This window comes from Siphonobacter sp. BAB-5385 (assembly GCF_002261125.1).
Taxonomy (GTDB): Bacteria; Bacteroidota; Bacteroidia; order Cytophagales; family Spirosomataceae; genus Siphonobacter.
In genome coordinates, this window is sequence record NZ_NMPS01000083.1 from 1 (window position 1) to 43011 (window position 43011).

The following is a 43011-nucleotide window of genomic DNA, read 5'->3' on the forward strand; positions in this document are numbered from 1 at the left end:
GAAAAATGGCGGCATTGAAAAAGGGCTGAAAGCAGTACTGGACGAAAACGCCCGCGTGGCCAAGTTTGGTTTTACGGCTACGGAGCTGGAACGGGCCAAGCAAAATTTCGGATCAGACGTGGAGAGACGATTGAAGGAAAAAGACAAGACCTCCTCCCAAACGCTGGCCATGGAGTATATGTACGATTTCGTAGGCGATGAAACTTCGATGGGTATTGACTCGTACGCCAGATTTGTTAAAGCCGAATTGCCCGGCATTACGCTTGAAGAAGTCAATGCTTTACCCAAAACGCTGCTGACGAAAGAAAACCGGGCCGTTATCGTGATGGCTCCCGAAAAAGAAAAAGCTACGTTACCTACGCAAGCCCAGTTATTAGCCTGGATTGATTATACTCCCGAAAATCTTACGGCCTACGTGGATGAAGTGGTTTCTAAGTCCCTGCTAACCAGTCTACCTAAGTCGGGTAAAATTACTGCTGAGAAACCCCTCCCTGAAATTAATGCAACGGAGCTGACGCTATCGAATGGCGTAAAAGTGGTGCTCAAGCCTACGGATTTCAAAAACGATGAGATTTTGTTCACGGGCTATAGCTTTGGCGGTACTGCTCTTTACGACGATTTCAATACGGCCCGGTTTACCAATAACCTGGTTAGTCAGGGAGGCGTGGCCGATTTTTCTTCCACGCAGCTACGTAAATACCTGACGGGAAAAGTAGTGAACGTTTCTACCTTCATCAACGAAACCGCGGAAGGGCTATCGGGTTCGTTTGCACCCAAAGATGCGGAAACGGCCTTTCAGCTCATGCACGCCAGGTTAACGTTACCCCGTAAGGACGAAGCCGTTATCCAGGGTTTTCTGACGAATCTGAAAGATGAATTTGAGCAAAATCAGGCGACTCCCAATCCACAGAATGTATTTCGGGATACGTTAACGGCAGTCATGGGCGGGTATCATCCGCGTCGAATGCCCGTAAAGCCTTCGGATGTAGACAAAATTAATGTTCAAAAAGCGTATCAGATCTACCGGGAGCGTTTTGCCAACGCGTCGGACTTTACCTACTTCTTCGTGGGTAATTTTAAAGTAGAAGAACTGAAGCCCCTGCTTGAAAAATACCTGGGCAGCCTACCTTCTCAGAAGAAAAAAGAAGCGTATACCGATCTTCACATTCGGCCCCTGGAGGGACAAGTATCTAAAAGCGTTTTTCGGGGAATTGAACAAAAAGCATCGGCTCAATTCATCTATTCCGGAGCGTTACCTTACACGCCCGAAAACGCCATCAATTTGACGGCTATCAAGGAAATCCTCAATATTAAACTGGTCGAAGAGATTCGTGAAAAAGAAAGCGGGGTCTATTTTATTGGAGCCTCCGCCAGTGCTTTTAAACTACCCGAGCCCCGCTATACACTAGCCATTAGCTATGGTACTAGTCCCGGACGCGTGGAAGAACTGGCCACGAAAACGCTGGACTTATTAGAGCATCTGAAGATTACCGGCCCCTCGCAAACGGACGTAGACAAGTTTAAGATGGAAAGTAAACGTCAGCTGGAATTACAACTCAAGGATAATCAGTATTGGATGAATCACCTGGTTACCAGTCATCAATACGGTCAGTCGCCTCAGGAAATTCTCCAGCAGATGAAGCGAATTGACCAGGTCAGCAAAGAGTCCGTACAAAGTCTGGCGAAAAAGGTACTAGGATCGAATTGCGTGAAGGCTTTCCTATTACCCGAATCTAAACAATAGCTTGAAATCGGGGCAGATACTATCATCCTGCCCCGATTCCAGCGACTTCCTTACTTCATCAACAATCCGATTAGGTAGTCATAGCCTAGTCATGAATCTATGAAATCCATTCCTGTACCCGCTCCGCATTCGGTAGCCTTTCAAGGGCCATCCACTTCCAGGGAAGGGCCCGCCCAAACATTGCTTCGGCTGGATTCGAATGAAAATCCTTACGGCATTTCTCCCGCCGTACAACAGGCCATCCTGGCCGCACTCCCTTTAGCGAATCGTTACGTCTTTAGCGATTTGCCCGTACTCACGGCTAAAATTGCGGCTAGGGAACGGGTGGCCGTTTCGCAAGTACTTGTGGGAGCAGGGCTTTCGGATTTACTGGAAAAGACGGCTCTGCTTTATTTCAAGCCCGGAGATAACCTGGTTTGCCCTTCGCCTACGTTCCCCCTCTTTCTGGACGCGGTAGTAGCCACTGGTGCCCAGTGCAAAAGCATTGCCTGTCGAAGCGATGGCTCCCACGATTTAGAGCAGATGGAAGCGGCCATCGATGACCGTACTCGCATGGTTTATATCTGTAATCCCAACAACCCGACGGGCAGTATTACCGAGGGGCAATCGTTACTGCGGTTTTGCGAGAGCGTTTCCCCACGCGTACCCATTTTTATCGACGAAGCTTACCTGGATTTAGCCGTAGGAGCGAATACGCAGAGTATGGTGAGTGTACTGCTTCAGAAGAAAAATGTCATTATTGGACGGACGTTCTCGAAAGGCTTTGGTTTAGCCGGTTTACGCGTGGGTTATCTCCTGGCCCAACCTGACTTTTTGGCTCCGTTCCATCAGGTGAATGCCATGACGGGCCTCAATATCAGTTCGCTGGCCTTGTATGCGGCCTCGGCAGCACTCGACGACATCGCCTTTCATTTACACTACGTACAGCAGAATGAACGGGTTAAATCCTACGTGTATAGCCAGCTCAACCGACTGGGCTACGCGTTCATTCCCTCGTATGCAAACTTTATCCTGATGGCTCTACCCCTACCGGGGGACTCCTTTCGGAAGCAAATGCTTGCCAAAGGCATTCGGGTAAAAACGATGGAAATGCACCGCACGTTCTGGTGCCGCCTGAGTTTGGGTACGCTCGAGGAGATGCAGCTATTCGTTAAAGCCCTGGGCGAACTTCAGAGCCGATGAAACCAACCGTGCTTTCGCTCCTCACGCTGGGTCTTCTGATGGCCCTGGCCCCCTTTTCCATTGATACGTATTTACCGGCATTCCCCGTAATGGCTCAGCAATTGCATACGACCGTCTCGGCAGTAGCCTATTCGCTGACGAGTTTCTTTTTGGGTTTAGCGGTGGGCCAGCTGCTTTGCGGGCCGCTGCTGGACCGATTTGGCCGAAAAAAGCCCTTGCTGGCGGGTCTGTTTCTGTATTCGCTCGCTGCCGTTGCGTGTGCGTATGTTACGGAGGTTCACTGGCTGATTGGCCTGCGTTTTGTATTGGCGGTCGGTGGTTGTGTGGGCATGGTAGCAAGCCGGGCGATGGTGCGGGACTTGTACCAACCGCAGGAAATCGCCGGAATTCTCTCGACGCTGTTGCTGATTTTAGGCATCTCCCCCATCCTGGCTCCAACGGTTGGACGCCTGATTCTGGAACTGGCGGGCTGGCGGGCTATTTTTCTCAGTATGGCTCTTTTGTCCCTGAGTTTAATGGTCCTGGTGATTCGCACCTTACCGGAAAGTAAACCAGCCGACGCGTCGATTTCCTTACGGCCAAGGCAGATTCTGAATGAATACATTCAGGTACTTTCCTCGTCGGTTTTTAGCGTTCATGCCCTGGTGGCGGGTCTGGCCTCCGCCGGTCTCTTTTCCTTCATTGCGGGTTCGCCTCAACTTCTGATGGATACCTATCATTTTTCGCAGGCGGATTTTAGCTACGCGTTCGGATTCTGTGCGGGTGGCTTGGTACTCGGAAGCCAGATTAACCGCTTTGCTCACCAATGGAAAACGACCCCGGAACTATTACGAATAGCAGGCCGCCTGCAGGCAGGGTTTGCTCTGCTTTTAGGCCTGCTCGGAATCCTGGACCTTTTAACGGCTCCGCTCCTGCTTTTGCTGGTTTTCAGTTACCTCGTATTTCATGGCTTTATTAACCCGAATGCCACTACGTTAGCCTTACTGCCGTTCCGGCAAAATGCGGGCAGTGCCTCTGCGTTAGCCGGTTGCCTGCAAATGATCCTGGGTGCCAGCTTCTCGGCCCTGGTCAGTTATTTCAGCGACGGCTCACTCCTGCCGATGATCATCCCGATGGTGTTGGCGAGCTGGTCCGGATTGGGTTTACAGCAACTAGTTGTTCACCACCACGCCAGCAAAGCCCTGGAGGGTTTGCCGACCTAAGTCTATTCTAATTTTTCGTCTTTTAACTACTGCTATCATGAACAAGCAAATCATTTTTAGCCCCAATGTTCCAGCCCCCATCGGTCCGTATTCGCAGGCCGTTCAGGTAGGGCCTGTGCTGTACGTATCCGGCCAGATAGCGGCCAATGTGGCAGCGAATCAGGAAGGCGTTCAGGCTGAAACCCGGCAAGTCATGTTAAGTCTGGGTGAATTACTGGCAGCCGCGGGTATGCACTACCGTAACATTGTTAAAACGTCCATTTTTCTGAAAGACATGAACGACTTTGCCGTCGTCAATGCGGTGTATGGCGAATTTTTTACGAGCGATTTTCCCGCCCGCGAAACGGTTCAGGTAGCCCGTTTGCCTAAGGACGTCTCCGTGGAAATATCCGTTATTGCTTACCAGGCGTAACGTAGCGTATACAGCTAACGGGTAGATAGTTGGGTAAACTACCCGTTACTTCAAATGCTCTGTATACCTCTGCTTTCGTAATCATACTTTTCAGTAGGGCTTAACTCACAAGCGAAACGTTAACTACATTCCTATAAAAGTCCTATAATGAATCGGTGCTTACACCGTCCTTCGCTGTTCAGTAACCTTAGGCAAACCTCCGAGGAGAGGCCATTTCTATTTTTTACGCTATCCTTTTCATCCAAAAAAATTCACTATGAAACTAGTCTTGATCGTTCTGGGCATTTTCTCTGGTACGCTGGCGTTTGCTCAGCAGCCTACCAATGCCACCCTGGATTCACTCAAAAGTGAAAAAGATCCGGTTCAACTTCAGTCAAAGTTAAAAAAGCTTGAAAGCGGTTCGGAAGCGGATATTTTCACGCTTTTGAATTTTTACCAAAGTAATCCAGCCAAATCAGATTCACTCGTCGAACTGGCCGTTAAGAGATTTCCGAAAGGCACCATTGCCAGTAATAGGGCAGCTAACCGACTGTACGCGGAAAAGGATGGCCCCACCCAGGAACGCATGCTGGCTCAAATGGAAAAAGATTTTCCGGGGGCTGATTTGGATATGGCCAATTATGCCGTAGCCTATACGTATACCCAGGCCAGGAACAAGCCTAAAGTACTGGCTTACCTGAATAAAGTGAAGTCGCCTTTGTTTAAGCCTACCGCGGTTCATAGCGTTGCCAGTACCATGGCTACTTATGATAGTAAAGAAGCCGAACAATTAATCACCCAGGAGTTAGCGTCCCTTCGGGAGGTGAAAACTCTTACCGATACGTCGGCTCGGGCAGTAAATCATCGGAAAAACACCCTTAATGGCCTGTTGAGTTTGTACAGCGAAATTTTAGCTAAGAATGGAGACTATGAAAAAGCGTATACGTACTTGCACGAAGTATACACCTCTTCAGAGCGAAAAAGTCCCGCTTTAATCAAAAACTACGGTCTTCTGTTAAGTAAGCGTGGTCACTATCAGCAAGCCTTTCCATTACTGGAAAAGACGGTAACCAGTGGTTTAGCCGACTCAACCGTACGAGCGGAACTGGCGTCCATCTACAAAAAGCTTTATCCAGGAAAAAACGAGAAGGAATACCTGGCTTCCCTCGACCAGAAATTAACGAGTAAATACGAAGCGGAGGCCGCCAAATTAATGATTAATGAGCCCGCTCCCTCATTCATCGTTACGGACGCTTCGGGCAAACAGGTATCGCTGGCCGATTTTAAAGGAAAGACGATTGTGCTTGATTTCTGGGCGACATGGTGCGGTCCATGTAAAGCTTCTTTCCCCGCCATGCAAATGGTAGTGAATAAATACAGGCAGGATCCACAGGTGAAATTCCTGTTTATCCATACCTGGGAACGGCAAGGCAATCCAACCGCCGAAGCTCAGGAATACCTGAAGGCTAATCACTACGATTTAGATCTGTACATGGACATCAAAAATGCAAAGACGAAGCGGAATGAAGCGGTATCCGCCTTTAACGTAAATGGCATTCCTGCGAAGTTTGTGATTGATGGAAAGGGCCGCATTCGCTATAAATTAACGGGATTCTCGGGAGGCAACGAAGCTGCTGTTTCGGAGTTATCAGCGATGATCAACTCGGCCAAGGCCAATCAGTAAGCCATCTCTTCTGCATAAACGTTCGAAGGGCTTTCTCGTGAAGAAAGCCCTTTTTTATTCGTACCCTGTTTCCGTCTTACGATCTGTGAAAACCGTTTCGGCGATTGACCCGCCAACCTTTGTTACCGGGAGGCCAGAGCAATGGCCGTCCAGTCGTGTTCGCCCAGTCCCTGCTTTACGCACTGATTCATTAATTCCTGTACTTTCTTACCGAAGGGCAGTTGAACCCCTACCGTTGAGGCTTGTTCGTTGATAAGATTTACGTCTTTCAGGCCGAGCTTTAAGGTGAAACCGGCGGGTAAGAAAGCTTCTTTCAATAAGCTATTACCATACGTCGAATATACCGGTGAAGCAAAAAGCGTTTGGGTCAACATGTGCATCAATTGTTCGGCATCGATGCCGCTTTGCCGGGCCAGATGAATGCTTTCAGCCATGGATTCCATTGCGGAGACGATCAGGAAATTTGAGCATAGTTTGGCGACATTCGCCGCTCCTACTTCGGGTCCAAACGCCCAGATATTAGCGGCTCCGCATTGTTCAAGGACGGGTTTGATGGTTTCAAGGACGTCCGTATTACCCGATACCAGCAGGTTCAGTTTTTTCGCCCGGGCCGCTTCCGGCCGGCCCAGAATGGCACAGGCGATGTAGTGAGAACCGTGTTCGTCGTGTAACTGAGCTAACGAGGTGGCTGTGGCGGGCAGGATTGTACTTAAGGATACATGAACACCGCCCTTTTTCAGATTTGCGGCAATGCCTGCTTCGCCCGCGGTAACGGCCTGAAGGGCAGCATCGTCTGAAACCAGGGTAAAAATTACATCACACCGCGTAGCCAGTTCTTTTACCGAAGTACAAATGACGGCACCCTGAGCCGCCAGCGGTTGTGCTTTAGCGGCCGTGCGATTGTACACATACAGTTGCTGCGTGTTCTGCAAGAGGTTCTCCGCAATGGGGGTACCAAGGTTTCCTAAACCGAGAAAGCCAATGTTCATAGGATTGGTTGTTGAAGAACGAATGAACTCATCAAGCATTCATTCGCTGAAAGGTGCTGGATGAACTAATCAGTAAATGGTCCAGAACCCGTACGTTAGCAGATACTTCCCTACCCGCGGCAGTCAAGAGCTGATTCCTGTATTGAGTATCACGACGCAGGAATCTTCCTTAAAATGGACGGCGACTTTAGGTTTTGAATCCCATTGCGAGCCGATTGAACGGATGCTAAAAGTTAAAGAAGAAAAGGAATAGCGACGATCAGAATCAGGAGAAAGACCAACAGAAGTTTTGCTTTGAGCGAGAATTCCACGTAGTGTTCCTGCTCAACCAGCAGAACATTTAAAGCGTCATTGATCCACTGCATACAGTGCGATGATTTAAACTGAGTTTTAGCCCTAACCCCGTAGGAGGAAGATAGTTCCCATCCTGTAAAGATTTAAGCATGCGTGCCCTGGATAGCCATCCCGAGAAATACACACATGCCAGCCTCTTTATCAGGTTAAAACCCTGTACCACAAAACCCTACCCACGACCTTTAAAACAGTATAGACGGATCAAAATTTATCAGTACCTCCAGAGCATCCGCCCGTCCCGGACCAATCAATTTAGAACTCTCTGGTTCCGTACGAAAGGAGATCTTACCTCTTCTTGGCACGCCCCAGGTCAGCCGCGTTCTTCCCCTTTAAACCTCAAACCCATTACCCGACAAACCTACGGTACACTGACAATCTTTTTCCGATGCTCCGTCCCCCACTCGGCCAGATTGTAGATCACGGGTAACAGGTTTTCGCAGTACTCGGAAAGTTCGTATTCCACAGCTATGGGCTGGGTATCCAGCACGGTCCGTTTGATCAGCAGGTTGGTTTCCATTTCTTTCAGTTCCCGGCTTAAGACTTTGCCGGAAATGCCTTTCACTTCCCGGAGTAATTCCGAGTACCGTTTCTTGCCAAAACCCAGACTGGTAATAATCGAAATCTTCCATTTACCGCCTAGTACGTACAGGGTATCGTGGATGGCCATGATTCGTTTGTTACAGGCCTGAGCATCATGGGGTGTAGTAAAACAGGCCTTGCTATCTATGATGGAGTGGTCCATGAATGTTGGAGCTGGTTACCTAAATGTCACCATTACTTTTAGTTAGTTGATGACAAAAGTAAACCAAGTGTCCCAGAAATTTGCCTCGAAACAAAAAGGATTTAAATCATGTCTCTCAAAGAAAATCTTACCTGGCGATACGCAGTCAAAAAGTACAATAACCAAAAAGTGTCTGACGAAGCCATTCAGACCATTCTGGATGCTATCAACCTTAGTGCCTCGTCCACCGGCATGCAACCGTACCGCGTAATTGTAGTGAAAGATGCGGCCATTCGGGAAGAGCTGGCCAAAGATTCCTTCAACGCCCAGATTCTGGAAGCCTCTGATTTACTCGTCTTTGCTGCTTTCGAAACTATAACTCAGGCCAACATTGATGACTACATGGCCCACGTGGCAGCCGTTCGTGAAATGCCCCTTGAACAACTATCGGGTTTTAAACAAGCCCTGGAAACGCACATGCTGACTCAAACACCCGAAGCCAACTTTAGCTGGGCGGCCCGGCAGGCGTATATTGGACTGGGAACCGGCCTCATCGCCGCGGCTGAGTTGAAAATAGATACGACTCCTATGGAAGGATTCAATCATGAAAAACTGGACCAATTGCTGGGTTTACCAGCGAAGGGGTTGAAAAGTGTAGTCCTGTTATCGCTAGGTTACCGCGATGCCGAACAGGATCCCTACGCGAACCTGAAGAAGGTGCGACTGCCCCTGGAGGAATTTGCCTTTGTGCAATAGTTCGTTCAGGACTGGATAGTCCCGAATCAATTTCCTTTAACAACGTATACAAACCCGGTAATCCGCACCGAAAAACGTTTCGTTTTCGAGCTGGCTACCGGGTTTGAAGCGTTTACACTTCGGATGATCCGACAGGACTCCCGTACAAAGCAGACCATCCAGGAAAGAATCGCGAAAAGCACATCCATACAGGATACGATACAACAAGGCGTTCGATTGGATAGGCTTATCAGGCAATCTAACCGAAATCATTAAGTTTACTTAATCAGTATCATAGGTATTATTAGTATTAATACTACATGATTTCATAAATAAATACTACATTATTTCTTCAAGTACTACTATATGATATAATTATCAAATGGTAGTGATTTGTAAAACAAAACTGAGTAAAGCAATTCTATGCATTATCCCCTTTCTAGTTAGTAAACATCACTTCTGTTAGTGAATATTACTTTGTACTGAATTAACCCATTGAATCATTATTCGTGCCAGCCTATTCTGGTTCGATCACTAAAATTCCACCTTGACACTACTTCTACGAGTTTACATGAGTAAGCTTGGGGGACTTGTAAACCCTATTCAAAAATCTCTTTCTAATTTATTACAAAAGGTATTACTCCGCACTTTTAATTATTTCCGTCAACCTAATTCTCTTACTGAATGATTCAATAACTACTTCTGATTTTCTCCCCTATTGCCTTGTTTAAGGCACTGCTTTATCATTCGGATAGAAAGAAAAGGAACATCGCATTTTTCCTTTTCTGCATCTCCGATAGAAAATGCCTTGTTCGCACGCAATGAAGCACATCTGTTTGCCAAAGTAACGTTCAGACACGGGCTTACTCGCTTGGCAGTAGGCGTCTTGTGTCTGTTGTACCTGCTCTTGATTCTACTTCTGAATACATCCATACCCGAATTCCAGCTATTCGACTGGCTTTCGCAGGGTTTAGTTAACGCTTTTAGTTCCGAAAAGCATCCATTTTCAGGAGCTGTATGGTGTTTTGTTTCGAAGTGAAATCAAAAATTCTTCTGTAGTCTCCACAAGCTCATTACTAGCCTGTGTAGGATAACTATGGCCAGATCTCCGTACACAAATGCATGATTTACTGGCGTGTTCAACGATGAGTTTCAACGGTCATATAGAGGACTCCGTTAGTTTAAAACTTATCTAGAAATCCCCTATTCTAGGCGATTTGATCAACGGATCAGCATCAGGTTTTTCATTCATTAAACCATTGATTATTTGACAGTTACAGCTGCATAACTCCCATTACACTATGCGAAAAATAGTTGCATTATTACTAGTCGGTCAATTCATTGCTCGACAGGGGCATGCTCAACAGATTATTGTGCAGGCCAAAGCCCAGAGTGAATCGGTTGCTCAAAACTTTAATTTTACCGGTTCACTAGGTGCGTTTACCCTACGGGACGCCCCGGATTATACCCCTATTCAGGATATTGGGGTAAACGGCAATAACCGCATTGCCGTTATTGATTTCAAAGCAGGTTATACCAACGAAGGGGGCATTTATTACCTGGATTCGGGCAGTACAACCTGGGTCCAGATACCAGGAGCAGCGGAACGGGTTGACGTAGATTTGAGCAACCGGATCTGGGTGGTTAATAAGCCCGGAGGCCTTTTCAACAGTACCGGAGGTAACTTTGTTGAAATCCCTGGCATTAACGAGGTAAAGGACGTTGGAGCGAATGCCAATGGTACAGAGGTCTACGTAATGGCAGGAGCCGGAGCTCAAGGGGATTTATACCGCTACGACGGAGGATCGACCTGGACAAAAATAAACAATGTGTTGGGCGTTCGTCTGGACGTTGCCCCGAATGGTCATGTGTGGTACATTACCAATGGGGGGGATCTTTACGAATACAATCCTACCACCGGAACGACGGCCGGGCCATTCCGAAACACGGCCGACCAACTGTTCAGTGATGTAACTGTTGCCGCCGATGGATCACTCTGGGTGACGGGTAGCGGCAACTATGGTACGTATCGATTCGATCCAACTACGAGCACTTTCGTTGGTGATGCCAATGCGGCCAATAGTAGCGTGCTGTCACCCGAAAACATGGGCAACAACCGGTATTTCACCGGAGGTATTTCTGCGGGTAGTGATGGCGATTTACCTTTTACTACACCCCAGATTCGGTCGTATGGACAAACGAATGAACTGGCCCGTTTGGCCCAGCGTACGGAAGATGGCACCTGGATTGATGATCTGACAATCCGTACGGATAACTTCACGAATACCGCTCATTTTAATGTAGCAGCGGGTACGTATACGGTTTCACTTCCAGCCCTACCAGCTAATTACGTCATTACCAGCATTCGCACTTCGGGTGGTACCGTCGCAGTTGATCTGGCTACGCGTACGGCTACGGTTACGGTGGCCGCTAATCAGACGGTTTATCTAGAGTATAACATCGCCAATACGCAGTCAACGGTGCTTACGGTTTCCCCTTCCACTCCGTACATTGAAACGTTTGGCTCTTCTGGTGTGCAATCGCCCTCCATAGGACCCGTACTCCCTAACGGCTACACCAACTATCATTATGCTAACCAGGGCAGTAATGCCATCGTTATGGCGGGTACGTACACCTTAGGAAACGCTTTTATTTTACATTGGCAAGGCATGGCTGATCCGGGTAACGTAACCAGTCCTACGGCCAGTTCTGACCACACGCCGGGTGATCAAGGGGGCTATTATGTAGCCTATAACGGAGGGTTTATCAAAGATGAAGTATTCCGCCGACAGTTTACGGGTCTTACGTTAGGAACTTCCTATACCGTTTCCTTCTGGGCTACCGAGTTGACTAACGTAAGCGGCCCCTTTGCCGTAAAGCCGAACCTTATCGTGAATGCTACTGACCCCACCACCGGCACGCTTTTAGCTACCACCACCACGGGTGACATTGCGTGGAGCAACGGGGCCTGGAACCAGTACACCATGTCTTTCACGGCAACGAGTCCGAATGTTACCATTGCTCTTGTCAACAATCAGCAGTTACCGGGTACGTACGGAAATGACTTTGCACTGGATGATATTTCTATTGGTGTCAGTGCCGATCATGGCGATGCTCCGGCTTCCTATGGTACCCTGAATGCCAACACGGGTCCAGCCCATATTCTTTCATCCGGCCTTACGCTGGGTGCAGTAGTTGACGCCGAAAGCGATGGTTACGATAGTCAGGCTACAGGCGATAATACGAATGGTATTAATGACGAAGATGCCATCAGTGGAACGTTGCCCAGCCTGACCAACCTGGCCACAACCTACACGCTGAATGGAATCAGTGTTCGGAATTCGAATACCTCTGTTAACACCGCCGCCACGCTTTACGGCTGGATTGATTTCAACCGGAATGGTGTTTTTGACGCCAATGAACGCTCTGCTCCTGTTACCGTAGCTCCGAATGCTACTTCCGTAAACCTTAGCTGGACTGGACTAACGGGCGGCGTTGCCGGCACCAGTTATGTTCGGTTACGCCTGGCCTACAATGCTTCCGAAATCCTCACTCCCACGGGCGATGCCAATACGGGTGAAGTAGAAGATTATTCCGTAGTGATTGAACAGGTAACCGTTGCCTTGAGCGGTAGCGTACTGAATGATGCGAATGGACTGAAAGACAATACGGTCAACGGAACGCCTACGAATACCCTTGGCTCGAATACCTTGTATGCCAATCTGGTCAACAATGGGGTAGTCGTTGCCAGCATACCTGTAGCTTCTGACGGTACCTATCTGTTCCCCGCCGTCAATGTGAACACTACGTATTCGGTAGTATTAACCAATGCACCGACGACGGTTGGCTCTCCTACCCCTACGGCTTCGCTTACGAATGCGGTGTATACCGGAGAATACCTGGGAACGGGTGCGGGTAGTGATGGCACTCCCGATGGTGTACTGGCAATCAATGTTGGAACGACACCGGTAAGCAATGCAAACTTTGGGGTGAATCAGTTACCCGAAACCAATGCGGTTACGGCCTCAACCCAGACCGATCCAGGCGGTAGCAGCCGTATCGTTGTGCCGACATTGAGTGGCTCCGACCCTGAAGATGGTGCACTAGGTAGTGGAAAAACGTTTATTATTAGCACGCTGCCTACCAATGCCACGTTGTATTACAATGGACAGCCCGTTACGGCCAACCAGACTATTCCCAACTACAACCCGGCCTTACTCCAGATCGACCCGAATGACGGCGTCACTAGTGTCAGCTTTACGTATGCGTCCGTAGATGCCGCCGGACAGCCCGATCCCACGCCCGCCACGGTTACGATTCCCTTTGGACCCTCACCCGTACCCACCAATTGCCCGGAAACGCAGGTGCCCGTATCTGCATTCCTGGGTGGTGCCATGCAAAATGTGGGATCAGGCGGTTTTCTTCAGCCCGCAGTTATGCGTGATGATCTCCGTAGCAAGTCTTATTTCCCAACCTCGGAGCCCTATTCTGGCCTAGGTTACACGGTTACTTTGACGAATAATACCACCACCAACGCTGGTGTATTAGCCCGTAGTGGTAGTACGGCGGTTATTGACTGGGTCCTTATCGAGCTTCGCAATCCCCAGGATAACACACAGCTCATTGCTTCGCGTCCGGGATTATTGCTTCAGAATGGCCAGGTAACGGAAGCAGCGGATGGTACAACACCGTTGCGTTTTACGGTACCTCCCGGAAATTATTACGTCAGCATTCGTCACCGAAATCACCTGGGTGTTATGACGGCTACGCCCGTAGCTCTGGGTTCGGCGGTAGACTTTACCAATGCCAACCTTGACGTTTACAATCTGACTACGCCTTTGAATTATGACGGTGCTGAACGAGCTAATCTGGGTACTCTGGCCAATACCCCAGGCAAAGCGGCCCTTTGGTGGGGAAATGCGAAAAATACGTCCCCCAGTAAAGTGAAGTACGAGGGTGCTGACAATGACGGAGCGGGTGTTGAGTCGGCGGTACTGACTGCTCCGGGTAACGTTTTCAGTAGTCCTAGCTACGTTTACGATGCCTATAATGCAGGAGATGTCAATCTGGACGGTTCGGTCATTTACCAGGGTCAAAGCAATGATATAATGGCCCTATTTAACGCTGTAGCTCAATTCCCGCTTAACTCTTCAAATCAGTCGAACTATGATTTGATGTACGAACAGCTACCCGCTACCGTTGTTTATAATGGACCAGCTCTTTCCTGCGAAAGCCCAACGCCCGTGAGTCTGGTTAGCTTTACGGCAAAAGCTCTGGAAAATAAAACGGTAGAATTAAACTGGAAAACTGCTGGCGAGCTGAACAACAAAGGCTTCACGGTAGAACGGAGTCTTGACCTGGTTACGTTTGAAAAAGTAGGTGAAATCCACGAGGTAGCGGGCACCAGCACGCAGGTACACACCTACCGTCTGGTTGACCAGAATCCTTATCGGGGCACGAGCTATTACCGGTTAGTCCAACTGGATCTGGATGGTACTCCGCACCCGTACCGCCCACAATCCGTGAACATCGACGGAGAGTATATGGCTTATCCTAATCCGGTACAGGGTTCCGCATTCCGCGTACGCCTGGATGAGCCCGTCAAAGCGAAGGTAAGTCTTTCCACGGTAGATGGTCGGTCCTTACCGATTTTGCGTAAAGCTGAATCGAATAATACGGTACTGATTCAGGTGGAAGGTACTGCTGGTGCTGGCGTGTATATGCTACGGGTAGAGGAACGGAGTCAGGTCAGAATTCACAAGATCATACTCAATCCATAACTCGGTTTGTAAGGGGTAGACTCGTTCTACCCCTTTTTTTTGTACCTGATGAAAATAGAAGGGCCATCTACGCTTCCCGTTCGAAACAACCGCTTTGCTTTTCCAGTAAATAAACCTCTGTTGGTCCAGTCGGCGGCCCCTACTACGTCCAGCCATTAACCCGGGTGCCACTGCTGGTCAAGGCTTTCGTACGTAAGATCATTTAAAGCGAACCGCTTTCAGTTCATGCGTGGCCGATAGCCGATTTAACCAGTTTTTTCGGGCCTCCTGAGCTTGCTCCAAGGTTTCGTAGGTGTTAAAGTCACTAAAGCATTCATCGGGACCGGAGCACTGACCTCTGGCAAAGTCAAAATACTGCTGACTTACTTTTTTCAGGTCTTCACCCGCGTTGATCCGCTTGATGTCGGTATAGAAAGCCTGGGGTTTCGTTTCTGCATGGGGGGTGTGCTGTTGCCGGGTTACTGCCCAATAATAGGCATGGTTACTAGCAGAATTCGGCTGCATAGAACTCTCATAAGACAGGAATGCAGCCAGCAGATTGGGTAAGCCCGCCGACGAACGCAGGTATTCACGCTCGAAATCCGCGAATGTTCGTTCATCTACTCCGCTTTGCAACAGGCTTTCTTTGAAGAAGGCATAGTTGGTAAGCGGTTTTTCCGTTTGCAGGACACTTCGAAGCCATTTCCACACCTGAGGCCGTCCAATTTTGGTTTCCAGTTCCGTGAGTAACAGCGGAATATACTGGTAGCGATACGTTTCATTGATTTCGCCCGGACTGGTAATTTCCGATAAACCTTTGAAATTTTGCAATTTCCGGCTGGCAGCCATGTATTGTTTGATTTTTCGATCGTAGTAATTTTTTCCTACCAGATCACGGACGGCTTGCAAGGAAATGTATTCCGTTACGCCCTCCAGAAAAGCCCAGTACAACGTCAATTGGGTTGAAAAACAGTGCCAACGTAGTAATGCCCCAATTCGTGAGCAATGAAAGAAATAGAACTGGAATCCGAGAGGGTTTGTGTATTCGGATTGACCAGCGTATTTAACCAATCCCTTGGGCTAACGGAAGCAATGGTGGGATACGTAACAAACATCCAGTCATTCCGCTGGGAAACGGGCGTACTGGCCAGCAAAGTTACATCGACTCCGTAAGGAATATCCAGATGATTCTGATAGTAGTCTTTAATGCGGGTAAACCAGCCATCCAGTACCTGAGCCTGCATCTGACTCAGGGTCGTGTTGACGAGGTACGTATTTTGCTCTTTTTTAAAGTCAAAATCGCCGGCAAACAGCAACAGCGGAAAAGGGCGATCCGATGTAAAATGGGCCACCGAACCCTGCCGGGGTGGCTGGCCGTTGAGGTAAATCGCCCTGGCTCCCGGTACGTGAATGGTCAGATCGTAGGTTACGCTGGTGTAGGTTTTATCTTCTGCGATGTTATACAGGATGGGGTACCAGGCCGATTGTTCGGTAGCCCGAATTGTTTTTCCGTTCAGGGCGATATTTCCCTTCCAGTCGCCCCATTCGCTTCGCTTTTTTGAATCCGCGTACACGGGAAAGGCTCCTACGTAACTGACTTTGAACTGATCAGGTAAATAGCGGCTTTTACGATCAGTGCCGGGAAACCAGTATTGAAAACTTTCGTACGATTTCTCTGGTTTGTATTCGCGTTCAGTGGCATACGAAAACCGGTCCCTGCTATCCCGAAAGAACTGTACATTCAATCCGCTGTTCAGTTGAAGGGAATAATTGCTGGTTTCAGGAAGATTGGAGACGGTCAAGTCGGCCTTTATCGTCCCCTGCTCCAGCGACACATAAACATCGCCCGCCAGATGAGGAACCTGACTGTACACATGTCGGCTAAGCAGAGCTAATCCCGTTATGAAGAAGATGAATAGAGCTTTGGACATTGTTTGGATGAGGGGAAGGATAGTTTAATGTATGATGTTTAAAGTCTTAAGTTAAAGAACTGTGTTTTTTTAATCTCTATATTTTTTGTCAATTTTCTCTTAATCTTTCTGCAATCAAGAAGCTACAATTTATCCAAACGTTGTTCTATGAATAAGGTTGATCTGATCAATAGTATTTTACAAACGACCACCTTTTATAGTTTCCGCATCATTTTAATCTCAACGATTACAGCCTCGCTACTGACCTGTGTTCAACAATTTAAATGCAGAAAACACGCAACGATGGTGCTAAAAGGCATAGGGTTCGACGGGCTGAATGAAGCGGCGGGCTGACCGGAAACCTTGCCGTAACCGACGGGCAATCCGCTTCGTTTTCCAGCTCATTTCGCAATTAAAAGTATAATAATAGTAGCATCTCAACAGAATTACGTACTCTATCATGGTTCAATAAAAACTTCATCTTTTCCACTCAATCATTCAGGACTTCAACGAGTGCCCCGTCTGCGTTTACCGGGAGGCAATTTTTCGGGCATTGAACAGGTAATAGTCTTCGTCGGTGATGGAGCCGTCGAATTTTTTCAGACAAGTGAATACGTAGGTACCTTCCGTTGAGCGAAGGGTATCCTGCTGCCCTTCCTGGGGATGGTTCGGGCGATGGTAGGCCATGACCAGAACCGATGCCGGATGACTTCGCTGATAGCTAACAAAGCGTAGGTAGGTTAGGAAATCGGGCTGGTTATTCAGGGTGTCATTCCAGTGACTCTTGCTCCACAGCACGTAAGGACGCTCCTGCTGTACATCCAGACAATAAACGGGTCTGCCCAAAAACCACTGCAAAGGAGTCATATATTCCTGAAAAGCCCCCGCTACCGACGTATGAGCGGGGTAGTGTTTCTGAAGGTACGAGGCCATATCCTCGGCTCTGGAAAAGGGGTACCGCAGATCACGGTACCAGGCATTCATTCCCGCCAATACCTGAAGCAACAGAATAGCAACGCCAAAGTAGCCCAACGTAAGAACGGGCCGGGACGATCGCTTATTTCCGTCAATCCAGTACGCGGCAATTAGAGCCAGCGTATAATGACCAAAGTGGCGGAAAAGTCCCCGGGGCTTTTCGTAGGTGAACACGAAAATGAAGAAAACACTGGCCACGAGTATAAGCAGAGCCACGGAAGTTTTAGGTTTCGAAAATACCGCAAGTACGGCCAGAGCCAAACCCAGGGCTAGTTTCACACCCAATCCAAACGGAAACAGCGAAAAATTCCAGAAATGATATTCGGAGAAACTGCTGATGGGGAGAAAACCATGAGCCATCCCCGCGGCCGCGAAGAAAAAGATGCCGGGGTTAAACCCACGCGTCCACTGATTTAAAAAACCGGAGTCTGCGGGTGGCAGCGACTGAGCCGTCCCCACAATACCCGCCAGAATCAGACCAGCTGCCACCAGGGATGTAGTCCGCAACGGCCAGATTCGACGGGCATTGACTTCCTCGGCCAGTAAGCCCACGGCTAGTCCCAAACCTACCAGAAATGCGAAAACATTGGTTTGAAATAAAAGAAACAATAAACCACTGATTGCCAGCAGGTTTTTTTGGGGATTCCGCCAAAGTACACAGATCCCACAAATAATGAGTACACCAATCTGGTAGTTTCGGCTGATGGTTACGTATTCGTAAATGAAGTAGTAACTGAACAGAATAAGGGCTTTTTCAAAAAACCGGAACGGACTTTTGAAGATAATCAGGTAAGCACTGCCCAGGGCCAGGGCCCCATGAAGCACCTGCATCACACCGGGGTGATCGAAGAGTTGGGCAAAGGGCCATAGGAGGATAAACCAGAGTAAGGGATGGCCTTCGTAGCGGGCATTAAAGGCCAAATCGAGTAGGTTGTCCGTACTGGCTACAATGCCCCAGGCCTGTAATTCATCCCGCCACATTTCGTGCTGCCATAAGCTGCAACTCATGAAAAAGGCATAGGTAACGAATAGGGCATAGTTTGCTCTTGGCGTGGACATAACGGGGTTAGAATTCGCGGTGAGGATTCAAGGGAAAAGATAGAAATACGTCTGTAAACCATTAGCGGGAGGTTTTACAGGGAATAGCGACAGTGCAAGTATACACTTATTACGGGAATTACAGACGCTAAACGGGCTGGGTATTCCCCTTTTTATTTGTACATCTATCCGACCTGATAAAGTTGGTCCTATACGTCGTTACGAACGGCTTGTCCGTACTGAAGCACACAGGCTTCTCATGGGTTCGAATCAAACGGGCCTACACGCTGAAATTTTCGTGTACATTTGATGATGGTAATCAGGTCATTTATGAAAACGCGTACCCTCGACGAATTCTATCAGGCCGTAGCTACTTCGGGCCAACGTAACGCAGAAGCCTTTTTACCCCCGGGTATTTCAAAAGAAATCGGACATTTCAATGTCTTCAGTATACACGAAGTATTTCAAACGTTTCGGGAGACGGGGCAAGTGGCGATGCCTTACAATCGCCGGTCGTATTACAAAATAAGCTTCATCCAGGGACGCAATCAGGCCGAGTACGCGGATAAAACCATTGAAATTGAAAGCAGTGCTTTGTTGTTCGCCACGCCCAAAATACCCTATCACTGGTTGCCACAGGATTTGGAACAAGCCGGGTACTTCTGCGTCTTTACCGAAGAATTTTTGTTAGCGACCCAAGGCGGCGTAGTGCTCGACGAGTTACCCATTTTTCAAGCCGGTGCGTACCCCGTTTTTCAGCTTTCCAAAGAAGAATCCATGCAGATAGAGCTGATTTTCAGAAAGATGCATCAGGAGCTTGCTTCGGATTATCGCTATAAGTACGATCTGATCCGGGCGTATTTACTGGAACTTATCCATCGGGGGCAAAAGCTTCAACCCCTTACGGCGGCCCGTCATACGAGTACCGCTCGGACCTCTTCGCTGTTTGTGGAATTACTCGAACGGCAGTTCCCCATTGAATCCCCCCACCAGCCCCTCACCCTACGAACGGCCAAGGACTTTGCCGATCGTCTATCCATCCACGTTAATTCACTTAACCGGGCGTTGAAAACCACGACGGGCAAAACAACTACGGATCTGATTAGCCAGCGACTTATCCAGGAAGCTAAACGCTTGTTGAAACACACGGATTGGAATATCTCAGAGATTGCCTATGGTCTGGGATTTGAAGAAGTGGCCCATTTTTCCAATTTCTTTCGAAAGCAAACATCTTGGTCTCCGGTAAGTTTTCGAAAATGAGTAGCGTTTGAATTTCGCAAACATCGGTTTGATGTTTACAAAGGCGTCATAGGTCAACCTATCACCTTTGTAGTCTAACTTTTCATACGCTATGACACGCAAAATTGCACTCGTTACGGGCGGAAGTCGCGGACTCGGTCGGGATATGGCTCTTCGCATGGCCCAAAAAGGAATAGATGTTATCCTTACCTACCATACCCAGCCGGAAAAAGCAGTATCCGTAGCCGCTGAGATCGAGACATTGGGGCAAAAAGCCGCTGTCTTACCTTTTAATGTCGGAGCGATTAGCGAATTGGGTACGTTTGTCTCGGCCCTACAAACAACTCTGCAAGAAACTTTCGCTACAGACAAATTTGATTTTCTGGTCAACAACGCCGGTATGAATCTGGTCATTCCCAGCTTCGCCGAAACTACAGAAGATCAATTCGATACCCTTCTCAATATCCACTTTAAGGGCGTATTTTTCTTAACGCAAAAACTCCTGCCCTTCCTCAATGATAACGGCGGTATTGTCAATATTTCGACGGGTTTAACCCGCCTGACCTTTCCGGGCTCTGCCACGTATGCCAGTATGAAAGCAGGGATTGAAGTACTGACTCGGTATCTCGCGAAAGAGCTGGGTCCCAGAGGAATCAATGTCAATGTGGTGGCTCCGGGAGCCATTGCGACGGACTTCAGCGGCGGGCGACTTAAAAATACCCCGCAACTACAAGAGCACCTGAAAAGTGTTACTGCGATTCCCCGGATCGGTCAGCCCGAAGACATTGGCGGTGTCGTTGCTTTTCTGTGTACACCCGAAGCCAAGTGGGTCAATGCTCAACGGATTGAGGTGTCGGGAGGTCTGCAACTGTAAATTCTCCGCCGTAATTAAAGCCAAGCCGCGGCAAACTCCATTGGGCTGCCGCGGCTTCGTTATGAAGCTTATTCTTTCAGTGAAACCGGTACTTCCAGCGTGGCCCATTTCAAGGTAAATCCTTGGGGTGTCACTTCATACATCAGACGTTCACTGGCAGAGGCCATTGCTTTGGGTTTCGCCGTCACGGTCAGTACGTCATTTGCCCGGTCCAGGTTCGCTTCCCCCGTCCGTTTCACTCCCCACTGGCCCGTTTGTGAATTAAAGATAAACGTCCACTGTTTTTCTTCGGGAATGGCAAACAGGGTGTACTTACCCGCGGGCAAGCTTTTTCCTCCGACCTGAATCGCTTGGTCCGTTTCAAAGGTGGTGGCCTCATTGGCTCCCGCCCGCCATACTTTACCGTAGGGGACTAGTTCGCCCCAAACAGTACGTCCTTTCACCGAAGGACTATTGTATTGAATGGTTACGGTTGCCGTACCAATTTTTCCCGTAGCCGTGGCCGGTGGGCTGGGTCGCTGACTTTTGTCTGCCTGAGCCATAGTCAATGATGAAATACTGAAAACGAAAAGTAGTGTTAATGCAAAGCGGAAGCTCGATTTCATAAGGTTCAATATTAGAGGATGAAAAAGGTACGGGTAAGACTCCCCGCTTCTGCCAAGTTACCAGTTTTACAGTAACCTTTTCAATTTCAGTCTTTTAATTATTACGCATACAACACCTGCTATTGACTGCTTTTTTTAAAGCGATAGAGATACGGTGCCGTATTGGCCGCACCAGTGTATTTTTTGTGAAGGCGTTCCAGAACCCCCAGATCCAGGATTTTTTTCTGGAAGTTATTGATGGGAAACGAGCGATGGTAAACGGCTTCGTAAAGCTCCTGTACTTCCCGCATCGTAAAGGTTTCCGGCAGAAGATTAAAGGCAATCAGCTTTTGATCCAGGTTCTGGCGAAGTGCCTGCCATCCGTATTCCAGAATTTCTCCATGATCGTGAATCATTTCAGGAATGTCCTCAATGTTTCGCCATTCGAGGTATTCATCAAACTCGCCACATTGCGGATTTACTTTCGTAAGATCTACCAAGGCATAGTAGCCAATACTGATAAAGCGGCTGGTCAACCATTCCACTACTCCAGTATCGAATCGCTGGTGATCAAATCGTTGCAACTGAGACTGGATGGTTTCCCGGTACTTACTTTTGATAATACGGTTTTCATCCCCAAACACGCGGTACTGTTCCAGGTATATATCCGTGAGTCCCGTTCTTTCCCGAAGAATCCGGCTGGCTGCCTGATCGATTCCTTCCGTCTTCCGGATATAACCGCCGGGTAATGCAAAAACGCCTTCCCCAAACTTGAATTTGGCAATCAGTACTTTCAATGCCTTCGCTTCGTAACCGAAAATCACACAGTCGATGGACAAATGTGAGATATACTTTTCATCACCCAATTCTTGCATCGTTCTTCAAATCTGCTCATCAATAGACCTGCAAAAGTATTATTATTTCCATTTTAATTACCATTTTTGATCTTTATCTCCTCTTTGATCGATGATGATTCCATTGCTTACTTTTGATAGAAACCTCTTATCTCATCCGCTCTATTTTTATGGAAACGCAAAACACAGCTTCTAAGTGGACACTTGTTACGTCCCTTCTATGTCTTTCGTTGATGGCTTTATCGGTAAAGAGTATCGCCCAGAAAGACACGACGAGTTTCGTTCATACCGTTGCTATTGGTACGGGGAAAATCGATACCATCTTCCGGATTCAAAAACACCTCGAAGCTCCCAACTGGCACCCGGATCAGTATCTGATCGTCAATAGCAAAGGGAAACTCTTTACGCTTCCCCTGAAGTCCCCAACCCTTCAGGAACTGAATACCGGATTTGCCAACCAGTGTAATAACGATCACGGCATTTCGCCGGATCGAAAATGGCTGGCGATCAGTCACAATGATAAACAGGACCCCTCGCCTAAATCGTACAAATCGGCCCTTTATATTCTCCCCATTCAGGGCGGGGAACCTCGAAAAATCACTCGGGAAGTTCCTTCTTTTTGGCACGGCTGGAGTCCGGACGGAAAAACCCTGGTTTACTGCGGCGAACGAAACGGCAATTTTGATATTTACGCAATAAGTACGGAGGGAGGTTTGGAAAAGCGACTCACTCATACGGAGGGACTCGACGACGGTCCGGAATACTCCAGCGATGGCAAATACATTTATTTTAATTCCTACCGCACGGGTCACATGCAGATTTGGCGGATGCGGCCCGACGGGTCCAATCCCGAGCAGTTAACCTCTGACCAGTATTCCAACTGGTTTCCTCATCCCTCGCCCGATAATCAGTGGCTCGTTTACATCGCGTATACTTCCGATGAAAAACAGAATCATTTATTCGGCAAAAACGTAAAACTTCGCCTGATGAATCTGAAAACCAAAACTATTCAGGATATTACACCCGTTTTTTACGGTGGGCAGGGTACCATCAATGTACCTTCGTGGAGTCCCGACAGTCGGAAGATTGCCTTTGTCAGCTACGCCGTCAAGTAATTTAACGTCATCACCTCATGGATCAACATTCCTCTAAATCAAGAAGACAATTTCTGCAAAAAATCGCGGCTACCAGTCTGGCAGCGGCCTCTTCGCCCCTTTCTTCCCTAGCTGCACAAGCCAAGGCGGAAGAACGCATGCTTCAGTTTGAAAAGAGAATTTCTGCCAATGACACCATTCGCCTGGGAGTGATTGGGTACGGAGTGCAGGGCCACTTTGACTTAAATACGGCCCTTAAAGTACCGGGTGTCGAACTGGCCGGTATCTGCGACCTGTACACCGGAAGAATTGAAAACGCGAAGGAAAAGTACGGCAAAGAACTCTTCACGACCCGTAACTACCATGAGCTGTTGGACCGGAAAGACATCGACGCCGTTATCATTGCTACGCACGACGTCTGGCACGCCCGTATGACCCTGGACGCACTGGCCAAGGGCAAACATGTGTACTGCGAAAAACCGATGATTTATAAAATCAGCGAAGGCCCTTCGGTAATTGCGGCGGCTAAAAAATCGGGCAAGGTGTTGCAGGTAGGCAGTCAGCGAGTCAGTAGTATCGGCTATGCCAAAGCCAAGGAATTACTGGCCGCCGGAGAGATTGGCAAGCTCAACATGGTAAACGCCGTATATGATCGCCAAAGCTCCATTGGTGCCTGGGAATACACCATTCCGAAAGATGCCAGTGCCAGTACTACCGACTGGGAACGCTTCATTGCCGTAACGGATAAAATGCCCTTTGATGCCAAGAAGTTTTTCTGGTGGCGGGCGTTTAAAGAAGTAGGTACGGGCGTGGCTGGTGATTTGTTCATTCACCTGCTGAGCGGTACGCACCTGATTACCAATTCCAAAGGTCCGGAAAGCATTTACAGTACCGGACAATTCAGCTACTGGAAAGACGGCCGGAATATGCCCGATGTGATGTCGGGCGTCATGCAGTATCCCGAAACCAAAGAGCACGCCGCCTTCCAGCTGACTTTACAGGTGAATTTCATCAGCGGCACGGGTGGTCAGGAAGTGATCCGGCTGGTAGGATCCGAAGGTGTGATTGATGTGGTGGGCAACAGCATTACCGTCAAGCACAGTCTCTTGCCCGAAGCTCCCGGTTTTGGTGGCTATGATTCCGTCTTTACCTTCTCCAAACAAATGCAGGAGGAAATGCAGAAAGAGTACGACGCCAAATGGACGCCCCAGCAACGCAAGCGAAAAGTAAAGGAAGATATCGTTTTCAAAGCACCGCAGGGCTACGACGATCATTTAGACCATTTTACGAATTTCTTCGAAGCCATCCGCTCTAATAAACCCGTAGTGGAAGACGCCGAATTCGGTTTCCGTGCCGCGGCTCCCGCCCTGGCCTGTAACGAAAGTTATTTCAGTAAGAAAATCATCCACTGGGATCCCGTTAAAATGAAACTGGTGTAGTAGGTGATTTCTTTTATACCAATAAAAAGGAAGCGATCCATGCGATCGCTTCCTTTTTATTGGTATAAATACCCGAAAGTTTGTCTAGACCATCTATTCGTGTTCAATACCCATGGTTCGGATTTTACCCGATTCAAAACGGTATACGTGATACAGTTTCGTATCGTTTACGACCTGACCGTTTAAATCCCTGATCACCTGATGTACGTGAACGGCGAGTTGACCGTCGGGTCGGGTTTCTACCGCAAGCGGTTCCACATGGGGGTCGATTTCTTGCCATTGTCGAAGCCAGTACGCTCGTACTTCGTCGTGACCAGACACGTAGCCGCCTTGCCAGCCATTGGGCCAGGCCACATCGCGGTGCATATGAGCTAGTACGCGGTCAATCTGACGGGCGTTGAAATCCTGATACAACTGACGGAGTAGGGATGAATAATTCATAATGGAGAAAGGGTTTTGACCAACTGTTTCGTAAGTCAAAACTAGACTCGGCACCTCGATTCTGAGCGTCGGTATTGATTGAGATTGTAGCGGATTTTCTTGAGGAAGGCGGGTCTTATGTACTGTTCCTCCTAGCTCATCAGTACCGTTTAGAAGCATACGTTAGGAAAACAAAATTTCCCTGAACGATCCTTCAAGAAGCATATATTTCTTATTTTGTATCTTTCATCAGTGTAATCAACTGAAAATGATCGCTAAATACCCATTTTTCTATCTGATTTTTCTGCTTGGTAGTTTAGTGTCCGACCCAACGGTTTTCGCCCAAACGACCCCAAAGGCAGATTGCGATTGTCTGGAAGCGTTTACTTTCATTTCAAATTACGTGGAGAAAAATCAGGCTTCTTTCCGGCATGTCGTAACCGCTGATCAACGACCCACGTATGAAACGTTCAAACGGGGCATTCGCCGGCAAATACAGAAAGAGGGGAAACGCCGTTGTAGTTTGTTTTTACATCAGTACATGGCTTATTTCAAGGATCATCACTCGCAGGTGCACGCGGCGAGTACCCTCGATGTCAGTGATCCCGATCAACTCAAAGCATTCCTGGCCTCAGCCGCCTTTCGCAACACCGAAACCGTAGCTGTGGATTCGGCAAAGGCTTACGACTATGTCAAACATTCAAACGATCCGGTGGAAGGTATTTATGACCTGTATGGCTCTTATCAGGTGCTAATTCAGAAAAACAAGAACCCCTATCGGGATTATTATGGCGTCTTGTTGCAAACCAAAAGTCCGACCTGGAGGCCCGGCCAGGTAAAGCTTGAACTCAAAAAAATGGCCGCAGACACCTACCAGTATCAGGGGTATCTGCAGGACCATTCTTTATCCCTGGAATTGTTAACCATCGATCAGCCCGTCACCCGGATTGGCGAGTGGACGAAACGCTATCCCGTCGCTACAACTGCTTCCAAACATGCCCAGGATTCCATTCCTACGGTCCTCACTACGTTTAAGCTACTGGATGACAGTACCGCTTACCTAAGCATCCGCACCTTCAGTCGGGAATACCTTTCCGCTCTGGATTCTACCTTTCAGGCCTTAACGCCCGTTCTGCAACGAACGCCGTATCTGCTCATCGACGTCCGCGACAATGGCGGGGGTAGTTCGCTGGCTTATCAACGTTTGCTTCGCTTGCTGTATACCCACCCATCCACCGATGATTCGTTTACGGAATATTTGGCTACATCGGACATCATCGAACGGTACGAAAACTTGCTAAAAAACAGTCCCAATCCAGCCCTGACCAGCTACCGAAAGGATCTGATTCAGCAAATGAAACAAGTGCCGGAAGGAACGTTTATACGTCTGCGTCAGGATCAGCCAAAAGCGGATACCCCCTCTAAAATCCGCCTGGAAAAGCCCAGAAAAGTGGTGATTCTATATAACCGTAACTGCGGCAGCTCTTGCGAAACGTTCGTGTTAGCGGGTATGCGGAGTAAAAAAGTAGTTACCGTCGGAGAAAACTCCGGGGGATACATTGGCTACGGCAACATCATGACGATACCGGTTCCGAATTCAGCCTACGTACTGGAAAGCTCCACGACCCGAAATCCGGCTCTGGTTCAGTACGAGTATACGGGCATCCCTCCCATGCGTAAGGTCCCTGCCCAAACGAGCTGGATTGATTTTGCCCGGAAAGAATTGGGTACGCCCTGATCACTTTTAACGCTTTAGACCTGCCTTACAGTAACTTTTCCTGCACGGCCTGATAGACCGTTCTGACGACGGGATGAAAACCCAGACTACGGGCCAGTGAAGCATCCGCATGCAGGTACCAGGGATTGGGAAGCGGCTCCGCGGAGTCCTCCAGTGTCTCCCCTACCAACTTGACCAGTTCGTAAATGGAAACGGGACCCTCATCGGCAATATTGACTATGCGGCCATCGAAAGCCCCGGCCAGTCCCAGGTGCATAGCCGTAGCGATGTCGCGGTGGTGAACGGTACTCATTCGCATGGCGGAATGCCATTTTCTAGCCCGCAAAAGCTGGGGCAGCGTTTCCAGATGACCATCGCCATCGCCATACACGAACGGAAATCGCAGAATCAACCAGTTCAGACCGCTTTCCTGTACTTCCTTTTCGGCGGCAACTTTGCTCGCGGGGTACGGATGCTCCGGATGAACAGGATCGTCCTCGCGACCGGGATGCGAATTGTCGGCATCGTAGACGTGCGTGGTACTGGCAAAAATAAATCGGGCGTTGGGAGCGTGGATTTTAGCGGCAGCGATCACGTTTCGCGTACCTTCGAGGTTACTTTTCCAGATCAAATCCAGGTCTGGTGTACGGAAGACGGCGGCTAGGTGGATGATGGCCTCCACCCCCTGTACGGCCTGAGCAAGCGAGGCCTCGTCAAACAAATCGCCCTCCATAATCGACACGCCGGTCGGTACGTCTTTGCCCGCACGTACCAGTGCCCGACAATCCCAACCCGCTTCCATGAGACGGGGGAGCAGACGTGCTCCCACCAGACCGGTTACACCCGTTAACAGTATTTTTCCGAATGGCTTGTTCATTTACGTATGAGTTAAATACGGAACAAAATTCAGGTGTGTACGCTTAGCGGAGCCGGACGAAAACCGACAGGTTCAGGACAAATCCTGAAAAAACGCGGCAACCGTTTTCCCGGTTTCCTTTTTGAATACGCGGGAAAAGTAATCCGGGTCGTTGAAGCCCAGTTCAAAGGCCAGTTCTTTCACGGACGAGCGTTCCCCGTAGTACAGCCGACGTCTGGCTTCCAGAATAAGACGGTTGGTAATGAATTCCTTGGGCGATCGACCGGAATAGTGTTTGACAATCTGGCACAGGCTGTCGGTACTCACGGCCAGTTCCTCGGCAATCGCTTTGATACTCGGATGATCGATCAGGTTGTTTTCAACAAATACTTTAAAGCCAATGAATTTTGCGAGTCGGTCATCCGTCGGTTTCTTGTCCGCTGCAAAATAGGCTGTATTCAACTCCGTAAGCAGGCTATTTAGATGAGCCAGAATCAATTCAGGTTCCGTGTCCGGGCTGCGTAATAGCGTCTGGAGCATTTCGAAAATGGACTGTACCCGACCAGCAGCAGCGGGTGAAAATCGGATTTTCTGCTGGTTCAGTGGATTCAGTAAGAACGGATAAGGCTTCGGTAGTTGGGCCAGGCAGGCTTCATCAAAGCCCAGTTTATAATAATCCTTCGCGTGAATATGAATGGGAAGCTGCTGAATCTGGTGGGGTAAGCAGAACAGCATCTCGTGTTTTCCAACGTCGATCGTATCCAGATCCACGCCGTACCGGCTTGACCCCTCTAGTACAAAAATAAAAAAGTAGTAGGGTAAGCGATGTGTAAGACCGTATTGATCCGCGACCTCCGGCGATAGATGACCAAAATCCGGCGAAACGATTCGGATCGGTAGCTGATCGTTTTGGCTGAAGCCTCCGGTAATGAATGGATCGTAGGCATACCTGCTGTTTATAAAAGTGATACGGTTAAACATACACGCTTCCCTGCGAAAAGACAAACCTGGAACAGAAGTACTATTAGTCTGTCCAACCAGGAACGACGGTAGACTACTCCAAAGTTCAACTGCTACAGAAACGTTCTTCAGGAAGAAAAAATGCGTCTGGTTAAGACACCGCTAAACTCCGGCGATAGTCCGTGGGGGTGTACTGGTAATGTCGTTTGAAAAGTTTATTTAAATGGCAAACATCGGAGAAACCGAATTCATCCGCGATTTGAGAAATGGTCAGGGTACTCAGACTTAACCGAGTGGCTACCCGATTGAGCTTATATTGAATGATGTATTGCTGAATGGACTCGCCCACCTGTTGCTTAAATAGGGCCGCCAGGTGACTGGCAGAATAGTTGAATACTTCCGCCATGTTTTCCATTCGCAACAACTGAGGTTCTGTAATGTGCTGACCGATGTACGTCAATACGCGTTGGATAAACGCCGAAGGGCTTACCAACCGGGCAGATTCGCTAACCGAATGTTGAGCAAGATACCGATCTAATAAACTCAAAATGGTTTTCATCAGCGATTCAACGACCGAATTAGCCGGTACGCCGTGCAGTCGTTGTTCCGCCAGAATAATTTCTACTAAGGCCCGCAGACTTCGTTGTTCACTGGAATTACTGATGAGCGTACCCGATAACGGTACGCTATACTCGACGACGTGTGGCCATCCCTGACCCGCTGTCGGCATCAGACTGGCTACGTAAGGTATGGAGAACAACAGACTATAAAAGCAGGTCTTTTGAGAAATTTTGAAACTGTATCTATCCGAGGGTCCCAGAAAAAATACATCCCCAGCCTGGTACCTAGACTGATTTCCATTCACCTGATAGGAGCCACTACCGGCCTGAATCAGCACAATTTCGTATGAGGGATCTCTATTACCTGACATAGGCCAATGGTTGGCTTCAAATTGCTGGGCAAGAAGAGACTCGTTAGAAAGGAAGCGTTTCATAGTCCTGGATTTTAAAGGTAGAGCATCAGCTAGTGATACGCTTACCAACACAATGCCAAGGGTCATGAATAGGGCCTTGCAAAACACTATTCTCTGATAATCATCAATTTAACATTCACACACTGCTAAGACTCACCTCCAACAGAATAGAGCCTCCAATATATTGGAGCTTCGTTTGTGCGTAAATCGCCTCTTGTATCTTTACTCCGTATTAAATTGACGAAACGGCTATGGCTTACTACGGTGAACTGAACCGACTCCCTTCCCTACTGGTGGTGGAGGACGAGTTTCTGATTGCCCACGATCTTCGACGGATACTAACTAACGCGGGGTATGATGTATTAGGTTTGGTGGCATCGGTACAGGAAGCCAAGGAACGCATGGCCCAGCGAATACCGGATATTGTCTTACTGGACATTTTACTCATTGGGCCAGAAACGGGTATTGATCTGGCCGAATGGCTGAAAGAACAGGCCATACCCTTCGTTTTCCTATCAGCTAATCTTAGCAACGAGCTGCTCGAAGCGGCCAAACGCACGCAGCCCTTCGGCTTTCTGACCAAGCCGTTTCGCGAAAAAGACGTACTGACCACGCTGGAACTAGCCCGCTATCGTCACGCTCACAGCGAAGAAGCCAAGCTCCGGCAACAACAGGCCATTCAGATTGCCGTCAACAATGCTATTGTTACCATTCAGGATCGGGATCAGCTGTGTCTGGCCATTGCCCAGCAGATTAATCAGCTCGTCCCCTTTTCCTTTCTTAACCTGCGGATTGGCTTACCGGATGAGTCCTCTTTTTACTGGCTGATGCTGGAAAAAACGTCAGAAAATACGTTTGTACGGATCAATCCAACCGCTCTGTTGCCCAGCCAAACGGATGGACAAATGCTGGACAAACTGGATCGGGAAGCTCCGGATCGACTGGGTGAACAAAGCGGAATCTTTGTCGGTGAAGACTTTCAGCAACTCTGTGAGCATTACATCACCGCCCGCTCCTGCCGGGATCATTTTCAGGTACAATCGCTGATGCTCTTTCCCATTGAGCTCAAGCGTAATTCCAGAACTACGATCATAGTATCCAGTACCTCCCTGGAGGGATTCACGCCGAAAGAGTACCAGGCCGTTAGTCTGATTACGCCCCAGATTGCCCTGGCTCTGGATAATTTACTGGCTTACGAAGAATTAGAAGCTCGCCGCCAACTGAAAGCCATCGAACTAACGATTGTCAATGCCTTTCGAAATGGTAGTGATGTACGATCGGTTTTGGCCCAGGTGGCGGGTAGTATCAATGAACGAATGCCCGTGGATCTGGTCGCTCTGTACCGGGTTGGTCCAGCTCCGGAAACGGTTTCCGTGACGAGTATGGCTCAGAAAGAAGCCGGCGTTTTTGTGACTGTAACCGAGCAGGAACTCGGACAACGGCACGGCCTGCAGCCCGCCGACTGGCAACAGTCTTTGTCCGATATGCCCTACTGGCTTATGAAACCCACCCTTTGCGTCGGCAGCCAGTTTACGGATGGCCCATCCGGTAATGCCGTGAGTGATCTCTACCAGAAACTGGGTTTGCCTTCGGTCATGTACGTGCCCATTTTTATCAAAGATCAGGCCATGGCCTCGCTGGTACTGGCCAGTCGGGCCCCCTATGCCTTCACCTACAAAGACCTCAGCACCTTACAGGATATTAGCGTTCAGATGGGAATGGCCCTGGAAAACCTGCTGGCTTTTGAACGCATCAAAACCCTGAGTGAGCAGCTCGAACTCGAAAAAACCTACCTCACCGAAGAGATCAAGACCAGCCATAATTTCGAGGAGATTATTGGTTCCAGCTCTGCCTTACAAGCCGTATTCACCAATATCAGCCAGGTAGCCCGAACCGACGCAACGGTACTGATTCTAGGTGAAACCGGAACGGGTAAAGAACTGGTAGCCCGAGCCATCCACAACCGATCTACGCGGCAAGGCCGAACGGTTGTTAAAGTCAATTGTGCCGCCTTACCGGCCCAACTCATCGAATCGGAGTTGTTCGGGCACGAGCGGGGAAGCTTTACCGGGGCCACTGAAAAACGGATTGGTAAGTTTGAATTAGCCAATGGCGGTACCCTATTTCTCGATGAAATTGGGGAGCTTCCGCTCGAATTGCAGGCGAAACTACTACGGGCCATTCAGGAACGAGAAATTGAGCGGCTGGGGGGTAAAGGTCCGATCAAGATCGACACCCGAATCATTGCCGCCACCAATCGAAACTTACAGCAGGAAGTAGCCCAGGGACGATTTCGCTCCGATTTATACTATCGTCTGGCTGTATTCCCCATTGTCGTCCCCCCGCTCCGTGAGCGACCTGAGGATATTCGCCCCTTATCCATGCATTTTCTCCGGCGTCTCAGTAAGAAATTAGGCAAACCGCTGACGAGCATCGCCAATACTTCCCTGCAACAACTGCTTACCTACGACTGGCCGGGGAATATCCGTGAACTGGAACACGTCCTGGAACGAGCCGCCATCTTATCTCCTACCGCTACGCTGGAGCTGGCGGAACCTTTACGAACGAGTCCGTTATCGGGCGTACCGGTTTTTTCCAGCCCTTCGGCAGAGCAGGTACAGCCCATTGAAAAAACCATGCGGACGGCTATTCTGGCGGCTTTGGCTAAATCAGGCAATCGCATTCGGGGGAACGGTGGTGCGGCAGAACTACTGAATTTGAAACCTACCACGCTCGAAGCCCGGATGAAGAAATTAAACATCAGCGGGTATACTAAACCGACCAACAGCTAAAGCGGCCTATCCAGTACAACCTGCCTTTCTTTGGCTCGGTCCGCTTTGGGTGTACCGCCAAATTCTAAACAAATCTCCACCCCACTCGCTTGATTAATCACCAGATCGGCTCCAATTTGTCGACTCAGGCCCCGAATCATGGTGAGTCCCAGCGTGGAAACATCTTCAAGATTTAGCTCCTGGGGAAAGCCTACCCCATCATCGCAAATCCTCAGGCGGTACTGATGTGGTTGTACCAGCTGTAGTTGTATTCCAATTAATCCCGGACGATTGTGGGGAAAAGCGTATTTAAGTGAGTTGGTCACGCCTTCGTTAATGATCAGCCCAATGGGAATGGCCTGGGCAACATCCATTTGGATTCCCGACACATCCAGTTTGGTTCGGATGCTTTCCGTTTGCGGGAAGGATTCCATCAGGTAATCAACGATTTCATGGATAAACTCGGCCATGTTTACCAAAGCCAGATGTTCTGACTGATATAGTTTCTGGTGCATCAAAGCCATGGCATGTACCCGGTTCTGGCTATCCTTGATGGCCGTGCGGGCGTTAGAATCCTGTAGAAAATTCAACTGAGTATTGAGCATACTGGAAATAATCTGCAGGTTGTTTTTTACCCGGTGATGGATTTCTTTGAGCATCCATTCCTTTTCTTCCAGCAGATTTTCCTTCTCCAGTAGAATTTGCTCGAGCGAATCATTTTTACGATTGATTTCGAGCTGCTTCGTTTGTAAAAGCTGATTACTCCGCTGCTTAAGCCGGTACTGCTGGTAACTAACGCCTAATAATCCAGCCAGGAGAACGGCCCCAACGATAATGCCGTTGCGGGTTGTTCGTTCGTGGCTAAGCTCAATTTGCTGGAGTCGGCTTTGCTCGCGAAGCAAGGCGATGTCCTGCTCTTGCTTTCGGGTATCGTATTTGATTTGCAAACTGGCGATCTGCTTACTTTTCTTTTCATTAAACAGCGAATCACTTAACGCTTTGTGCAGCCGGAAATGTTGAATGGCCGACACGTAATTCCCCCGGGCCGAATCCACTTTGAATAACAGCAGGTGAATATCTTTGATGGTGGAACGGGCGTTTTTCTGCGGAGAAAAACTCAGGGCTTTACGAAGATGAAATTCGGCTTTTGCGAAGTCTTTTTGCTTCAAATAAAAAGTCCCAATGTCCTGCTCGGCCTTTTGAGAAGCCTCAAAATCCAGCTTATTCTTTTCGTACCAAGCGAGGGCTTCTTTGTAGTAGTGTTCGGCTATGGGATACTGATGCAAGGCATCGTAACAATAGGCTAAATTTTGAGCCACGCAGGCTTTTTGGATATAGGTATTGGTGGGAATTTCCTGAATCAGTTTATTCAGTAACTGAAGAGCTTCCTTCGGTTTATGTTGGGCAATCAGGTCTTTGGTAATAAAACCGGCGGTGTTAAACATGGCAAAGTTGGCTAACTTTTCCTGTCGCCACTTCGCCAGTGATTTTTTGTACCATTCCAAGGCTTTCGGATGGTTGCCCGTCTCCTCATAAATACGCCCCAAGTCACTGTAATAGGCGGCGGCAGAAGCCGTATCGCCCGTTTGGTGCATATTTTCAATGCCAAGAAGAGCATAGCGTAAGCCCTTTTCATAATCGCCCTTCAGGATACCTACACTGGATAAGGAATTATAGGTGTAATGGAGCTTTGGGTATTTAATGGCTTTGTAGCGATGTAATGCCTGGTTCAAACCCGCCTCCGCACTGTCCAGATCCCCCTGGTACAAATAGGTATCAGCAATTTCTTTCAGGGCACTGATTTCCTTTTCAGGACTAGGTAAAGACCGATACATGGCGGCCGCCTGACGAAAATTAGCAAAAACCGGTTGATAATCCTCACTGCTATTCCGCAACCAAACGGCCCACCTGAAGCGGGTATTGGCCTCCCCCAGCCGATCGCCGGTTCGCTGACAATCACGGATCAACCGCATCAATCGAGCTTGTCCATTTTGGGTATTTCTTTCTTCCAGATCTGCTACTACCAGCATACTTTCTGCATCATGGTACCAGCTTAACAAGTGCAGGGAGTCACTTAATTTTTTAGCCCGATTCAGATACGTTCGTCCACTATCTAAATCAATTTTAGCCTCCCCCGGCTTATAGATATGAAACTTGCCCAGTTCCATCAACACATGCACCCGGTTTTCGTCCGCTTTACTGTGGCGTAACTGAAGCAACAACTGATTGACCATGGGTCGGTTGATGTTCTGCCCAATCGCCGATAGGCTGAACAAAATCAGACCCAAGACAAGAACTGAACGCGTAGGTTTTCCCGTACTGATTCGCTGAATGGTTTGCCAATGGTTATGCATTCGATGAAGCGGCAGTAGCACTGCTCGTTAGAAGTGGCCACAAACAAAAATAGCTCACAATAAAGATACGAGCTTCCACGCCAATTAGGTTAGGGATTAGCCAGGGCTTATGGTTCTTGATCTAAAAGCTTAGGGGTTCCTTCCGGGTCTCTTATACGTGATTTGGAAAGAGAACGAACCACACCTAGCGACAAGCCTTGACCTTACCATAGTAGACACCTACTTACTAACTGAACCGCTTGATGTACAACCTTAATATTCGCACCTATAATCCGACGCATCGCGAGTCTGGGAAGGCCCTGCAAAGAAGTATTAACCGCTTTTTTGCAGGGCCTTCCCAGCTACTAATGATCAAGCCCTTTCAAGGATCTTTTTTAAATTCGTTCCCGTAGAAAAGCCGCGACCTCGGCTAAACGATTGGAAAAGCCCCACTCGTTATCGTACCAGGCGGCTACGGACAATAATTTGCCTTCTTTGGCCGTCAGGGGTAAATCGACGATGGACGAATGCGGGTCGGCGACGATACGGGAAGACGCCCACTGATCTTCCAGGACGTCCATTACGCCTTGCAAGGGCCCATCAGTGGCCGCTTTACGAAACGCATCATTGACTTCCGCTACTGTACAATCCTTTTCAGTAATGAGATTCAGTTCGGCAATACTCCCCGTGCGGGTAGGAACGCGGTACGCCTTACCCGTGATCTGAAGGTCTTTCCAGATAAACTGAAGAGCCCGGGCGGCCCCGGACGACGAGGGTATAATATTCTCCGCTGCCGCCCAGGAATCCCGGCGATCTTTCATGGGCTGGTCGGTCAGTGATTGGGAGTTGGTATACGAGTGAACCGTTGAGAAGAGTCCGTATTGGATGCCAAAGTTTTCCAGGATCACTTTGACCACGGCGGCCAGAGCATTGGTTGTACAGCTCCCCATGCTAATGATCCGGTGATTTGCCGCATCGAACGTATCCAGATTGATCCCTTTTAGCAGTACTGCATCACAATCGGCCAGCGTTTTACTGGGAGCACTCACCAGTACATACTTCGCTCCCCGCTCCAGATGAACCTGGGCTCCGGCCCGCGTTGTAGCCCGGCCCGTACAGTCTACCACCAGATCCACGCCCAGGGCGGACCAGTCCGGTACTTCCTTCGCGGAATTGTAGTAGGGAATGTTCCGGTCGCCGATGGTAAGTAGACCTTCACTGCCCGAAACGGGTTCCGGCCACCGCCCGTAATTGGTATCAACGGCAAACAAAGCGGCCAGGGTTGATTCATCGCGAATGTCCGCAATAGCGGTGGGCACAAACCACTGGTGCTGTAGAGCGATTCGTAGGAATTGCCGGCCAATTCGGCCAAATCCATAAAGTCCAATCGTTTTCATAAGAAGGTAAGAATACGGTTGATTGACAAACTATTTACCAAATCCGGAGCGGTAGGTGGAACATCTAAACTCGTTTAGTTTGTATCCAGCGGCGGTAGCCCTTTTTCTATTTTTGCCCGTGAGCCTTCGTATGGTTGGGGCAGTTTCAGCTGGCTTCCTAATTCCGTCAATGGCTCGTCAACGGTGAAACCGGGATTATCCGTTGCAATTTCAAACAGGACGCCTCCGGGTTCGCGGAAGTACAGGGAGAAGAAATAATCCCGGTTGATTTTGGAGGTGATTTGTAAGCCACTCTCCAGGATTTTCTCCCTGAATTCCATTTGAATCGCTTCATTAGCGACCCGGAAGGCTACGTGATGATTGGTTCCGGCGGCGTTGCGTCCGAGTATACCTTCCGGTTCTTCCAGCAAATCCACAATCGACGCAGTGGATACGGCATCGGTCTGAAATCGGTATCGATTCCCTTCCTGGGCAACCTGACGATACCCCAATACGTCGGTCAGGATTTTGGCCGTAGCCGCTATGTTTTGCAGGGTGAGCGTTACACTATGGAAACCTTGCGTTGCCATATTCCGCTTTACCTCTGCCGTTTCCCAGACTGCCGGATTCTCCGCTTGATTCGTAGCTAACAGGGTAAGGGCTAGACCATCAGGATCTGAAAATGGCAATATGGTTTCGTTAAAACGTTCGGTCCGTTCCCCCATGGATACATCCAGCTTCCGAAAACGCTCGGCCCATTGATCCAGACTACCTTTTGGAACGGAATATCCGATTTCCGTAGCCATCCCAATGCCGTTTCGACCCGGTCCGATTCCTTCCCAGGGAAAAAAAGTCAGAAGGGTACCGGGCGTACCCTTTTCATCGCCGTAATAAAAATGATAGGTCGTCGGGTCATCAAAATTGACCGTTTTTTTGACCATGCGTAAGCCCAAAACCTGGGTATAGAAATCATAGTTGCGTTTTGCACTATTGGCAATGGCCGTAATGTGATGCAGACCTAAAATGGAGCTATTCATAAGGTAAGAGGTAAACAGAGAAGTCGGCAAGGCTTCTCTGGCATAAAAAAATAAATAAAACGCAGCGGGTGTAGCCATCGACCCCCGCTGCGTTCTAGTCCTTATTTGTTTTTGACTTTGCTGGCCGCTTCAATAATAACCGACGCAATTTTTTCCGGTTGAGCCAGCATCGCGACGTGACTCGTAGACACTTCCACCGTAGTAGCCTTGAGCTTCTTCGCCAGCGTCCGTTCGAGATCAGGGTTGATCATCCGGTCGTTAGCCGCCACCACGTACCAGGAGGGCTTCGTTTTCCAGGCCGCTTTCGAAATTTTCTCCTTCAGGGCGGCAAACGCCTGCGGTCCCTGCGTGGCCAGAATCAGTTTTCGCTCGGATTCGGGTAGATCCTGGGCAAAATCTTCGAAAATACCCTTCGGTGACATGCTGACAAAGCCGTATTTATCAGGGCGAATTTCATCATTGCCAGGAGTGGCCGGAGCCGTTTGAACCAGCTCCAGAAAGGATTGCCCTTCATCGGGAGCGGCCGCGGCTACGTAGACGAGTCCGGCCACCTGCTCGTGGTTACCCGCCTCGGTAATGACAACGCCGCCCCAGGAATGACCCACCAGCAGTACCGGACCATCCTGAAGCTCAATAGCCCGTTTGGTCGCGGCTACGTCTTCGCTCAGGGAGGTCAGTGGATTTTGTACCGCCCGAACGTGTAAACCCCTGGCTTCCAGAAGCGGAATCACTTTTGACCAGCTGGAGCCATCCGCCCAGGTACCGTGCACCAGTACGACATTTTTAACGCCAGTGGCCCCTGATTGAGCCATTGATTCTTCCGTTGCGGTCATGAGTAGAGTGGTTAGTACGCCGAATACGACGCGTTTGAGAGTTCCCATGCGTAGAAGAGGAATGGGTTGGATTAACGCAGGTATTTTTTGAGTTCAGCCGCCGCGTGCAAAAAGAGCGAGCGTACCGGAGGGAGATCGGCTAAGCCGTTGAGCAAGCCGAAATCGTGAATCATTCCGTTGTACCGGATGGTCGTGACGCTGACGCCCGCTTCGTCCAGTTTTCGTCCGTAGGCTTCTCCTTCATCGCGTAGAATATCGTTTTCGGCGATTTGAATCAGGGCCGGTGGCAATCCCTGGAGTTGTTCGACGGTAGCCTGTAAGGGAGAAGCGTACATCTGTTTGCGTTCCGCCGGATCGGTGGTGTACTGATCGTACAGCCACTTCATCAGCGGGGTAGTCAGGAAACGGTCCTCTCCAAAGAGTTTATACGAATCGGTTTCAAAATCCGCATCGACAATGGGCCAGAACAGTACCTGACATTTAATATCCGGACCGCCGTTTTCTTTGGCTTTCAGGCAGGTTACGGCAGTCATATTACCACCGACGCTATTGCCTACCACCGCCAGCTTGGTGGCGTCTACGTTGATTTCATCGCCGTGTTCAGCCACCCATTTGGTAGCGGCGTAGATTTCATTGGTGGCCTGGGGGTACTGAGCTTCCGGACTCGGCGTATAGTTGACGAAGACAGCTACAAATCCGGACGCCACCACTAAATCGCGTACCAACCGCTTGTGCGTGGGGAAATCGCCCAGTACCCAGCCGCCTCCATGAATATAGATGAATACGGGCAGTTTTTCCGCTACTCCCGCGGGCCGTACGATGTTGAGCTTAATGGTGTAGCCATCCGCCGTGATCATCCGTTCCGATTCGTCGATTCCCGATAGGTCCACGGGTACGGAAGCCTGGGCGTCGATCAGCACTTGCCGGGCCTTTTGAGGTGACAGGGTTTCCAGCGGTGGCCCTCCGGCTGAATTCAGGATTTTCAAAAAGGCTTTTACCCCCTGCGACAAATGAGGATCCTGAGCGTAGGGAACGGGTTTGAGTTCCTCAAGCGTAGTTGCACTGTTCATACGATTCGATGGATTTAGGTGATAAATCAAGTAGGCGGCCCAGCGTAGTACGGGTGTTAGGTACTGCGAATGGATAAGACAAACCTACGGCCTGAATAGCCCTTGGAAACGGTAAGAATCGACGGTAATGCGGTACTTTGACAGGGTTTTCACGGCCAGCAGACCCGAATGCTGGCAAGAGATAGTACGAATGCCTTGTGAGCGTTCGAAAAGGAATTTTCTTTTACCTCAGGAGCTTCCCCAAAACTTTTCGTCATTGAATAGGAGTACCCTTAAATCGGACTTCTTTGTTTTAACCCCCTGAGCGGGAAAAGGAATACTTGATGCAATGGAAGCACTGATCGATTAAAAGGATAAGTACCTTTGAATCCAGACCAGGCGACTCTCCCTTGAAAAAACAATCGTCCCCCTTCTTACAATTTGAACTCTCGCCGGATGCTCAGGCGGGGATCTGGGTGAATCGCCTGGACCCCGTTTCGACGACTACCGCTCATGGGGTCACGCAGGCTCATCAGGATGATCATTACCTGTTTGTACTGGTTACCCGGGGGCAGTACCTCGTTACTCTTGATTTTGAGGATTTATCCCTTGCCGCTCCGGCTTTTCTGTTGGTGTTTCCGGGTCAGGTTCATTACCTGCGGGAAGCGTACCAGGCCCAGGGCTGGGCCATTGAATTTGATGCTTCCCTGGTTGACCCTTCGTTCTCTTTTCTACTGGAACAATTCCTCCCCCGCCCGCTCGTACTCGACGAAGGGTCCGACTTTTACCATAGATCCCTGACGCTGATTCAGCTCATGAACGACCTGCAGTCGGATGCGACTCTGGAGTCCTCCAATCGATCGGTACACTATCTGCTGGCTGCTTTACTAAGTCTGCTGACGAGTCAGGTAAGTACAATAAGCCATACGGATAAGCCGCCCGAAAACCGGGGCTCGCAAATCGAGCAAGCCTTTCGGGTCTTACTCCAGCGTCACTTCAAAACCTGGAAACAACCCGCTCAGTACGCGGCGGAACTGGCTATTACCGTAGCTCATTTAAACGATACGGTCAAGGGCCTTACGGGGTATTCGGTCTCCTCGCACATTCAGCAACGATCTATGCTGGAAGCCAAACGCCTGCTGTACACGACTTCCCTCAGTGTCAAAGAAATCAGCTATCAGGTCGGCTACGAAGAACCCGTTTATTTTGGCAAGCTCTTTCGGAAGACAACGGGACTTACTCCGCTGGCCTTTCGGAAGCAATTCCGCGATTAGGACTAGTTTTGCCTTTTTTCCTACTACCTACCTCCCTGCAAAAAAGGCGTGTTTTGCATCACACAATCAACGATGTCATGCAAAGCGAACTCAACGTACCCGTTATACTGAACGCAATCCAGAAAGCTGGAAATGCTTTCAAAACAGATTTCCGGACGATTCCGATTCCACAAACGAATGATGCCTTCTGGCAGGAACTGAATCGCATTGACCAGCAGTGTTTAACGATTCTCAAAGAGGCCCTGACTACCCATTTCCCAGCGATTCCCTGGCACGAAGAAGAGTTTAGTTACGACCTACAAAATCAACCGCTGGCGATCGATGAATACTGGCAGTGCGACACCATGGATGGGGCCATTCAGTACTTGCAGCACATCGACGGCTGGACCATCAATCTGGTATTGATCCGCCAGGGTCAGCCCTACTTTGCGGCTATCTACGATCCAATGCATGATGAGTTGTTCTGGGCTGAACAGGGTAAAGGTGCCTTTCTGAACGGCTCCCCGATCAAACCCAGTCAGAAAACGGATTTACAACTCATGCTGGCCGTTTTTGAATACCCGCAGGGGTCCGCCACCCAACCCGTCTTAAACCAGAAAACCGGTCAGGCCGTAACGGATTTGCTTACGCACGTGGGCGTGCTGCGTAACTATGGTCCCCACGCTCTGCAACTGGCCTACGTGGGAGCCGGACGCATTGATCTTTTTTACGAAGAAGGTTTCGATACGTACAACTGGTTACCGGGCCTGCTCATTGCTCAGGAAGCCGGAGCCGATGTTCGGACGACGGACGGACGTCAATGGCACTGGGGCGAAGGCAGTTTGCTGGTAACCGCTCCCGGCGTTGCCGACCAGTATCTACAAGCCCAGTCAAAAACTCACGAACGCGTATGAAAATTGCAATTATTGGTGCTTCGTCGGGAATCGGGTTGCTGACTACGCAACAGGCCCTTCGTAAAGGGCATACCGTAACGGCCCTGGCTCGTAGCGAAATTCCCCTACCCGATCATCCCCTGTTAACCAAGATTCAGGGCAATGCTACCGCTCCGCAGGACTTACAGAAAGCGGTTCAGCAGGCCGAAGCCATTCTAATCACCATTGGTACAAAAAAGAAAAACGCGGGTACGCTATTCACGGATACGGCTCGGGCTTTGCTAAGCCTGCCAGACTCTATCAAAGTACCGATTTTGTGGGTTACGGGCTTTGGGGCGGGTACCAGCAAACCTTACCTGAGCTGGTGGATGAAGCTGGTAATCCATTTTTTTCTCCGGAACGAATACGAGGATAAAGGACAAGCAGAACAACACTTGCAGCAAAGCTCCCTGTCCTGGGAGATCGTCCGACCCGGCATGCTCACCAATCAGGATCTGAACCCCTCTTATCGCTTCTATCCACAGCTGGAAGCAGGCATGCGGGTCGGCCCCATTTCCCGAGCCAGTGTAGCGGATTTTTTGATTAAAGAGGCTGAAAATCCCCAATTCCTGCACCACGCCGTAGCGTTAAGCAACTGACGTACACTAAATGACCCGATGGACTTGCTAAAGTCGCCGGGTCATTCGTGGTATCGTTTATATCCGGTGCACAGACGTTAATGCTTCTTTCCTACCGCAATCATCGAGCAGCGAAAACCAATCGTAGCCGTCGAAGAATCCTGGTCCAGATAACGACGCGTACCCGGAGCAAGCCAATAGGCGATGTCCGCCCAGGAACCACCCTTGTACACCCGCGAGCGATTCGAAATGAGCGAATTGAAATCTTCTGTATCGTAGTTTTTTGCCTGGTCCAGATACCCATCGCGACGAACAGGATTCAGATCGCTAAACACCTGGAACGAGGTCGGACGGTACACATCCCATACCCATTCGTTAACGTTGCCCGCCATGTTGTACAGACCAAAATCGTTGGGGGGATACGAGTACACTTCATCCGTAATGATGGCCCCGTCGTTGCTTCTCCCGGCAATACCCGCGTAATCGCCGCGACCGCGTTTATAGTTCGCCAGCATCGTACCTTTATTCCGGCCTGAGCTTTTTCGCAGGGAGGAGCCATCCCAGGGATAAACCCGCTGGTGAGTTTGGTTCTCATCCACGTACTGCGTTCCGATCAGGGCTTTGGCCGCGTACTCCCACTCGGCTTCCGTGGGCAGGCGATAATTGGGCAAAACGTAACCCGTTTCGATGGCCGCTCGCCCGCCCGAATACTGCTGAGCGGTAGCTTCGGCCAACGCCTCGGCTCCTTTCTTTCCTTTTTTACCACCACCAGTTGCCTTACGGGCCAGATCGTTGTTGACGGCTCCCGTACGCCAGGCCGAATAATCCTGAGCTTGCACCCACGATACGCCTACGACGGGATACATCCGGAAGCCGGGGTACCGCAGGTATTGCTCTACGTACGTATCGTTGAAGGCCATTTCGCTGGCCCAAACCGTGGTATCCGGCAGAGCGGCTTCGTAAAATTCCTGCGAAGAATCCCGCTGAATCGCGTAGAGGTATTCCAGGTAGTGCACGTTAGCGATTTCGGTTTCATCCATGAAGAACGACTGTACCGTTACAGTCCGATCCACATTGTTGTGAACCCCCGCGACATCTTCTTCCAGCGAACCCATCACAAAGCGACCGCCTTCGATATACACCAGGTTCGGTCCG

34 protein-coding genes are annotated in these 43011 nt (G+C 49.3%); 16 read left to right on the top strand and 18 right to left on the bottom strand.

The features are described from left to right. The 5 genes from BWI93_RS07960 to BWI93_RS07980 all read left to right on the top strand — a co-directional run. On the top strand, nucleotides 1-1744 hold a 1744-nt coding region (locus BWI93_RS07960), incomplete at its 5' end, for an insulinase family protein (RefSeq protein WP_176454164.1). 99 nt (nucleotides 1745-1843) lie between these two features. Beyond that, nucleotides 1844-2926 (top strand): histidinol-phosphate transaminase, encoded by a 1083-nt coding sequence (locus BWI93_RS07965; RefSeq protein ID WP_094809997.1) that lies wholly within the window; start codon nucleotides 1844-1846, stop codon nucleotides 2924-2926. Further along, entirely contained in the window at nucleotides 2923-4128 is a 1206-nt protein-coding gene (locus BWI93_RS07970) for a multidrug effflux MFS transporter (RefSeq protein WP_094809999.1), read from the top strand. The genes BWI93_RS07965 and BWI93_RS07970 overlap by 4 nt, the downstream gene beginning before the upstream one ends. A gap of 37 nt (nucleotides 4129-4165) precedes the next feature. Continuing rightward, complete coding sequence (locus BWI93_RS07975) at nucleotides 4166-4540, top strand: Rid family detoxifying hydrolase (RefSeq protein WP_094810001.1); 375 nt, start codon at nucleotides 4166-4168, stop codon at nucleotides 4538-4540. Between the two features lie 256 nt (nucleotides 4541-4796). Continuing rightward, a complete protein-coding gene (locus BWI93_RS07980) occupies nucleotides 4797-6203 on the top strand; it encodes a redoxin domain-containing protein (RefSeq protein ID WP_094810003.1) in 1407 nt (468 codons plus the stop codon). Between the two features lie 122 nt (nucleotides 6204-6325). Here BWI93_RS07980 and BWI93_RS07985 read toward each other — a convergent pair whose 3' ends face one another. From BWI93_RS07985 to BWI93_RS07990, 3 genes are all read right to left on the bottom strand, one after another. Next, nucleotides 6326-7192, bottom strand: coding sequence for an NAD(P)-dependent oxidoreductase (locus BWI93_RS07985; RefSeq protein ID WP_176454165.1), 867 nt, complete (start codon nucleotides 7190-7192; stop codon nucleotides 6326-6328). 233 nt (nucleotides 7193-7425) lie between these two features. Further along, entirely contained in the window at nucleotides 7426-7557 is a 132-nt protein-coding gene (locus BWI93_RS28640; protein ID WP_255157770.1) for a hypothetical protein, read from the bottom strand. A gap of 347 nt (nucleotides 7558-7904) precedes the next feature. Beyond that, a complete protein-coding gene (locus BWI93_RS07990) occupies nucleotides 7905-8288 on the bottom strand; it encodes a helix-turn-helix domain-containing protein (RefSeq protein ID WP_199182045.1) in 384 nt (127 codons plus the stop codon). A gap of 108 nt (nucleotides 8289-8396) precedes the next feature. On the opposite strand from BWI93_RS07990, the gene BWI93_RS07995 reads away from it, so the two are divergent. After that, the gene (locus BWI93_RS07995; RefSeq protein WP_094810007.1) at nucleotides 8397-9023 is read left to right on the top strand and encodes an NAD(P)H-dependent oxidoreductase; all 627 of its coding nucleotides are present in this window, start codon (nucleotides 8397-8399) and stop codon (nucleotides 9021-9023) included. 1280 nt (nucleotides 9024-10303) lie between these two features. Next, on the top strand, nucleotides 10304-14782 hold the full coding sequence (locus BWI93_RS08005) for a GEVED domain-containing protein (RefSeq protein ID WP_094810012.1): 4479 nt from the start codon (nucleotides 10304-10306) through the stop codon (nucleotides 14780-14782). Between the two features lie 198 nt (nucleotides 14783-14980). On the opposite strand, the gene BWI93_RS28645 is transcribed toward BWI93_RS08005, so the two are convergent. The 3 genes from BWI93_RS28645 to BWI93_RS08015 all read right to left on the bottom strand — a co-directional run bounded on the left by BWI93_RS28645 (nucleotide 14981) and on the right by BWI93_RS08015 (nucleotide 18705). Then, nucleotides 14981-15718, bottom strand: a complete 738-nt coding sequence (locus tag BWI93_RS28645; RefSeq protein WP_255157771.1) for a hypothetical protein — start codon at nucleotides 15716-15718, stop codon at nucleotides 14981-14983. Next, nucleotides 15715-16692 (bottom strand): hypothetical protein, encoded by a 978-nt coding sequence (locus BWI93_RS28650; RefSeq protein WP_255157772.1) that lies wholly within the window; start codon nucleotides 16690-16692, stop codon nucleotides 15715-15717. The genes BWI93_RS28645 and BWI93_RS28650 overlap by 4 nt, the downstream gene beginning before the upstream one ends. Before the next feature lie 507 nt (nucleotides 16693-17199). Further along, nucleotides 17200-18705: a hypothetical protein gene (locus tag BWI93_RS08015; RefSeq protein ID WP_141217394.1), complete on the bottom strand. Its 1506-nt coding sequence runs from the start codon at nucleotides 18703-18705 to the stop codon at nucleotides 17200-17202. Between the two features lie 309 nt (nucleotides 18706-19014). On the opposite strand from BWI93_RS08015, the gene BWI93_RS08020 reads away from it, so the two are divergent. Further along, a complete protein-coding gene (locus BWI93_RS08020; RefSeq protein ID WP_094810016.1) occupies nucleotides 19015-19944 on the top strand; it encodes an AraC family transcriptional regulator in 930 nt (309 codons plus the stop codon). A 91-nt stretch (nucleotides 19945-20035) separates the two neighbouring features. Continuing rightward, complete coding sequence (locus tag BWI93_RS08025; protein ID WP_094810018.1) at nucleotides 20036-20797, top strand: SDR family NAD(P)-dependent oxidoreductase; 762 nt, start codon at nucleotides 20036-20038, stop codon at nucleotides 20795-20797. Between the two features lie 68 nt (nucleotides 20798-20865). Here BWI93_RS08025 and BWI93_RS08030 read toward each other — a convergent pair whose 3' ends face one another. Together BWI93_RS08030 and BWI93_RS08035 are read right to left on the bottom strand one after the other, a co-directional pair. Continuing rightward, entirely contained in the window at nucleotides 20866-21402 is a 537-nt protein-coding gene (locus BWI93_RS08030; RefSeq protein WP_094810020.1) for a DUF2911 domain-containing protein, read from the bottom strand. Nucleotides 21403-21521: 119 nt separating this feature from the next. Then, entirely contained in the window at nucleotides 21522-22256 is a 735-nt protein-coding gene (locus tag BWI93_RS08035; RefSeq protein ID WP_094810022.1) for an NUDIX domain-containing protein, read from the bottom strand. Nucleotides 22257-22405: 149 nt separating this feature from the next. On the opposite strand from BWI93_RS08035, the gene BWI93_RS08040 reads away from it, so the two are divergent. Both BWI93_RS08040 and BWI93_RS08045 read left to right on the top strand, forming a co-directional pair. After that, nucleotides 22406-23350, top strand: coding sequence for a TolB family protein (locus tag BWI93_RS08040; protein ID WP_094810024.1), 945 nt, complete (start codon nucleotides 22406-22408; stop codon nucleotides 23348-23350). Between the two features lie 17 nt (nucleotides 23351-23367). Next, a complete protein-coding gene (locus BWI93_RS08045) occupies nucleotides 23368-24768 on the top strand; it encodes a Gfo/Idh/MocA family protein (RefSeq protein ID WP_094810026.1) in 1401 nt (466 codons plus the stop codon). Between the two features lie 93 nt (nucleotides 24769-24861). Here BWI93_RS08045 and BWI93_RS08050 read toward each other — a convergent pair whose 3' ends face one another. Continuing rightward, nucleotides 24862-25209: a nuclear transport factor 2 family protein gene (locus BWI93_RS08050; RefSeq protein WP_094810028.1), complete on the bottom strand. Its 348-nt coding sequence runs from the start codon at nucleotides 25207-25209 to the stop codon at nucleotides 24862-24864. A 247-nt stretch (nucleotides 25210-25456) separates the two neighbouring features. Here BWI93_RS08050 and BWI93_RS08055 point away from each other — a divergent pair, with 247 nt between their 5' ends. Then, nucleotides 25457-26926: a S41 family peptidase gene (locus BWI93_RS08055; protein ID WP_094810030.1), complete on the top strand. Its 1470-nt coding sequence runs from the start codon at nucleotides 25457-25459 to the stop codon at nucleotides 26924-26926. 25 nt (nucleotides 26927-26951) lie between these two features. Here the strand turns inward: BWI93_RS08055 and BWI93_RS08060 are convergent, their stop codons facing one another. From BWI93_RS08060 to BWI93_RS08070, 3 genes are all read right to left on the bottom strand, one after another. Further along, nucleotides 26952-27782: an NAD(P)-dependent oxidoreductase gene (locus tag BWI93_RS08060; protein WP_094810032.1), complete on the bottom strand. Its 831-nt coding sequence runs from the start codon at nucleotides 27780-27782 to the stop codon at nucleotides 26952-26954. A gap of 72 nt (nucleotides 27783-27854) precedes the next feature. After that, nucleotides 27855-28742, bottom strand: a complete 888-nt coding sequence (locus BWI93_RS08065; protein ID WP_094810034.1) for a helix-turn-helix domain-containing protein — start codon at nucleotides 28740-28742, stop codon at nucleotides 27855-27857. A gap of 130 nt (nucleotides 28743-28872) precedes the next feature. Next, entirely contained in the window at nucleotides 28873-29652 is a 780-nt protein-coding gene (locus tag BWI93_RS08070; RefSeq protein ID WP_255157773.1) for an AraC family transcriptional regulator, read from the bottom strand. Between the two features lie 293 nt (nucleotides 29653-29945). Between BWI93_RS08070 and BWI93_RS08075 the strand changes: the two genes are divergently transcribed. Beyond that, nucleotides 29946-32486 carry a sigma 54-interacting transcriptional regulator gene (locus tag BWI93_RS08075; protein ID WP_094810038.1) on the top strand — a complete coding sequence of 847 codons (2541 nt, stop codon included), beginning with the start codon at nucleotides 29946-29948 and terminating at the stop codon, nucleotides 32484-32486. Here the strand turns inward: BWI93_RS08075 and BWI93_RS08080 are convergent. From BWI93_RS08080 to BWI93_RS08100, 5 genes are all read right to left on the bottom strand, one after another. Continuing rightward, complete coding sequence (locus tag BWI93_RS08080) at nucleotides 32483-34819, bottom strand: sensor histidine kinase (protein ID WP_094810040.1); 2337 nt, start codon at nucleotides 34817-34819, stop codon at nucleotides 32483-32485. The two genes, BWI93_RS08075 and BWI93_RS08080, sit on opposite strands and share 4 nt — an antisense overlap. A 374-nt stretch (nucleotides 34820-35193) precedes the next feature. Continuing rightward, nucleotides 35194-36195, bottom strand: a complete 1002-nt coding sequence (locus BWI93_RS08085; RefSeq protein ID WP_094810042.1) for a type I glyceraldehyde-3-phosphate dehydrogenase — start codon at nucleotides 36193-36195, stop codon at nucleotides 35194-35196. 74 nt (nucleotides 36196-36269) lie between these two features. Further along, complete coding sequence (locus BWI93_RS08090) at nucleotides 36270-37211, bottom strand: ring-cleaving dioxygenase (RefSeq protein ID WP_094810058.1); 942 nt, start codon at nucleotides 37209-37211, stop codon at nucleotides 36270-36272. 101 nt (nucleotides 37212-37312) lie between these two features. Continuing rightward, nucleotides 37313-38092 (bottom strand): alpha/beta fold hydrolase, encoded by a 780-nt coding sequence (locus BWI93_RS08095; protein WP_094810044.1) that lies wholly within the window; start codon nucleotides 38090-38092, stop codon nucleotides 37313-37315. Between the two features lie 23 nt (nucleotides 38093-38115). Further along, nucleotides 38116-39114, bottom strand: coding sequence for an alpha/beta hydrolase (locus tag BWI93_RS08100; protein WP_094810046.1), 999 nt, complete (start codon nucleotides 39112-39114; stop codon nucleotides 38116-38118). A 389-nt stretch (nucleotides 39115-39503) separates the two neighbouring features. Here BWI93_RS08100 and BWI93_RS08105 point away from each other — a divergent pair, with 389 nt between their 5' ends. The 3 genes from BWI93_RS08105 to BWI93_RS08115 all read left to right on the top strand — a co-directional run bounded on the left by BWI93_RS08105 (nucleotide 39504) and on the right by BWI93_RS08115 (nucleotide 41877). Beyond that, a complete protein-coding gene (locus BWI93_RS08105; protein ID WP_094810048.1) occupies nucleotides 39504-40367 on the top strand; it encodes a helix-turn-helix transcriptional regulator in 864 nt (287 codons plus the stop codon). 77 nt (nucleotides 40368-40444) lie between these two features. Further along, complete coding sequence (locus BWI93_RS08110) at nucleotides 40445-41260, top strand: inositol monophosphatase (RefSeq protein WP_094810050.1); 816 nt, start codon at nucleotides 40445-40447, stop codon at nucleotides 41258-41260. Continuing rightward, on the top strand, nucleotides 41257-41877 hold the full coding sequence (locus tag BWI93_RS08115; RefSeq protein ID WP_094810052.1) for an NAD(P)-dependent oxidoreductase: 621 nt from the start codon (nucleotides 41257-41259) through the stop codon (nucleotides 41875-41877). Before BWI93_RS08110 ends, BWI93_RS08115 begins: the two co-directional genes overlap by 4 nt. Before the next feature lie 77 nt (nucleotides 41878-41954). Here the strand turns inward: BWI93_RS08115 and gldJ are convergent. Then, nucleotides 41955-43011, bottom strand: a 1057-nt coding sequence (gldJ, locus tag BWI93_RS08120; protein ID WP_094810054.1) for a gliding motility lipoprotein GldJ, incomplete at its 5' end; no start/stop codon positions are given.

Excerpts from the sequence above, each read along its gene's own strand:
- BWI93_RS07965 (WP_094809997.1), top strand. The coding sequence starts at position 1,844 with ATGAAATCCATTCCTGTACCCGCTCCGCATTCGGTAGCCTTTCAAGGG.
- BWI93_RS07970 (WP_094809999.1), top strand. The coding sequence starts at position 2,923 with ATGAAACCAACCGTGCTTTCGCTCCTCACGCTGGGTCTTCTGATGGCC.
- BWI93_RS07975 (WP_094810001.1), top strand. The coding sequence starts at position 4,166 with ATGAACAAGCAAATCATTTTTAGCCCCAATGTTCCAGCCCCCATCGGT.
- BWI93_RS07980 (WP_094810003.1), top strand. The coding sequence starts at position 4,797 with ATGAAACTAGTCTTGATCGTTCTGGGCATTTTCTCTGGTACGCTGGCG.
- BWI93_RS07985 (WP_176454165.1), bottom strand. The coding sequence starts at position 7,192 with ATGAACATTGGCTTTCTCGGTTTAGGAAACCTTGGTACCCCCATTGCG.
- BWI93_RS28640 (WP_255157770.1), bottom strand. The coding sequence starts at position 7,557 with ATGCAGTGGATCAATGACGCTTTAAATGTTCTGCTGGTTGAGCAGGAA.
- BWI93_RS07990 (WP_199182045.1), bottom strand. The coding sequence starts at position 8,288 with ATGGACCACTCCATCATAGATAGCAAGGCCTGTTTTACTACACCCCAT.
- BWI93_RS07995 (WP_094810007.1), top strand. The coding sequence starts at position 8,397 with ATGTCTCTCAAAGAAAATCTTACCTGGCGATACGCAGTCAAAAAGTAC.
- BWI93_RS08005 (WP_094810012.1), top strand. The coding sequence starts at position 10,304 with ATGCGAAAAATAGTTGCATTATTACTAGTCGGTCAATTCATTGCTCGA.
- BWI93_RS28650 (WP_255157772.1), bottom strand. The coding sequence starts at position 16,692 with ATGTCCAAAGCTCTATTCATCTTCTTCATAACGGGATTAGCTCTGCTT.
- BWI93_RS08015 (WP_141217394.1), bottom strand. The coding sequence starts at position 18,705 with ATGTCCACGCCAAGAGCAAACTATGCCCTATTCGTTACCTATGCCTTT.
- BWI93_RS08020 (WP_094810016.1), top strand. The coding sequence starts at position 19,015 with ATGAAAACGCGTACCCTCGACGAATTCTATCAGGCCGTAGCTACTTCG.
- BWI93_RS08025 (WP_094810018.1), top strand. The coding sequence starts at position 20,036 with ATGACACGCAAAATTGCACTCGTTACGGGCGGAAGTCGCGGACTCGGT.
- BWI93_RS08030 (WP_094810020.1), bottom strand. The coding sequence starts at position 21,402 with ATGAAATCGAGCTTCCGCTTTGCATTAACACTACTTTTCGTTTTCAGT.
- BWI93_RS08035 (WP_094810022.1), bottom strand. The coding sequence starts at position 22,256 with ATGCAAGAATTGGGTGATGAAAAGTATATCTCACATTTGTCCATCGAC.
- BWI93_RS08040 (WP_094810024.1), top strand. The coding sequence starts at position 22,406 with ATGGAAACGCAAAACACAGCTTCTAAGTGGACACTTGTTACGTCCCTT.
- BWI93_RS08045 (WP_094810026.1), top strand. The coding sequence starts at position 23,368 with ATGGATCAACATTCCTCTAAATCAAGAAGACAATTTCTGCAAAAAATC.
- BWI93_RS08050 (WP_094810028.1), bottom strand. The coding sequence starts at position 25,209 with ATGAATTATTCATCCCTACTCCGTCAGTTGTATCAGGATTTCAACGCC.
- BWI93_RS08055 (WP_094810030.1), top strand. The coding sequence starts at position 25,457 with ATGATCGCTAAATACCCATTTTTCTATCTGATTTTTCTGCTTGGTAGT.
- BWI93_RS08060 (WP_094810032.1), bottom strand. The coding sequence starts at position 27,782 with ATGAACAAGCCATTCGGAAAAATACTGTTAACGGGTGTAACCGGTCTG.
- BWI93_RS08065 (WP_094810034.1), bottom strand. The coding sequence starts at position 28,742 with ATGTTTAACCGTATCACTTTTATAAACAGCAGGTATGCCTACGATCCA.
- BWI93_RS08070 (WP_255157773.1), bottom strand. The coding sequence starts at position 29,652 with ATGTCAGGTAATAGAGATCCCTCATACGAAATTGTGCTGATTCAGGCC.
- BWI93_RS08075 (WP_094810038.1), top strand. The coding sequence starts at position 29,946 with ATGGCTTACTACGGTGAACTGAACCGACTCCCTTCCCTACTGGTGGTG.
- BWI93_RS08080 (WP_094810040.1), bottom strand. The coding sequence starts at position 34,819 with ATGCATAACCATTGGCAAACCATTCAGCGAATCAGTACGGGAAAACCT.
- BWI93_RS08085 (WP_094810042.1), bottom strand. The coding sequence starts at position 36,195 with ATGAAAACGATTGGACTTTATGGATTTGGCCGAATTGGCCGGCAATTC.
- BWI93_RS08090 (WP_094810058.1), bottom strand. The coding sequence starts at position 37,211 with ATGAATAGCTCCATTTTAGGTCTGCATCACATTACGGCCATTGCCAAT.
- BWI93_RS08095 (WP_094810044.1), bottom strand. The coding sequence starts at position 38,092 with ATGGGAACTCTCAAACGCGTCGTATTCGGCGTACTAACCACTCTACTC.
- BWI93_RS08100 (WP_094810046.1), bottom strand. The coding sequence starts at position 39,114 with ATGAACAGTGCAACTACGCTTGAGGAACTCAAACCCGTTCCCTACGCT.
- BWI93_RS08110 (WP_094810050.1), top strand. The coding sequence starts at position 40,445 with ATGCAAAGCGAACTCAACGTACCCGTTATACTGAACGCAATCCAGAAA.
- BWI93_RS08115 (WP_094810052.1), top strand. The coding sequence starts at position 41,257 with ATGAAAATTGCAATTATTGGTGCTTCGTCGGGAATCGGGTTGCTGACT.